The organism is Kitasatospora sp. NPDC048715, assembly GCF_043198905.1.
Lineage (GTDB): Bacteria > Actinomycetota > Actinomycetes > Streptomycetales > Streptomycetaceae > Kitasatospora > Kitasatospora lactacystinica.
On record NZ_JBICVH010000003.1, the window covers coordinates 53731 to 110219 of the forward strand.

The 56489-nt window shown below is 73.7% G+C and carries 52 protein-coding genes, 1 pseudogene and 1 riboswitch (2 of these 54 only partly in view); of the genes and pseudogenes, 29 read left to right on the forward strand and 24 right to left on the reverse strand.

From position 1 onward, the window contains the following. The 3 genes in view from ACGFSC_RS06960 to ACGFSC_RS06970 are tightly spaced (at most 56 nt apart) and all read right to left on the reverse strand, a layout consistent with a single transcriptional unit that may run on beyond the window. Positions 1–531: the beginning of a bifunctional 3,4-dihydroxy-2-butanone-4-phosphate synthase/GTP cyclohydrolase II gene (locus tag ACGFSC_RS06960; RefSeq protein WP_359898856.1), read on the reverse strand. 747 nt of this gene lie to the left of the window's left edge; the window shows 531 of its 1278 coding nt (coding positions 1–531); its start codon is at positions 529–531; its stop codon lies off the left edge, out of view. Between the two features lie 5 nt (positions 532–536). Then, positions 537–1124 (reverse strand): nicotinamide mononucleotide transporter family protein, encoded by a 588-nt coding sequence (locus ACGFSC_RS06965; protein ID WP_359898858.1) that lies wholly within the window; start codon positions 1122–1124, stop codon positions 537–539. A 56-nt stretch (positions 1125–1180) separates the two neighbouring features. Then, the gene (locus ACGFSC_RS06970) at positions 1181–1891 is read right to left on the reverse strand and encodes a riboflavin synthase (protein ID WP_359898681.1); all 711 of its coding nucleotides are present in this window, start codon (positions 1889–1891) and stop codon (positions 1181–1183) included. 224 nt (positions 1892–2115) lie between these two features. Then, a riboswitch (FMN riboswitch) is annotated at positions 2116–2243 on the reverse strand. A gap of 237 nt (positions 2244–2480) precedes the next feature. On the opposite strand from ACGFSC_RS06970, the gene ACGFSC_RS06975 reads away from it, so the two are divergent. Continuing rightward, entirely contained in the window at positions 2481–2729 is a 249-nt protein-coding gene (locus ACGFSC_RS06975) for an SCO4226 family nickel-binding protein (protein WP_359898682.1), read from the forward strand. 9 nt (positions 2730–2738) lie between these two features. Here ACGFSC_RS06975 and ACGFSC_RS06980 read toward each other — a convergent pair whose 3' ends face one another. After that, complete coding sequence (locus ACGFSC_RS06980) at positions 2739–3053, reverse strand: antibiotic biosynthesis monooxygenase family protein (RefSeq protein ID WP_359898684.1); 315 nt, start codon at positions 3051–3053, stop codon at positions 2739–2741. Positions 3054–3214: 161 nt separating this feature from the next. Here ACGFSC_RS06980 and ACGFSC_RS06985 point away from each other — a divergent pair, with 161 nt between their 5' ends. Beyond that, a complete protein-coding gene (locus ACGFSC_RS06985; RefSeq protein WP_359898686.1) occupies positions 3215–3910 on the forward strand; it encodes an MSMEG_1061 family FMN-dependent PPOX-type flavoprotein in 696 nt (231 codons plus the stop codon). A 141-nt stretch (positions 3911–4051) separates the two neighbouring features. Here ACGFSC_RS06985 and ACGFSC_RS06990 read toward each other — a convergent pair whose 3' ends face one another. Then, positions 4052–4240 carry a DUF1508 domain-containing protein gene (locus ACGFSC_RS06990; protein WP_359898688.1) on the reverse strand — a complete coding sequence of 63 codons (189 nt, stop codon included), beginning with the start codon at positions 4238–4240 and terminating at the stop codon, positions 4052–4054. A gap of 181 nt (positions 4241–4421) precedes the next feature. Between ACGFSC_RS06990 and ACGFSC_RS06995 the strand changes: the two genes are divergently transcribed. The 4 genes from ACGFSC_RS06995 (at position 4422) to ACGFSC_RS07010 (ending at position 8404) form a co-directional block, all read left to right on the forward strand. Then, positions 4422–4835: an HIT family protein gene (locus tag ACGFSC_RS06995; RefSeq protein ID WP_359898690.1), complete on the forward strand. Its 414-nt coding sequence runs from the start codon at positions 4422–4424 to the stop codon at positions 4833–4835. 159 nt (positions 4836–4994) lie between these two features. Further along, complete coding sequence (locus ACGFSC_RS07000) at positions 4995–6059, forward strand: serine hydrolase domain-containing protein (protein ID WP_359898692.1); 1065 nt, start codon at positions 4995–4997, stop codon at positions 6057–6059. Between the two features lie 370 nt (positions 6060–6429). Continuing rightward, entirely contained in the window at positions 6430–7062 is a 633-nt protein-coding gene (locus tag ACGFSC_RS07005; protein WP_359898694.1) for a hypothetical protein, read from the forward strand. A 160-nt stretch (positions 7063–7222) separates the two neighbouring features. Next, positions 7223–8404: an alpha/beta hydrolase gene (locus ACGFSC_RS07010; protein ID WP_359898696.1), complete on the forward strand. Its 1182-nt coding sequence runs from the start codon at positions 7223–7225 to the stop codon at positions 8402–8404. A 142-nt stretch (positions 8405–8546) separates the two neighbouring features. Here the strand turns inward: ACGFSC_RS07010 and ACGFSC_RS07015 are convergent, their stop codons facing one another. Then, positions 8547–9092 (reverse strand): helix-turn-helix domain-containing protein, encoded by a 546-nt coding sequence (locus ACGFSC_RS07015; protein ID WP_359898698.1) that lies wholly within the window; start codon positions 9090–9092, stop codon positions 8547–8549. 121 nt (positions 9093–9213) lie between these two features. Between ACGFSC_RS07015 and ACGFSC_RS07020 the strand changes: the two genes are divergently transcribed. The 3 genes from ACGFSC_RS07020 to ACGFSC_RS07030 all read left to right on the forward strand — a co-directional run bounded on the left by ACGFSC_RS07020 (position 9214) and on the right by ACGFSC_RS07030 (position 15229). After that, positions 9214–10698: an MFS transporter gene (locus tag ACGFSC_RS07020; RefSeq protein ID WP_359898699.1), complete on the forward strand. Its 1485-nt coding sequence runs from the start codon at positions 9214–9216 to the stop codon at positions 10696–10698. A 266-nt stretch (positions 10699–10964) separates the two neighbouring features. Beyond that, a complete protein-coding gene (locus ACGFSC_RS07025; RefSeq protein WP_359898701.1) occupies positions 10965–14648 on the forward strand; it encodes a SpoIIE family protein phosphatase in 3684 nt (1227 codons plus the stop codon). Positions 14649–14824: 176 nt separating this feature from the next. Next, positions 14825–15229 carry a nuclear transport factor 2 family protein gene (locus tag ACGFSC_RS07030; protein ID WP_359898703.1) on the forward strand — a complete coding sequence of 135 codons (405 nt, stop codon included), beginning with the start codon at positions 14825–14827 and terminating at the stop codon, positions 15227–15229. A gap of 28 nt (positions 15230–15257) precedes the next feature. On the opposite strand, the gene ACGFSC_RS07035 is transcribed toward ACGFSC_RS07030, so the two are convergent. Further along, positions 15258–16235, reverse strand: coding sequence for a pseudouridine synthase (locus ACGFSC_RS07035; RefSeq protein ID WP_359898705.1), 978 nt, complete (start codon positions 16233–16235; stop codon positions 15258–15260). A 267-nt stretch (positions 16236–16502) separates the two neighbouring features. Between ACGFSC_RS07035 and ACGFSC_RS07040 the strand changes: the two genes are divergently transcribed. Continuing rightward, positions 16503–17594 (forward strand): PP2C family protein-serine/threonine phosphatase, encoded by a 1092-nt coding sequence (locus tag ACGFSC_RS07040; RefSeq protein WP_359898707.1) that lies wholly within the window; start codon positions 16503–16505, stop codon positions 17592–17594. 162 nt (positions 17595–17756) lie between these two features. Next, a complete protein-coding gene (locus ACGFSC_RS07045; RefSeq protein WP_359898709.1) occupies positions 17757–18146 on the forward strand; it encodes a DUF3224 domain-containing protein in 390 nt (129 codons plus the stop codon). A gap of 98 nt (positions 18147–18244) precedes the next feature. Here ACGFSC_RS07045 and ACGFSC_RS07050 read toward each other — a convergent pair whose 3' ends face one another. After that, positions 18245–19075 (reverse strand): poly-gamma-glutamate hydrolase family protein, encoded by an 831-nt coding sequence (locus ACGFSC_RS07050; protein ID WP_380349766.1) that lies wholly within the window; start codon positions 19073–19075, stop codon positions 18245–18247. Between the two features lie 197 nt (positions 19076–19272). Here ACGFSC_RS07050 and ACGFSC_RS07055 point away from each other — a divergent pair. Beyond that, positions 19273–19986 (forward strand): annotated as a pseudogene (locus ACGFSC_RS07055) (DUF5995 family protein); the annotation flags it as partial. A gap of 179 nt (positions 19987–20165) precedes the next feature. Here ACGFSC_RS07055 and ACGFSC_RS07060 read toward each other — a convergent pair. Continuing rightward, positions 20166–21605 carry a GuaB1 family IMP dehydrogenase-related protein gene (locus ACGFSC_RS07060; protein WP_359898712.1) on the reverse strand — a complete coding sequence of 480 codons (1440 nt, stop codon included), beginning with the start codon at positions 21603–21605 and terminating at the stop codon, positions 20166–20168. Between the two features lie 376 nt (positions 21606–21981). On the opposite strand from ACGFSC_RS07060, the gene ACGFSC_RS07065 reads away from it, so the two are divergent. Together ACGFSC_RS07065 and ACGFSC_RS07070 are read left to right on the forward strand one after the other, a co-directional pair. After that, complete coding sequence (locus ACGFSC_RS07065) at positions 21982–23451, forward strand: SDR family NAD(P)-dependent oxidoreductase (protein ID WP_359898860.1); 1470 nt, start codon at positions 21982–21984, stop codon at positions 23449–23451. A 21-nt stretch (positions 23452–23472) separates the two neighbouring features. Continuing rightward, positions 23473–23934: an NUDIX domain-containing protein gene (locus ACGFSC_RS07070; protein WP_359898714.1), complete on the forward strand. Its 462-nt coding sequence runs from the start codon at positions 23473–23475 to the stop codon at positions 23932–23934. Between the two features lie 35 nt (positions 23935–23969). Here ACGFSC_RS07070 and ACGFSC_RS07075 read toward each other — a convergent pair whose 3' ends face one another. From ACGFSC_RS07075 to ACGFSC_RS07085, 3 genes are read right to left on the reverse strand one after another with little or no spacing between them, the layout of a single operon-like run. Beyond that, complete coding sequence (locus ACGFSC_RS07075; RefSeq protein WP_359898716.1) at positions 23970–26204, reverse strand: FtsX-like permease family protein; 2235 nt, start codon at positions 26202–26204, stop codon at positions 23970–23972. Further along, positions 26201–26893 (reverse strand): ABC transporter ATP-binding protein, encoded by a 693-nt coding sequence (locus ACGFSC_RS07080; RefSeq protein WP_359898718.1) that lies wholly within the window; start codon positions 26891–26893, stop codon positions 26201–26203. Before ACGFSC_RS07080 ends, ACGFSC_RS07075 begins: the two co-directional genes overlap by 4 nt. Further along, on the reverse strand, positions 26890–27414 hold the full coding sequence (locus tag ACGFSC_RS07085) for a PadR family transcriptional regulator (protein WP_359898720.1): 525 nt from the start codon (positions 27412–27414) through the stop codon (positions 26890–26892). Before ACGFSC_RS07085 ends, ACGFSC_RS07080 begins: the two co-directional genes overlap by 4 nt. A gap of 407 nt (positions 27415–27821) precedes the next feature. On the opposite strand from ACGFSC_RS07085, the gene ACGFSC_RS07090 reads away from it, so the two are divergent. Beyond that, positions 27822–28478 (forward strand): DUF3592 domain-containing protein, encoded by a 657-nt coding sequence (locus tag ACGFSC_RS07090; RefSeq protein ID WP_359898722.1) that lies wholly within the window; start codon positions 27822–27824, stop codon positions 28476–28478. Positions 28479–28499: 21 nt separating this feature from the next. Here ACGFSC_RS07090 and ACGFSC_RS07095 read toward each other — a convergent pair whose 3' ends face one another. From ACGFSC_RS07095 to ACGFSC_RS07105, 3 genes are all read right to left on the reverse strand, one after another. Next, positions 28500–28934, reverse strand: a complete 435-nt coding sequence (locus tag ACGFSC_RS07095) for a hypothetical protein (protein ID WP_359898724.1) — start codon at positions 28932–28934, stop codon at positions 28500–28502. 98 nt (positions 28935–29032) lie between these two features. Further along, a complete protein-coding gene (locus ACGFSC_RS07100; protein ID WP_359898726.1) occupies positions 29033–29710 on the reverse strand; it encodes a YoaK family protein in 678 nt (225 codons plus the stop codon). 119 nt (positions 29711–29829) lie between these two features. Continuing rightward, positions 29830–30564, reverse strand: coding sequence for an MgtC/SapB family protein (locus tag ACGFSC_RS07105; protein ID WP_359898728.1), 735 nt, complete (start codon positions 30562–30564; stop codon positions 29830–29832). 463 nt (positions 30565–31027) lie between these two features. Between ACGFSC_RS07105 and ACGFSC_RS07110 the strand changes: the two genes are divergently transcribed. The 4 genes from ACGFSC_RS07110 to ACGFSC_RS07125 all read left to right on the forward strand — a co-directional run bounded on the left by ACGFSC_RS07110 (position 31028) and on the right by ACGFSC_RS07125 (position 36130). Continuing rightward, a complete protein-coding gene (locus ACGFSC_RS07110) occupies positions 31028–31828 on the forward strand; it encodes an ABC transporter ATP-binding protein (protein WP_380349624.1) in 801 nt (266 codons plus the stop codon). Beyond that, positions 31825–34566 carry an FtsX-like permease family protein gene (locus tag ACGFSC_RS07115; protein WP_359898732.1) on the forward strand — a complete coding sequence of 914 codons (2742 nt, stop codon included), beginning with the start codon at positions 31825–31827 and terminating at the stop codon, positions 34564–34566. Before ACGFSC_RS07110 ends, ACGFSC_RS07115 begins: the two co-directional genes overlap by 4 nt. Before the next feature lie 227 nt (positions 34567–34793). Then, complete coding sequence (locus ACGFSC_RS07120; RefSeq protein ID WP_359898734.1) at positions 34794–35165, forward strand: BlaI/MecI/CopY family transcriptional regulator; 372 nt, start codon at positions 34794–34796, stop codon at positions 35163–35165. Further along, positions 35162–36130, forward strand: coding sequence for a M56 family metallopeptidase (locus ACGFSC_RS07125; RefSeq protein ID WP_359898735.1), 969 nt, complete (start codon positions 35162–35164; stop codon positions 36128–36130). The genes ACGFSC_RS07120 and ACGFSC_RS07125 overlap by 4 nt, the downstream gene beginning before the upstream one ends. A gap of 238 nt (positions 36131–36368) precedes the next feature. Here the strand turns inward: ACGFSC_RS07125 and ACGFSC_RS07130 are convergent, their stop codons facing one another. The 3 genes from ACGFSC_RS07130 to ACGFSC_RS07140 all read right to left on the reverse strand — a co-directional run bounded on the left by ACGFSC_RS07130 (position 36369) and on the right by ACGFSC_RS07140 (position 40047). Beyond that, on the reverse strand, positions 36369–37388 hold the full coding sequence (locus tag ACGFSC_RS07130; protein ID WP_359898737.1) for an acetamidase/formamidase family protein: 1020 nt from the start codon (positions 37386–37388) through the stop codon (positions 36369–36371). Continuing rightward, on the reverse strand, positions 37385–38854 hold the full coding sequence (locus tag ACGFSC_RS07135) for an APC family permease (protein WP_359898739.1): 1470 nt from the start codon (positions 38852–38854) through the stop codon (positions 37385–37387). Before ACGFSC_RS07135 ends, ACGFSC_RS07130 begins: the two co-directional genes overlap by 4 nt. Before the next feature lie 116 nt (positions 38855–38970). After that, positions 38971–40047, reverse strand: a complete 1077-nt coding sequence (locus ACGFSC_RS07140) for an ABC transporter substrate-binding protein (protein WP_359898740.1) — start codon at positions 40045–40047, stop codon at positions 38971–38973. A 55-nt stretch (positions 40048–40102) separates the two neighbouring features. Here ACGFSC_RS07140 and ACGFSC_RS07145 point away from each other — a divergent pair, with 55 nt between their 5' ends. Further along, the gene (locus tag ACGFSC_RS07145; protein ID WP_359898742.1) at positions 40103–40633 is read left to right on the forward strand and encodes a MarR family winged helix-turn-helix transcriptional regulator; all 531 of its coding nucleotides are present in this window, start codon (positions 40103–40105) and stop codon (positions 40631–40633) included. Positions 40634–40788: 155 nt separating this feature from the next. On the opposite strand, the gene ACGFSC_RS07150 is transcribed toward ACGFSC_RS07145, so the two are convergent. Next, positions 40789–41874 carry an NlpC/P60 family protein gene (locus ACGFSC_RS07150; RefSeq protein WP_359898744.1) on the reverse strand — a complete coding sequence of 362 codons (1086 nt, stop codon included), beginning with the start codon at positions 41872–41874 and terminating at the stop codon, positions 40789–40791. A gap of 504 nt (positions 41875–42378) precedes the next feature. Here ACGFSC_RS07150 and mutA point away from each other — a divergent pair. Genes mutA through meaB form a run of 3 tightly spaced genes read left to right on the forward strand, consistent with a single transcriptional unit; the run spans position 42379 to position 47486 of the window. Further along, the gene (gene mutA / locus ACGFSC_RS07155; protein WP_359898746.1) at positions 42379–44277 is read left to right on the forward strand and encodes a methylmalonyl-CoA mutase small subunit; all 1899 of its coding nucleotides are present in this window, start codon (positions 42379–42381) and stop codon (positions 44275–44277) included. Next, complete coding sequence (gene scpA, locus ACGFSC_RS07160; RefSeq protein WP_359898748.1) at positions 44274–46487, forward strand: methylmalonyl-CoA mutase; 2214 nt, start codon at positions 44274–44276, stop codon at positions 46485–46487. Before mutA ends, scpA begins: the two co-directional genes overlap by 4 nt. 12 nt (positions 46488–46499) lie before the next feature. Continuing rightward, positions 46500–47486 carry a methylmalonyl Co-A mutase-associated GTPase MeaB gene (meaB, locus tag ACGFSC_RS07165; protein ID WP_359898750.1) on the forward strand — a complete coding sequence of 329 codons (987 nt, stop codon included), beginning with the start codon at positions 46500–46502 and terminating at the stop codon, positions 47484–47486. 436 nt (positions 47487–47922) lie between these two features. Here the strand turns inward: meaB and ACGFSC_RS07170 are convergent, their stop codons facing one another. Continuing rightward, complete coding sequence (locus ACGFSC_RS07170; protein ID WP_359898752.1) at positions 47923–48504, reverse strand: HD domain-containing protein; 582 nt, start codon at positions 48502–48504, stop codon at positions 47923–47925. 13 nt (positions 48505–48517) lie between these two features. Then, positions 48518–49642, reverse strand: coding sequence for a helix-turn-helix domain-containing protein (locus ACGFSC_RS07175; protein ID WP_359898861.1), 1125 nt, complete (start codon positions 49640–49642; stop codon positions 48518–48520). 119 nt (positions 49643–49761) lie between these two features. On the opposite strand from ACGFSC_RS07175, the gene tgmA reads away from it, so the two are divergent. The 5 genes from tgmA to ACGFSC_RS07200 all read left to right on the forward strand — a co-directional run bounded on the left by tgmA (position 49762) and on the right by ACGFSC_RS07200 (position 53106). Then, positions 49762–50025 carry a putative ATP-grasp-modified RiPP gene (gene tgmA / locus ACGFSC_RS07180; protein ID WP_359898754.1) on the forward strand — a complete coding sequence of 88 codons (264 nt, stop codon included), beginning with the start codon at positions 49762–49764 and terminating at the stop codon, positions 50023–50025. An 11-nt stretch (positions 50026–50036) separates the two neighbouring features. Continuing rightward, positions 50037–50996, forward strand: coding sequence for an ATP-grasp ribosomal peptide maturase (gene tgmB, locus ACGFSC_RS07185; RefSeq protein WP_359898756.1), 960 nt, complete (start codon positions 50037–50039; stop codon positions 50994–50996). Further along, the gene (tgmC, locus tag ACGFSC_RS07190) at positions 50993–52129 is read left to right on the forward strand and encodes an ATP-grasp peptide maturase system methyltransferase (RefSeq protein ID WP_359898758.1); all 1137 of its coding nucleotides are present in this window, start codon (positions 50993–50995) and stop codon (positions 52127–52129) included. The genes tgmB and tgmC overlap by 4 nt, the downstream gene beginning before the upstream one ends. 338 nt (positions 52130–52467) lie before the next feature. Continuing rightward, the gene (locus ACGFSC_RS07195; RefSeq protein WP_380349588.1) at positions 52468–52860 is read left to right on the forward strand and encodes a hypothetical protein; all 393 of its coding nucleotides are present in this window, start codon (positions 52468–52470) and stop codon (positions 52858–52860) included. Between the two features lie 3 nt (positions 52861–52863). Beyond that, on the forward strand, positions 52864–53106 hold the full coding sequence (locus ACGFSC_RS07200) for a DUF6087 family protein (protein WP_359898762.1): 243 nt from the start codon (positions 52864–52866) through the stop codon (positions 53104–53106). A gap of 56 nt (positions 53107–53162) precedes the next feature. Here ACGFSC_RS07200 and ACGFSC_RS07205 read toward each other — a convergent pair whose 3' ends face one another. The 3 genes from ACGFSC_RS07205 to ACGFSC_RS07215 form a co-directional block, all read right to left on the reverse strand. Next, positions 53163–53591 carry an SMI1/KNR4 family protein gene (locus tag ACGFSC_RS07205; RefSeq protein ID WP_359898764.1) on the reverse strand — a complete coding sequence of 143 codons (429 nt, stop codon included), beginning with the start codon at positions 53589–53591 and terminating at the stop codon, positions 53163–53165. 69 nt (positions 53592–53660) lie between these two features. Next, on the reverse strand, positions 53661–54692 hold the full coding sequence (locus tag ACGFSC_RS07210; protein WP_359898766.1) for a glycosyltransferase family 2 protein: 1032 nt from the start codon (positions 54690–54692) through the stop codon (positions 53661–53663). Positions 54693–54945: 253 nt separating this feature from the next. Next, complete coding sequence (locus ACGFSC_RS07215) at positions 54946–55548, reverse strand: superoxide dismutase (protein WP_359898768.1); 603 nt, start codon at positions 55546–55548, stop codon at positions 54946–54948. A gap of 443 nt (positions 55549–55991) precedes the next feature. Between ACGFSC_RS07215 and ACGFSC_RS07220 the strand changes: the two genes are divergently transcribed. Continuing rightward, positions 55992–56489: the 5' end (the start) of a M9 family metallopeptidase gene (locus ACGFSC_RS07220; RefSeq protein ID WP_359898770.1), read on the forward strand. The gene runs 1794 nt beyond the window's last position; 498 of the gene's 2292 nt are visible here — the first part of the coding sequence; the start codon lies at positions 55992–55994; the stop codon falls past the right edge of the window.

The following is a 56489-nucleotide window of genomic DNA, read 5'->3' on the forward strand; positions in this document are numbered from 1 at the left end:
CGCGCCGGCCGGCGGCAGCCCGGCCAGCCGGGCCAGGTCGACGGCGGCCTCGGTGTGCCCGGGGCGGACCAGCACGCCGCCCTCGACGGCGCGCAGCGGGAAGACGTGCCCGGGGCGGGTGAGGTCGCCGGGCTGGGTGCCGGACGAGGAGAGCAGCCGTACGGTGCGGGCGCGGTCGGCGGCGGAGATGCCGGTGTCGACCCCCTCGCGGGCGTCCACCGAGACGGTGTACGCGGTGCCCTTGCGGTCCTCGTTGACCTGGGTCATCGGCGGGAGCTTGAGGCGGTCCAGCTCCTCGCCGGTCATCGGGGCGCAGATCACGCCGGAGCTGTAGCGGACGGTGAAGGCCATCAGCTCGGGGGTCGCGGCGGACGCGGCGAAGACGATGTCGCCCTCGTTCTCGCGGTCCTCGTCGTCGACCACGATCACGGCGCGGCCGAGGGCGATGTCGGCGATCGCCCGCTCGACCGGGTCGAGGACGAGTTCGGGCTCGGACCCGGTGGCGCCGTTGCTGGACTGGTTCTCGGTCATCTCGGTCATACCGTGGCTCCCTGCGGGACGGTGGCGGACTTGGCGCGCGGCTCACGGGTGCTCAGCCACCAGGAACGCAGGCCGAGCAGCACCAGGACGAAGTAGACGGAGTAGGTGAGGCCGGAGAAGGTGTAGCCGCTGTTGAAGGCGAACGGCACGCCGACCGCGTCGACCGCGATCCAGGCGAACCAGAACTCCACCCAGCCGCGGGCCTGGGCGACCATCGCGGCCAGCGTGCCGACGAAGATGTAGGCGTCCGACCAGGGGCTCCAGGACAGGCTGGGGAAGGACGTGAAGAGCAGGGCGAGCGCGACGGTGCCGGCCGCGGTGCCCGCCGCCAGCACGAGCCGCTCGGGCCAACTCGCGAACCGTACGGCGATCGTGCCGCCGTCGCGGCGGCCCCGACGCCACTGCGCCCAGCCCCAGGCGGCGGTGGCGATCACGATCAGCTGCTTGCCGATCAGGCCGGGGACGTGGCCGCCGAAGTAGGCCGCGATCAGCACGGCGCCGGACAGCAGCTGGACCGGCCAGCTCCAGACCGAGCGGCGCCAGCCGAGCGCGAGCCCGCCGAGGCCGAGGATGTTGCCGAACATGTCGGCCCACTTGACGTGTTCGCCGAGGACGGTGAACGCCTCGCCGCTGAGCCAGCTCACTTGGACTCCCCCGGGGTTCCGTCGACCGGCCGGACGGACGGGTTGGACAGGTCGGACAGGTTCGGCAGGTTCGGGAGGGTGCGGGACTCCAGGAGCCGCTCGACGTACTTCGCCAGTACGTCCACCTCCAGGTTGACGCTCTCCCCGACGCCCTTGGCGCCGAGCGTGGTGAGCGCGAGGGTGGCCGGGATGAGGCTGACGGTGAAGCTGTCCTGCGCGGCCTCCACCACGGTGAGGCTGACGCCGTCGACCGTGATCGAGCCCTTCTCCACCAGGTAGCGGGAGATGGTCCCGGGCAGCGAGAACCGCAGCACCTCCCAGCGCAGGTCGCCCGCCGCGTCGCGCTCGCCGGGCTCGCGGCTCAACAGCCGCCCGGTGGCGTCGACATGGCCCTGGACGAGGTGACCGCCAAGCCGGTCGCCGAGCGCCATGGCGCGCTCCAGGTTGACCCGGGAGCCGGGCGCCAGTTCGCCGAGGCTGGAGCGGTGCAGCGTCTCGGCCATCACGTCGGCGCTGAACTCACCGGTTCCGGCGGCCAGTTCCGCCGGGCCGTCGACGACGGTCAGGCACACGCCGTTGACCGCGATGGAGTCGCCGTGCCGGGCACCCGTACAGACCACCGGGCCGCGCAGGCGGATCCGCGAGGAGTCGCCGATCTCCTGGATCGACACGACCTCGCCGAGCTCTTCGATGATGCCGGTGAACACCCGGGTTCTCCTCGCGCTTGGGGCGCGGACTCCGGGGCGGCATGGGAGATGACACGGACGGGCACCGGCGTACGGACCCGGGACACCACCCGTCGCCGGGGATGCCGAGACCGCCGGGAGATCGCTCGCCCGGCACGGGAGACACCGCTCCCGTCGTTCACCTGACCGGGGCCCGGAGGACGGTTCTCCGCCACTGGACCCACGGGTACTGCTCTTCGTCCGCCCGCGCACGCCTCCCATCCGGACTTTAACCGTCGGTCCAGGAATTTCACCTGGTCAACCGGCCGCTGGCTGCGGACGGGTCGCGGACTGTAACCGCCGGTTCGGATTTTCACCGACCCCGGAGTGCGCTGAACGTCACTGCTTGATGCCGTCATTGTGCCACGGTCGGCGCAACGGCAGGGAGGCCCCGTGCCTGTGGTCTGTTTCACGGGCGTGCCGGGAATGCGCGGCGGGGTGCCGTGCGCCGCTCGCGCGAGCCGGTCCGCGGGCGCGGGCCCGGCGGTCTGGTGGCGCAGGCGGACGGCGGGGGCGAGGCTGGTAGTCGGGGCCCTGCCGATGACACGTCGAAGCTACGGAGGCGAGGGCGATGGCGAAGTTCATGGACGTCCACCACGGGATGACCGGCATCACGGAGGCGCAGCTCAAACAGGCCCACATGGCCGACCTGGCGATCCAGGGCGAGGAGGGCGTCCACTTCCAGCAGGCCTGGGCGGACCCGGAATCGGGCACGGTGTACTGCCTCTCCGACGCACCCTCCAAGGAGGCCGTGCAGCGGGTCCACGACCGCTCCGGGCACCCGGCGGACGAGATCCATTCGGTGCCGCTGTCGGTGTGAGAGCCCGGCTCAGAGCGTGGCCGGTGCGGCAATCTGCAAGAAGTGGGTGACCTCCGGCGGGTGGGCGAGGTAGCTCAGCTCACCCTCCGACCAGACCGGCCGGATCCGCCACATCGGCCCCGCGTACCCGCGCAGGGCCTCCTCGTCGCGCCAGCGGCTCAGCACCAGCACCCGGTGCCGGTCCTCGGACACCGAGCGCAGCAGCTCGCCGCCGAGGCAGCCCTCGGTCCGACCGAGCTGCGGGATCACCTGGGCGGCCAGGTGCGCGCAGAACTCATCGAGTCGATCGGCGAGGACCTGCCCGGCCCAGATTCTGACGATCACGACCACCACCTCCGGCTGCCCGGCGGGCCTTGTCCCAGTGCTCCCTGGCCCCCATTATGAGCGTGGAACCGCTGGTGGGGAGGGGCGAGGGCGGAATTTCACGGAGGGCCGCGGGAGTGCGGGGGCGGGGTGCGCCGAGCGGCCTCGGCTACATTCCCGGTATGACGACCACACCGGAATCTGCCGTTTCGTCAACCTCCGCGCCGGACCGGCCGGGCGGCCTGTTCGACGCCCTCCACGCGGGCGCGCTCAGCGATCCCGCCCAGCTGCGGGAGATCTACGAGCAGCCCGGCGACCAGGCCCGCCGCAAGCAGGTCGACCGCCTGCACGAGGTCGCCCAGCGCCTGATCGCCTGCTCCCCGCTGGTGTTCGTGGCCAGCACCGACGCCGCCGGACGCTGCGACGTCTCCCCGCGCGGCGGGCCGGCCGGGCTGGTCTCGGTGCTCGACCCGTACACCCTGGCCATTCCGGACGCCACCGGCAACAAGCGCTTGGACACCCTGCACAACATCCTGGAGACCGGCCGGGTCGGGCTGCTCTTCGTCGTCCCGGGCCGGGACGCCACGCTGCGGGTCAACGGGCGGGCCTGCGTCTCGACCGACCCGGAGCTGCTGCGGCAGCTGACCGCCGTCGGCAAGCCGCCGCGCAGCGCGATCGTGGTCGCCGTCGAGGAGGTGTACGGGCACTGCCCGAAGGCCTTCCTGCGCTCCTCGGCGTGGAAGCCGGAGAACTGGCTCGCCAAGGACGCGCAGCCGAGTTCGGCGGAGGTCACGCTCTCGCACCTGCGGGACGAGTCGCTGACCGTGGAGATGATCGAGCAGTACGAGCGGGAGGCGCTGCTGTACCGGTACGAGTGATACGAGTGAGGTGCCGGGGCCGCGCGGACTCGCTCGGTACGGACCCCGCTCCGTACGGATCCCGCTCCGTACGGACCCCGCTCCGCAGCGGGACGCCCGGCGACCGGCCCCGGGGCGGACCGGTCGCCGGGCGGCGCGCGCTCAGGCCGCCCTGGGCAGGTCCTCCACGGCCGCGCCGTCGGCGGCCCGCCGGACCGCCTCGACGCCCTTGTGGGCGGCGTCCTTGCTGGCGTAGCCCTGGCCGGTGGCGACGATCTCGCCGTTGCCCGCCTTGAGCCGGAACCGGTACTTGCCGCCGGCGTCCTGATAGACCTCGAACTTGCCCGGCATCCGGGCCACCTCCTCGCGGGGCCTCCTCGCGGAACGCTCGATGCGCCCGCCGTCCTGCCCCGGCGCCACCGTGCGCCCGGCGCCGGGGCGGCCGCACCCGGGCGGGAGCCGGACGGGTGAAGCCGGATCCACGGGGGCCGGCGGGAGTGCCGGGGCGGCCGCCGGTGGTTTGAATGGACGGATGGACTGCGTCTTCTGTGCGGTGGTGGCGGGCGAGGAGCCGGCGCACCGGGTGCTGGACGACGAGACCGCGGTGGCCTTCCTGGACCGCCGGCCGCTGTTCCCCGGGCACGTGCTGGTCGTGCCGCGCGCCCACCACCCGACCCTGGCCGACCTGCCGGCCGCGGAGGTGGGACCGTTCTTCCTGCGGGTGCAGCGGGTGGCGTCGGCCGTTGAACGCGGGCTGGGCGCGGCGGGCAGCTTCGTCGCGGCGAACAACCGGATCAGCCAGTCGGTGCCGCACCTGCACGTCCACGTGGTGCCGCGCAATCCGAAGGACGGGCTGCGCGGGTTCTTCTGGCCGCGGCGGCGGTATCCGGACGAGGCGGGGGCGGCGGAGGTCGCGGGCCGGCTGCGGGAGGCGCTGGAGGACTGAGCGGCGCGGCGGGTCGAGGACGTCGCCGGCGTGCGGGCCACTGCCGGGCGTGCGCCTGCGGGAACACCGGCGGGGATACGTCCGCGGGAGCACCGGCGGGGGTCGATATCGTTTTCCGGGCGGACGATCCGGCCGGTGAGGGTGTCTAGGCTCGCGACCATGAACGAACTCGCCTGCCTCGTGCAGCAGACGGCCGACCGGCTCGCGGGCCGCCACGTCGGCGCGGTGGTCGCCGGGCTGGCCGGTGGTGACGTGGAGATCCGCGGCGCCGGGCGGACCGGTCCGGGTGGTGGGGTGCCCGGGCCGCGCACCCTGTTCGAGATAGGTTCCGTCACCAAGGTGTTCACCTCGCTCGTGCTCGCGCGGCTGGCCCTCGACGGTGCGGTCCGGCTGGACGACCCGCTCGCCGAGGTGCTCACCGGGCCCTCGGGCGGTCGTGCCGTCGTCCCGGCCAAGGGCCTGGACCCGATCACCCTGCGGCACCTCGCCACCCACACCTCGGGGCTCCCCCGACTGCCCCGGGGCATGGCGCTGCAGTCGCTGCTGTCCCCCAACATGCCCGATCCGTACGCCGGTTGCACCGCCGAGCGGGTGCTCGACGGGCTCGCGCGGACACGACTGCGGTCCGCGCCCGGGCGTGGATTCCGCTACTCCAACCTCGGTGCGGGCCTGCTCGGCCTGGCCCTCGCGCAGCGCTCCGGCCTCGGGTACGAGGAGTTGGTGGCGCGCGAGGTCGGTGCGCCGCTGGGCCTGGCGGACACCGGTCTGCGGCCGGACGGGGAACGGTCCGCACGCCTGGCGCACGGTCACACGCCGGGCGGCCGGCCGGTGCCGCCCTGGACCTTCGCGGCCGTGCCCGGCATGGGCGGGCTCCGCTCGACCGCCGCCGACCTGGCGGTGTTCCTGCGGGCCCAACTGGCCGCCGCGCGCGAGCCGGACGCGCCGCTGTCGCCGGCGATCGCCCTCACCCGGGACACCCGCCACCGGGTCAACCCGTTCGCCTGGACGCACCTGGGCTGGCTCGGGCACCGGCTGCGCGCCCAGCAGGGCGGGCACCTCCAGATCTGGCACAACGGGGGCACGGGCGGCTTCCGCTCCTTCGTCGCCTTCGACCCGGAGAAGCAGGTGGGCGTGGTGGTGCTGGTCAACACCCGCCGGTCGGCCGATCCGGCGGGCACGGCGCTGCTGCGCGGGCTGCAGAACGGGTTCGCGACGGCGGGGTGAGGGCGGGTCCGCCCCGTTCGCACCCCCGCTGGTGAGCGGCCCCGGCCGGGGCGCGATGATGGCGGGGCCGATTCGGGCCAAAAGGTGCCGATCGGCACTGTCGCCAGCGGCGACGAGCGGTTGATGCTGGGATCCGGCGGTCGCGGTTCCGACGGGGGATTCCGCCGAGTGAGAGGGGGTCGCCATGGCGGTGACGTGGTCGCCGACGCGCGTGCGGTCGGCCGGCGCTTCCGGTTCGGCCGGTGCGACCGGCGCTTCCCGCACCACCGGGACGAGCGGTGGTGCCGGTCGACTCGGCCCGGTGGTGCGGGTGCACCGGAGGTGCCGGCCGCTGTCCTGGCCGGCGCGGGTGTGGTTGCACTCCTGCGGGGTGGTCGTCTCCGTGGCGGTCTGCGTGGCACTCGGCGGGTGGTGGCCCTCGCCCGTGCTGGCCGCCGCCGCGGTGGTGGCGGTGAGCGGGTACGAGCGGCTGCGCCCCGCGCCCGGGCTGCACTCCGTCCGGGTCCACGAGGGCGGGCTGGTGCTGGTCCCGGCCGAGGGCGGGGAGACGTCGCTGCCCTGGGGCGCCGTGGAGGCCACCGAGTACTCCCCCGGCGGGCCGCGCGGGGTGCCCGAGCACGGGCGAATATGGCCGGCGGGCGCGGACGAGCCGCTGGAGCTGGCGCACCTGCGCGGCCTGGGCGCGTTGTTCCGGGAGCTGGAGGAGCGCCTCTCCCCCGGGTTCCGGGCCGCGCTGCACGAGACGCTGCGCACCGAGGGGAGCGTGCGCTTCGTCCGGGGGCGGCTGACGGTGACGGCCGGCGGGCTGGTGCACCGGCCGCCGCACCCGCTCGCCGCGACGGAGGCCCACCGGTGGGCGGAGGTGCGCTCGGCCCGGGCGTCCGGTCTCGGCGAGTTGGAGATCCGGACCCACTCGGCCGGTCTCCCGCTGGCCCTCGCGGTGCCCAACGCCCGTGCGGCCGCGGACTTCCTGGAGGACCTCCGGGCGGCCGCCGCCGGTTGACCCCGGTCGGTTTACCGCCGCGGGTTGACCGCCGCCGGGCGGGCACCCGCCCGCCCTTCCGGCGCCCACCCCTAAGGGGCGCCGGCAGCCCTCCCCGGAAGGGATCAGTACGCCGCTGAGTGGACGTCAGTTCCCTTGCCCACGACCTACCGTCGCTGGCATGAGCCGACTCCGTACGACCGCCGCCGCGGCGGCCCTGCTGCTCGCACTTCCGCTGTCCGTCGCCGCCGCCGCGCCGGCCCTGGCCGCGCCGCCCGTCAACTCCGGCACCACAGCCGCCGACACCGCCGCCGCCCGGATCGAACTCCCCCGCCCGACCGGGCCCTACGCGGTCGGGCAGGAGGTCCTGCACCTGGTGGACCGGAACCGTCCGGACCCGTGGGTGCCCGCCTCCGGTCCGCGTCAGCTGATGGTCTCGATGTACTACCCCGCGCACGCCGGGACGGGCACCCCCGCCCCGTACATGACGCCCGCGGCCGCCCGGGCGCTGCTGGACGGCAAGGTGGCGGGCAACACCATCCCGACCGAGGCGGTGTCCGGAACCCGGACGTGGTCGGAGTCCGGGGCGCGCCCGCAGGGCGGCCACTACCCGCTGGTGGTCCTGTCGCCCGGCTTCACCATGCCGCGCGCCACGCTCAGCGGCCTCGCCGAGGACCTGACCAGCCACGGCTACGTCGTCGCGGTGATCGACCACACCTACGAGAACACCGGGACCACCTTCCCCGACGGGCGGACGCTCCCCTGCACGGCCTGCGGCATCGTCGTCGGTGACGCGGCCGCGGCACGCCTTGAGGCGGGCCGGGCGAAGGACGTCTCCTTCGTCATCGACCGGCTGACCGACCGCCCGCACCCGGCCTGGCGCTACGCCCGGCTGATCGACCGCGACCGGATCGGCATGGCCGGGCACTCCGCCGGTGGCGCCTCCACCGTCCCCGCCCTGCTCACCGACGACCGGATCCGGGCCGGGGTCAACCTGGACGGCACCATGCACTACCTGGTGCCCGAGTCCGGCCTCGGCGGCAAGCCGTTCATGATGATCGGCCACCCGCTGGCCGACGGCGCCGAGGACCCGTCCTGGGTCACGAGCTGGGCCCGGCTGGACGGCTGGAAGCGCCTGCTGACCGTCGACGGCTCCGACCACGGCAGCTTCACCGACCTCCCGGTCTTCTTCGAGGGACTCGGCCTCCCCAAGGGCCCGTACACCACCCTCGGGAGCGGGCGCGCCCTCGCGCTCACCCGGCAGTACGTCGGGGCCTTCTTCGACCTCCAGCTGAAGGGCGTCCCGCAGCCGCTGCTCGACGGGCCGAGCGCCGCCAACCCGGAGGTGCGCTTCACCCCCTGAGGGCTGTCCCCGGTCGCCGCTCCCGGTTGACAGCGGCCCGGGCGGGGCCGTCGGCACGACGCCGGCGGCCCCGTCGGCGTGCGGGCCCGTCGATGTTCGGGTCCGTCGGCGTGCGGGCCCCGTCGGCGTGCGGGCCGGCGGGTCAGCCGGTCGGGGACGCCGCCGAGGCGATCGGTTCGAGCAGCGGGTGGGGGCGGACCAGGGCGCGGGAGACCGGGTCCTCCCGGTGGGAGCCGGCGCGGGCGGGGTTGGGGCGCATGACGACCGCGGTCGGCGGGACGGGCCCGCCGCCGCAGGCGGGACAGACGCCGACCAGGTCGAGGTCGGTGCCGCAGTCGGCGTGCGCGAAGAGGTGGTACGAGCCGCCGTCGGTGGCGTGCCGGCCACCCCAGCGGCTCAGCTGGTAGAGCGGGCCCCAGAGTTCGAGGCCGGTCCCGGTGAGCAGGTAGCCGTGGCGCAGCGGCGCCCGCTGGTACGGCTCCTTGCGCAGCACCCCGGCCGCGACCAGGGCGTTGAGGCGCGAGGTGAGGACGGCGCGCGGGATGCCGAGGTGGGCGAGGAAGTCGTTGAAACGCTGCACCCCGTAGAACGCGTCGCGCACGATCAGCAGGCTCCAGCGCTCGCCGACCACCTCCAGGGCGCGGGCCAGTGCGCACTCCTGCAGCTCGTAGTCGGTTCCCAGGGCCATGGGCGTCAGCCTAGTCCACCCCCATTACGGGTTCAATGAACAGACTGACGGTGGTAGCGTGCCGCCCGAGATGAAGGTTCATTCACCAGACCAATGGGTCCGGCCCCCGGAGGGAACACCCATGTCCCCCGCACCACCTGGCTCCTCACCCGCCTCCCCCACAGCCCCGGGCCCGCTCCTCCGGCCCGCCGCCACGCTGGCGACCACCGCGGCGGCGACCGCCCTGACCACCGTCGCGTACACCGCCCCCACCGCCTCGCTCGCCGCCACCGCCCAGGCCGTCCACCTGGGCGCCGCCGGCCGCACCTGGATCCTCACCGGCACCCTGGTCGGCATCTCCGCGCTGCTGCTCACCGCCGGAAGCGCCGCCGACGACCACGGCCGCAAGCGGGTCTTCACCTTCGGCGTGCTGCTGTTCACGGCCGCCGAGGCACTGGCCGCACTCGCCCCCGGCGGCGCCGTCTACCTGGCCTCCCGGGTGCTCCTCGGCGTCGCCTCGGCGGCCGTCCTGGCCCCCGCACTCGGCCTGATCGGCCACGCCCACCCGCCCGGGCCCGACCGGATCCGGGCACTCGGCGTCTGGGGCGCGGCGGTCGGCCTCGGCATCGCGGTCGGGCCGGTGTACGGCGCGCTGGTCCAGCAGTGGGCCGGGTGGCGCGCGGTCGGCGGCGGCATCGCGGCGGGCTCGGCCGTGGTGGCCGGCTTCGCCGTCGCCGTCCTCACCGAGTCGCGGGCCGAGCGGCCGCGAGCGCTCGACCCGTACGGGGTACTCACCCTCGCCGCCGGCACCTCCTGCCTGATCGCCGGACTGGCCGAGGGCCGCGACGGCTGGGGGCGGCCCACCGCGGTGGCGCTGCTGACCGGCGGGGTGCTGCTGCTGGCGGCGTTCGCGGTGGTCGAGGCGAGGGTTCGGGAACCGATGCTGGACCTCGCCCTGTTCCGCGATCCCGGCTTCGTCGCGGCCACCGGCGGGGCGCTGTTCACCGGGCTGTCGCTGGTCGGCTTCATGAGCTGCCTGCCCAGCCTGCTCCAGGGCGTGCTCGGCCTGTCCGGTCCGGCCGCGGCCGGCGTGCTGGCCCTGTGGTCGGGCCTGTCGGTGGTCTCCGCGCTCCAGGCCCGCCGCCTGGCCGCCCGGCTGTCCGCCACCGCCCAGGTCTCCCTCGGCCTGCTGGTCTGCGGCGCGGGCGAGCTGGGACTGTACGGGCTCGCGCCCGGCTCGTCCTGGCTGCGGCTGGTGCCGGGGCTCGCGGTCGCGGGCGTCGGCAGCGGGGTGCTCAACGCGGCCCTGGCCCGGCTGGCGATCGGCAGCGTTCCGGCGCACCGGGCGGCGATGGGCTCCGGCGCCAACAACACCTCCCGCTACCTGGGTTCGGCCCTCGGCGTGGCGGTCACGGTCGCTGTCGCCGGATCCGCCCGGCCCGGCTCGCCCGACCCCGGGGCGGCGGCCCGCGCCCTGGCGGCGGGCGCCGACCGGGCCGTCCTGGTCGCGGCCGCCCTCTGCCTGGCCGGCGCGCTGCTCGCCCTCGCCGCCCGCGCCGCCGAAGCCCGCTCGGGCGCGGGGACGGACACCGCACAGCCGGCCCGCCGGCGCACGGCCCTGCGGTGACGCACCGGACGTCGGCCCGCCCGACGTCCCACCCACCGGACCACCCACCGGACCGGGCTCCCACCGGACCGGGCTCCCACCGGCGCCGCCGCCCGGGCGCCACCCGGGCCGGTCGCCGGACGCCGACCCCGGACCGTGGCCGGACGTCCTCCCGGAGCGCCCCGGGCGCCCGCTGCCACGGTGAGCGGCCGCCCGGGAGCGCGTGCGAAGATGGCAGTTGCTGGTGGGAACGATCTCCGGACGGTTTCTGGGACGGTTCTCTGGCCATGGTGGACCACTACGCGCAGCGCGCGGGGCAGCCTCGGCAGGACGCCCTGCTGATGGTGCCGATCGCCACTGCGCTGATCGACGCCGACGGACGCATCCTGCACTGGAGCAGTGACGCGGAGGCACTGCTCGGACACCCGGCGCGGGAGGCGGTGGGTGCCCGGGCGGCGACCCTGCTGACCTCCGACGAGCACCGGCCGGAGGTGCTCCAGCTGTTCCGGCAGATCCTGGCGGGCCGGCCCTGGTCCGGGGTCTTCCCGGTCCGGCACCGGGACGGGCACCTGGTGGACCTGGAGTTCCGCACCCATCCGATCCTCGGCCCCGGCGGCGCCCCGATGGTGCTGGCGGTCGCCTCCGAGGTGACCACGCTGCACCGGCTCCAGGCCGACCTGGCCCTCCTCGACGGGTTCTTCACCCAGTCCCCGGTGGGCATGGCGGTGTTCGACACCGACCTGCGCTTCGTCCGGCTGAACGAGGCGCTGGCGGACGCCAACGGCCTGAGCGTCGAAGGCCCGCTGGGCCGACGGCTCACCGAGGTGCTGCCCAGGATCAACGGCCCCGAGTCCGAGGCGGTGATGCGCCGGGTGCTGGAGAGCGGCGAGCCGGTGGTGGACGACCTCGCGCACGGCCGCACCCCGGGCGACCCGAGCCACGACCACGCCTGGTCGGCCTCCTACTTCCGGCTGAGGGACCGCGGCGGCCGGGTGCTCGGGGTGTGCGCGACCGTCATCGACATCACCGAGCGGTTCCACGCCGACGCCCGGGCGGCCCGCGCCCAGGAGCGGCTGTCCCTGCTGGTCGACGCGACCGCCTCGATCGGCACCACGCTGGACCTGCGGCAGACCGCCCGGGAACTGGTTGACGCGATGGTCCCCAGGGTCGCCGACATCAGCGCGGTGTTCGGGCTGGAGGAACTGGTGGCCGGCCGGAGCGTCGAGCCGTCCCCGCCGGACGCCCCCTTGCTGGTACGGCGCCTGGCGATCGCCTCCGCCGACAACCAGTACCCGGCCGAGGCGCTGCCGCTGGACGCCGTGTACGAGCTGCCGCCGGACTCCCCGTACGCCCGGGCGCTGACCGGCGGGCGCACGGTGGTGGTGCCGTCCTGGGAGCTGCCGGCGCTGAGCGAGCGCCTCAACGAGACCCGCCGCCAGGCCTTCTTCGGCGACCGCCCGCGGTCGGTGCGGATCACCCCCCTGGTGGCGCGCGGCACGACGCTCGGCATGGTGGTGTACTCGCGGCGGGGCTCGCGGGAGTCCTTCGCGGCGGCCGACATCACGCTCGGCGACGAGCTGGCCTCGCGCGCCGCCGTCGCGATCGACAACGCCCGGCTGTACCTGCGCCAGCACCGGACGGTGCTGGCGAGGCAGCAGGCGCTGCGCGAGGCCAAGGCCGCGCAGGAGCGCCTGGCGCTGGTCAACGTGGCCTCCACCCGGATCGGCACCACGCTCGATCTCGCCCAGACCGCCCAGGAGCTGGCCGAGGTGGCGACGCCGAGGCTGGCCGACACGGTGGTGGTGGAGGTGCTGGAGGAACTGGTCCGCGGCGAGCGCGAGGCGACCGCCCCGGTGGACGGTTCGGCGCTGCTGCGGCGGATGGCCTTCCACTCGGTGCGCGGCTCGACCCTGGCCCCGATCGACCGCACCGGCAACCTGCACCGCTTCCTGCCCGGTTCGCCGTACGCGTGGTGCCTGGCGCACCGCAAGCCGGTGCTGGTGCCGCGGATGGACGAGGAGGGCATGGCCTGGTTCGCCGAGGACCCGGTGCGCCGGGCCGCCGTCCGGGAGCAGAACGTGCAGTCGTTCATGGCGGTCCCGCTGATCGCGCGCGGCACGCCGGTCGGCGTGGCGGGCTTCTACCGCACCCTGGTCGAGCGCCCGTACGAGGAGGCCGACGTGGCGCTGGCCGGGGAGTTGGCGCTGCGGGCGGCCGTCTCGATCGACAACGCGCTGCTGTTCACCCGCGAGCGCGACGCGGCCGCCGCCCGGCAGCGGGCGCTGGACGAGGCGTGGGCCGCCCAGCAGCGGCTGTCGCTGCTGAACGAGGCCAGCAACCGGATCGGCACCACGCTCGATCTGTACCGCACGGCCCGGGAGTTGGTGGAGGTGGTGATCCCGCGCTTCGCCGACTTCGTCACCGTGGACCTGCGCGAGGCGGTGCTCAGCGGCGAGGAGCCCGGGGCCGTCCCGGCGGAGGGACCGGTGCTGATGCGGGCGGTCGCGGTCGGCGACACCGGCTCGGACGGCGCCATGCACGAGGCCGCCGACGAGGTGGGCGAGACCTCGCAGTCGGCCGGCCTGTACGCGCAGAGCCTGCGCACCCGGCGCTCGATCCTGGTCGCCGAGGTGACCGAGGAGGAGCTGAGCCGGATCGTCGCCTCGCCCGACCGGGTGCAGCCGAGCCTGGACGCCGGGGTGCACTCGTACCTGATGGTGCCGCTGGTGGCGCGCGGACACGTGCTGGGCGGCGCGGAGTTCGTCCGCACCCGCAACCCGGCACCGTTCGGCCCGGAGGACCGCTCGCTGGCCGAGGAGCTGGCCGCCCGCACCGCGCTGGCGATCGACAACGCCCGGCTCTACCGCCGCGAGCGGGACACCGCGCTCACCCTCCAGCGCAGTCTGCTGCCGCAGGAGGTGCACCGCACCCTCGGGCTGGACCTCGCCTACCGCTACCTGCCGAGCAGCGTGGTCAGCGAGGTCGGCGGCGACTGGTTCGACGTGGTGCCGCTGTCCTCCGGGCGGGTCGCGCTGATCGTCGGCGACGTGATGGGCCACGGCATCCGGGCCGCCGCCACGATGGGCCAGCTCCGCACGGTGGCACGGACGTTGATCACCCTGGACCTGGACCCGGCGCGGGTGCTGTACCGGCTGGACGAGGCGACCGCGACGGTCGGCGAGGGCCAGTTCGCCACCTGCGTCTGCGTGGTGTACGACCCGGTGGACCGCCACTGCACCGCGGCCAGCGCCGGGCACCTGCCGCCCGTGGTCGCCGACACCGAGGGGCGGGCGCACCTGGTCGAGCTGCCGTCCGGCATTCCGCTCGGGGTGGGCGGAGTCGCCTTCGAGAACGCCGAGTTCACCCTCCCCGAGGAGGGCATCCTCACGCTCTACACGGACGGCCTGGTCGAGCGCCGGGGCCAGGACCTGGACGAGGGGCTGGAGTTGCTCTGCCGGACCGTCGCCGACCGGCGCGACTCGCTGGAGCAGACCTGCGAGGCCGTCCTGAGCCGGCTCACCGAGACCACCGGCGAGGACGACATCGCCGTCATCATGGCGCAGGTCCGGCCGCGGGGAGCCGACCGGATCGCCACCCTCCCGCTCACCGGGGACCACGCCATGGTCGCCCACTCGCGCCGCTTCACCCGCGAGACGCTGACCGCCTGGGGGCTCGACGCGCTCGCCGACTGGGCCGAACTGCTCACCAGCGAGCTGATCACCAACGCCCTGGTGCACGCCGGATCGCCCACCCAGCTGCGGCTGTACTGCAACCGGGTGCTCACCGTCGAGGTCGCCGACCAGGAGTCCGAGGTACCGCGGATCCGCCGTGCCCGCACCGAGGACGAGGGCGGCCGGGGCATCCACCTGGTCAACGAGCTCGCGCACCGCTGGGGCAGCCGCCGGACCAAGGACGGCAAGGTGGTCTGGTTCGAGCTGGAGCTGCCCCCGGGGACCGCCCCGCCCGCCTGAACGGCCGCCCACCCGCGCGAGCAACCGCCCACCCGCCCGGGCGGCCGCCCCGCCCGCATGGACAACGGACGGTTGTCGGGCCGTCGCCCGCGGTTGTTGGCCCGGCGGGCCGCCCCGGCGGTTGTCTGGTGCCACGAGCGGGACGGCCCCGCCCGGACGAACCGCAGGAGCCCACCGTGCAGCACCCCGACGCCCGCACCGTCGTCACCGACTACGTCACCCTCCTCGCGGCGGGCGACCGCGAGGCCGCGATCGCCCTGTTCGCCGAGGACGCCACCTGGAGCTACCCGGGCGGCCTCCCGCTCTCCCGCACCTGGCACGGCAAGCAGGAGATCTTCGGGGACTTCCTCGGCCGGGTCGGTGCCCTGTTCGCCGCCGACGGCCTGCCGGTCATCACCCTCACCCACGTCCTCGCCGACGGCCCGCAGGCGGTGGCCGAGTGGACCACCGTCGGCACGGCCGCCAACGGCGCCGCGTACGAGAACCACTGCCTGGGGGTGTTCACCGTGACGGACGGCCTGATCACCGCCGTCCGCGAGTACCTGGACACCGACCACGTGGCCCGGACGCTGCTGGCCTGACCGCGGCCCGCTCCGCGCGGACCGCCCCTCAGGGGCCGTGAACGTCCTGGGACCCGGTCGCGGCGCCGTCGGCCCAGCCGTGGGGGTCGGTCCAGGCGGCCAGCGTGCGGCGGGTCTCGAAACGGCGCTCGCGGCCGGTCAGCGGGTCGGTGAACTCGACGGTCGACGCGAGCAGCTGCAGCGGGCCGCGGAAGTCGTCCGGGGCCGGCTCGGGCAGCACCACCGGGTAGACCGGGTCGCCGAGGATCGGCAGTCCGAGGCCGCACATGTGCAGCCGCAGCTGGTGGGTGCGCCCGCTCAGCGGCCGCAGCCGGTAGCGGGCCAGGCCGTCGCGGCGCTCCAGCAGGTCGATCCGGCTCTCGCTGTTCGGCGGGGCGTCGATCTCCCGCGCGGCGATCACCCCGCGCTCCTTGACGATGTGGCTGCGCACGGTGCGCGGCAGGCTCAGCTCCGGGTCGTACGCGGCGATCGCCCGGTACTCCTTGCGCACCAGGCGGTCCCGGAACAGCGTCTGGTAGGCGCCGCGGTCCTCCGGGCGGACGACGAACATGGCCAGGCCAGCGGTGAGCCGGTCCAGGCGGTGGGCGGGGCTGAGCGCGGGCAGGTCGAGGCTGTGCCGCAGCCGGGACAGCGCCGTCTCGGCCACGTGTCGGCCGCGCGGGGTGGTGGCCAGGAAGTGCGGCTTGTCGACGACCACCAGGTGCTCGTCGCGGTGCAGCACGACCAGCTCGAAGGGGACGCGCACCTCCTCGGGCCGGTCCCGGTGGAACCAGAGGTGGGCGCCGGGCCGGAACGGCTCCGCCGGGGCGACGGGGCCGTGCTCGCCGACGATCTCGCCGTCCCGCAGGGCCGCGTCGATCCGCTCGGCCGGGACGGCGGGCAGCCGGTCCACCAGGTGGTCCCGCACCGTCGGCCAGGGGCCTTCGAGCGGCAGCCGGAGGTGCACCGGGTCCACGCCGTGGCGCTGCGGAAGGGGGGAGGCCGGTCGGCGGCTCTTGCGTCTCATCTCCCGGCCCAGCGTAGTGCGCGCCGGCGCGCGGCCCGCGGCCGAGGTGCTGACCCGGGTCCGGGCGGGGACAGTGGACCGGAGGCCCTCGTTCCGCCGGGGGCCTCCGACCGTACGCCGGGCGGCCGGCGGACCGGGGTGCGGCCGGACCGACCCGGCCGGACCCGCCCCGACCGACCGACCGACCGACCGATCAGCAGACCGACCGGCCGGACCACCCCCGGGATCGACCCGCCGGAGCGACCGACCGGCACCACTGGAGGACGCGTGACCGCCGACGGCCCGGACGGGGTGCCGCCGCTGCACCTGCCGAGGCGGACCCGGCTGCTGCTCTACGGCGCGCTCCTGCTGCTGGTCGCCGCCGTCGTGGCCGCACTGGCGATCGGGCCCGGAACCACCCTGGCCCCGCTGCTCGCGGTGGCCCCGGTGCTGGCCGGCGCGACCACCCGGCGGGCCCGGGTGCCGCTGCTGGTCGGTGCGGTGGCGCTGCTCACCGTCGGGCTGCTGGAGTCGGCCAACGCGCAGCTGCCGCTCTCGGTCCGGATCAGCGTGCCGGTCACCGTCCTGGCCTCGACCCTGGCCAGCGCCGCCAGTGTCGTCCTGGTGGCGGCCCGCGAGCGGGAGCTGTTCCAGGTCCGGACGGTGGCCGAGGCGGCGCAGCGGGCCCTGCTGCGCCCGCCGCCGGAGCGGATCGGGCCGTTGCGCGTGGCGGTGCGGTACGTGGCGGCGGCCGCCGAGGCGCGGATCGGCGGGGACCTGTACGCCGTGGTGGAGACCCGCTTCGGGGTGCGCATCCTGCTCGCGGACGTCCAGGGGCACGGACTGCCGGCGGTGGAGACGGCGGCGGACGTCCTCGGGGTGTTCCGGGAGGCCGCCCGGACCGAACCCGATCCCGGCCGGCTCGCCGAGCGGCTGGACGCGGCGCTCGCCGCCCGTCCGTCGGACGAGGGGCGGTTCGCCACCGCGCTGCTGCTCGACGTGGCGGCGGACCGGGGGCCGGTGCGGCTGGTGAACTGCGGCCACCCGCCCCCGCTGCTGCGCCGGGCGGGCCGGGTGAGCGAGCTGGAGCCGCCGTTCCCGGCGCCGCCGCTGGGGCTGCTCGGGCTCACCGGCGGCGGGTACCCGGACCGGCGCTTCGAGCCGGAGCCGGGTGACGTCCTGCTCCTGCACACCGACGGGGTGTCCGAGGCCCGGGACGCCGGGGGCCGGTTCTACCCGATCGCGGAGCGGCTGCCCGGCCTGCACGGCGGCTCGCCGGCGGACCTGCTGGACGCCGTGCTGGAGGACGTCGGCGACTGGGTCGGGGCCACCGGGCTGGCCGACGACGCGGCGGTGCTGGCGATCCGCTGGGAGCCGTGACCGGGCCGCTCCGGCGGCTCCGGCTGCTCCGGCTGCTCCGGCGGCTCCGGCGGCTCCGGCGAGCGGCCCGGACGCGATTGTCAGAGGGGTGTGCAAGGCTCGGTTCGCGGTCGGCGGGGAGCCGACCGCCCAGCAGTGGACGGTCGACGAGGGGACGGTGCCATGGGGAACAGGGCGAGCGGGTCGTTCGAGCTCACCGCGTTCGAGCCGGTGGAGACGGAGGAGCGGGAGGGCGCGGCCTTCGGGCGGGTCCGGATCGCCAAGACCTTCACGGGCGGGCTGAGCGGGGCGAGCGAGGTGCGGATGCTCTCCGTCACGGGCCCCTCCGGCAGCCCGGCCTCGTACGTCGCGGTGGAGCACGTGACGGGTGAACTGGACAGGCGCGCGGGCTCGTTCGTGCTCCAGCACACGGCCTGGGACGCCACCGGCACGACGATACGCGTGGTGCCGGGCACGGGCGCGGGCGAGCTGGCCGGGATCACCGGGGAGTTCCGGCTGGCCGTCGACGGGTCCGGCACCCACACCTACGTCCTGGAGTACGAGCTGGGCTGACGCCACGTCCTGGCGTACGAGCCGGGCTGACGCCGGCCGCGCGCGCCGCGGCCGGCTGCCCAGCTGCCCAGCTGTCCGACTGTCCGGCTGTCGGCCCGTCAGAGGACGGGCTGGCCCGCTTCCAGCCGCCGGATCGCGGCCCGGACCGCGGTCGCAAAGCTCCAGAACAGCGGCAGGGTGTTGGTCGCCCGGTCGGCGCGGGTGTTCTTGCCCGGGGCGAACATCGCGGCCCGCAGCTCGGTGGTCATCTCCAGCTGGGCGCCCATCCCGAGCAGGCTGCGGTTGCAGATGTTCTCCGGGGAGATGCCCGCGATCTCCTCCTCGCCGGAGGCGGTCACCGCCCGGATGCCCGCCGCCGCGAACTCCTCCATCAGGTACTGGCGGAGGGTGGCGTTCAGGCCGCCGACCAGCACGGCCTGGGCACCGGCCTCCAGGCCGGCCTGGGCGGCGGTGCAGCCGTGCAGCGACACCACGTTGAGGCTGCCGCCGCACATCGCCCGGGCCACGCCGTCGTCGCAGTGGGTCGAGGTGACGTGCAGCTCGCTGTTGTTGGAGGAGCGCAGGCCCTCGAACATCCAGAAGTCGTGCGTCGGCCCGGCGGCCGGCGTCGGCGCGAGATCGGCCGGGTGGTAGCCGGCGACGGCCAGGCAGAGTTCGGAGGTGCCGACCTCGATGCCGCCGCCGTGCGGGGCGATGACGGTCGTCCGGACGACGGACGTGCGGCCCTGCAGGCTCTGGTCGTCCATCAGGTGCCGGCGGTAGCGGCGGCCGTAGTCCACGCCCTCGACCACGGTCGGGCTGGCGTAGAGGGCCGTGTTGGAGGGGTACAGGTCGGCGGCGGCGCTCGCGGGGGTGCTTCCCACGACGGCACCGAGGGTGCCGAGGGCCGGGGCCGCGGCGAACGCGGCGATGAGGGTTCGTCGGTTGATCACGGCAGGGATGATGGCAGGAGGTGGGGGATCGGCAAAGCCCCTGCAACGTCATGACCGAATACGTGCCGTGCCACGGAAGGAATCAGCCTGATCGTGTGACACCGGCTCGACGGGCTCGTGCTGCGTCCACCGGGCACCCGCCCGCGCTGTCACGATGATGCGATCAGTGCACGATCGGCATCGGAGGGTGGCGCATGCCCGGCACGACGGTGGATCGTACGACGGCAGCGGGGGCGCGGGCGGCCACGAGGACGGCCGCGGTCGGGCGGGTGATCGACCGGCTGCGGCGGATCGGGGCGGGGCTGCCCCCGGCCGACGGGGTGGCGGTCTTCAACCGGATCTACCTCACCGTGACGCAGGCGGTCCGCGACCGGCTGGACCGCGGGTGCTTCGTCGACCCGCGGGCGACGGCCGAGCTGGACGTGGTGTTCGCCGGGTACTACCTGCGGGCCGTGGCCGCCGACGCGGCCGGACGGGAGCCGCCCGCCTGCTGGCGGCCGCTGTTCGCGCTGCGCGCCCACCCGGGAGTGCACCCGCTGCAGTTCGCACTGGCCGGGATGAACGCCCACATCCAGCACGACCTGCCGCTGGCCGTCGTGGACACCTGCCGCCGCCGGGGCTGCGAGCCCGCCGCCGTCGAGGAGGACTACCACCGGATCAACCGGGTGCTGGCCGAGGTGGAGACGGCCGTCCGGGAGCAGCTGATGCCCGGGCCCGACCTGCTGGAGCTCGCCGAGCCGCTCCCCCACCTGCTCGGCGTCTGGTCGGTCGGGGCCGCCCGGGAGGGCGCCTGGAGCGCGGTGGAGGCGCTGTGGGAGCTGCGGTACCTGCCGGGCGCGGCCCGGGCCTTCGCCGCCGCGCTGGACGGTTCGGTCGGACTGCTCGGCCGCGCCCTGCTGCTCCCGCTCGGAGCACTGCTCCCACCCGGGTCGGACGCCGGGCCGGACGGCGTGCCGGGCACCGGGCCGGACGGCGTGCCGGGCACCGGGCGTCAGGCCCCCGTGACGGCCGCGGCCGCCCGGCTCCCCGAGGCGAGGAACCGGACGGCCGGCGGTACGGACGCGGGCGCGGCGGGCGCCGGCGGCGATCAGGCCCAGCTGGAGTGCAGCGGCTTGCCCTCGGCGTAGCCGGCCGCGCTCTGGATGCCCACGATCGCCTTCTCGTGGAACTCCTCCAGGCTGGCGGCGCCCGCGTAGGTGCAGGAGCTGCGGACGCCCGCGATGATCGAGTCGATCAGGTCCTCGACGCCCGGGCGGGCCGGGTCGAGGAACATCCGGGAGTGCGAGATGCCCTCCTCGAACAGCGCCTTGCGGGCGCGGTCGTACGAGGAGTCCTGGGCGGTGCGGTTGCTCACCGCACGGGCCGAGGCCATGCCGAAGCTCTCCTTGTACTGGCGGCCGTCGGCCGCGGTCTGGAGGTCGCCCGGGGACTCGTAGGTCCCGGCGAACCAGGAGCCGATCATCACGTTGGAGGCGCCGGCGGCCAGCGCCATCGCGACGTCGCGCGGGTGGCGCACGCCGCCGTCCGCCCAGACGTGCTTGCCGAGCCGGCGCGCCTCGGCGGCGCACTCCAGGACGGCGGAGAACTGCGGCCGGCCGACGCCGGTCATCATCCGGGTGGTGCACATGGCGCCGGGGCCGACGCCGACCTTGAGGATGTCGGCGCCCGCCTCGACCAGGTCGCGGACACCGACGGCGGAGACCACGTTGCCGGCCACGATCGGGACCTGCGGGTCCAGTCCGCGCACCGCGCGCAGCGCGCTGATCATGGACTCCTGGTGGCCGTGCGCGGTGTCGACCACCAGCACGTCGGCGCCGGCCTCGATCAGCGCCTCGGCCTTGCCCGCGACGTCGCCGTTGATGCCGACGGTGGCGGCGATCCGCAGCTTGCCGGCCGCGTCCACGGCCGGGGTGTAGAGGGTGGCGCGCAGCGCGCCCTTGCGGGTGAGGAGGCCGACCAGCCGGCCCTCGCCGTCCACGACCGGGGCGAGCTTGCGGTGCGCCTCGGTGAGCCTGTCGAAGGCGGTCCGCGGGTCGATGCCCTCGTCCAGCACCAGCAGCTCGCGGGACATGATGTCGGCCAGGCTGGTGAAGCGGTCCACGCCCTGGCAGTCGGACTCGGTGACCACGCCGACCGGCCTGCCGTCCTCGACCACCACGAGGGCGCCGTGGGCGCGCTTGGGCAGCAGCGAGATGGCCTCGGCCACGGTGGCGCCCGGGGCGAGCGTGATCGGGGTGTCGAAGACCAGGTGGCGCTGCTTGACCCAGGAGACGACCTCGGCGATGACCTCGGTGGGGATGTCCTGCGGGATGGCGACCAGGCCGCCGCGGCGGGCGACGGTCTCGGCCATCCGGCGGCCGGCGATGGCGGTCATGTTGGCCACGACCAGCGGGATGGTGGTGCCGGTGCCGTCGTTCGAGGAGAGGTCCACGCCCTGCCGGGAGCCCACGGCGGAACGGCTGGGGACCATGAAGACGTCGTCGTACGTCAGGTCGTACGAGGGCTTGAGGTCGTTCAGGAAGCGCATGAAGAAGGGCTCTCTGGCTGGGGGATACACCTCGGGTGCGGTTGCGGCGATGCCGCCGGAGCGCACTCGGGCGCCCGGCACCCAGCATTCGATTCTCCGTGAGGGCGGGGTCAAAAGCCAGTTCGAGGAGCTTTGCTGGGGCTGTCCACAAACCGTGATCAATGCTCCGCGCGTAGACATGGAGGATCATCCAAAGACCCCCTCCGACGTCCGGTTTTCGCCCCGGTCCGGACCGCTCCCGTAGCATTCACGCGGTAACGGGCATGGCTTCACGCGTGTGGGCGTGGCGAACGGGAAAGCGGCAGCAGGCGTGAGCATCGGGCAGACGGACATCGAACAGACGGACATCGCGCGGCCGGACCTCGCGCCGGACGGGATCGGGGACGCCGAGGAGATCGACTACGGTCCCGGCCTCGACCCCGAGCGGCTGAAGCTCTGCCTGGAGGTGATCGCCGAGCTCGACGAGCTGCACGTGGACCACCCGGACGCGATCACCGTCCGCCAGGCCGTCGGCGGCATATTCCGCACCCTGAAGCAGCGTCGCCGCCAGGAGACCCGGGCCCGCAAGACCGCCAACGACCGCGAGGTCACCGCCCGCACCGCCACCGGTGCGCCGAGCCGGATCGACGACGAGACGGCCGGCGCCTTCGGCCTGACCACCGTCACCACCACCGAGATCGCCGGCATCCTGGAGCGCCCGCGCTCCTGCTACACCTGCAAGCAGCGGTACGTCGAGGTCGACGCCTTCTACCACAACCTCTGCCAGAGCTGCGCGGTCAAGAACCGCGCCCGCCGGGACGCCCGCGCCGACCTCACCGGCAAGCGCGCGCTGCTCACCGGCGGCCGCGCCAAGATCGGGATGTACATCGCGCTGATGCTGCTGCGCGACGGCGCCCACACCACCATCACCACCCGCTTCCCGAACGACGCGATCCGCCGCTTCAAGGCGATGCCGGACAGCGCCGAGTGGATCCACCGCCTCAAGATCGTCGGCATCGACCTGCGCGACCCGGCCCAGGTGCTGGCGCTGGCCGACGAGGTCGCCGCCGACGGCCCGCTGGACATCCTGATCAACAACGCCGCGCAGACCGTGCGCCGCCCGCCGGAGTCCTACCGCGAGCTGGTGAACGCGGAGTCCGCGCCGCTGCCGGCCGGCGAGCTGCCGCAGGCCACCACCATCGGCCGCTTCGGCAGCGGCAGCGTCGACCTGCCCGCACTCCCCCACCAGGCGGGCGGCGACGTGGAGCGGATCACCGCCGAGGACGTCACCTCGCTGGCCCTGGTCACCGGCTCCGCCACGCCCGCCCGGATCGCGGCCGGCACCGCGATCGACGCCGGCGGCCTGGTGCCCGACCTCGCGGACACCAACAGCTGGGTGCAGACCGTCTCGGAGGTCGGCCCGATGGAGCTGCTGGAGGTCCAGCTCTGCAACTCCACCGCGCCGTTCATCCTGATCAGCCGGCTGCGCCCGGCGATGGCCGCCTCCTCGTCCCGCCGCAAGTACGTGGTCAACGTCTCCGCGATGGAGGGCGTGTTCGCGCGCGGCTACAAGGGCGCCGGCCACCCGCACACCAACATGGCCAAGGCCGCGCTCAACATGCTCACCCGCACCAGCGCGGAGGAGATGTTCCAGTCCGACGGCATCCTGATGACCGCCGTGGACACCGGCTGGATCACCGACGAGCGCCCGCACCCGGACAAGATGCGGCTCGCCGACGAGGGCTTCCACGCCCCGCTCGACCTGGTCGACGGCGCGGCGCGGGTGTACGACCCGATCGTGCGCGGCGAGGCCGGCGAGGACCTGTACGGCTGCTTCCTCAAGGACTACGACCGCGCCAACTGGTGACCTGCTGAAGGAGATGGCGAGTTGAGCACAGCACCGACCGCACCGCTGCTCGGCGCGGGGATCATCGTGCCCACCGGGGACGGCCGGGTGCTGATCGGCCGCCGGACCACCGCCGGCGAGCCGCCCACCTGGAGCCTGCCCGGCGGCAAGGTCGACCTCGGCGAGTCCTTCGAGCGGACCGCGGCCCGCGAACTCGCCGAGGAGACCGGCATCGTGCTGCCCGCCGAGGAGATGCGGGTGCTCGCCGTCCACCTCGACCACGAGCTCGGCCGGCCCCGGCTGACCGCGGCCGTGCTGGCGCCGCCCAGCCTGGCCGAGGCCGTGGTCACCGAGCCGCACGCCTGCGCCGGCTGGGAGCGCTTCCCGGTGGACGCGCTGCCGGAGCCGATGTTCTACCCGTCCGCGCTGGTCCTCGGCAGCTGGCTGCCGGGGCTGTCCCCGCAGGTGCGGGCCGGGACGCACGGCTACCCCGTCGCCCGCTGAGGGCGGGCGGCGGGGCAGCCCCCGGGCCGGGGCGGTCAGCCGTTGCGGGCCGCCTCCGGCCCGGTGATCCGCTTCAGCAGCGGCAGGGTGGAGGCGATGATGCCGAGCGAGGCGACGATGCCGAAGCCGGTCAGTCCGTAGTACGTCAGGTCCGGCGACACCAGGTCGTAGCCCATCTGCGCCGTGAGGAACATCGCCGCCGCGGCGAAGCCGGTACCGATCGCGAGCGCCGAGACCACCAGCAGCGGCAGCGCGCTCTCCAGCCCGACCACCCGGCGCAGCAGCCGCAGCGGTGCGCCGGTCAGCCGCAGCATCGCGAACGGCCTCCTGCGGTCGGACAGTCCGGCGACCACGCTCACCGCGAGGCTGCACCCGGCGACCGGCAGGGTGGTCAGCAGCACCACGTTCGCCAGCTGCCGCCAGCCCTGGAGCTTCTTCTGCCCGCCGGAGGCCCAGTCCTCGGCCAACCGCGGCTCGTAGGTCGGGAACTCCTTCATGAACAGCGTCCGCAGCTGCTCCTTGGCCGCCTCGGCCCCGTCGGTGGTGGCGTAGAGCATCCGCACCGGAAGTTCGGCCACCTCCGCCGCGGGGATCTGCGCGGCCGGCCACTCGTGCTGGGAGGCGTCCAGCAGGTCGACGAACTGGAACGGGTCGACGGCCGCGACGGCGGCTCCGGGCGCGCAGTGGCCGACCACGGGGATCTGCGCGAGTTCCGAGCAGTTCACCAGGCTGGGCACCATCCGTCGCTCGCCCCGCTGGTACGCGCCGATCCCGGCCGGGTTGTCGTGCACCAGGGCGATCCCCCGGAACCCGGGGACGGCCCGGGCCTGCGCCAGCACGCGATCGGGCACCGAGGGCAGCGGGGTCGCGTCGTCCCGGTTGCCGAACGGGGTGGCCACGATCGCCTTGCGCACCTCGGGGGCGCCGTCCAGCATGCCCTGGTTGGCGTTGATGGTGCTCATGATGGCCAGGGTCCCGGTGGTCACGAACAGCGCCAGCACCAGGCCGGCGACCGAGCGGAAGCCCGCCCTCGGGTCGTCCGACAGGCGGCGCATCGCGATCAGCGAGGCCGGTCGGCTGGTCCGCCGGGCCACCGCCCGGGCGGTCGCCATGGTGAGCCACGGACCGGCGATCACCAGGCCGAGCATGACCAGGACGAAGCCGCTGAGGTACGCCAACGACTGCCCGTTGGTGGTCTTCGGATGGTCGCCGACGAAGTAGCCGAGCTCGGCGAGACCGGCCACCAGCGGCGCCAGCCGCCACGCGCTCGGCGGCTTCGGGGTGACCCGGCGGGAGACCCCGAGCGGCGAGATGGTGACCCGGCGCAGCGCGAACCGGGCGGCGAGCGCGGCCGCCGTCGGCACGCCCAGCACCACCCCGGCCACCTGCGGCAGGGTCAGGCTCAGGTCGGAGGCGAAGAAGCGGTCGCCGGTGAACGGCACGTCGGCCACCAGCGGTTTCAGCGCGACGTACAGGCCGAAGCCGACGGCCGTGCCGAGCACCGCCGCCACCGTGGACTCCACCGCCGAGATCACCGACACCTGGCCGGGCGTCGCCCCCACCAGGCGCATCGCGGCGTAGCGCTGCTCGCGGGTGGCGGCGGACAGCCGGGTCGCGGTGCCGATGAAGATCAGCACCGGGAAGATCAGCGCCGCCGCGACCACGGTGAGGACCAGCAGGAGCGCGTCGCCGTGCACGCCCGCGCCGTAGCAGTCGCGGGAGCAGTCGGCGGGCATCGCGGTGGCGATGCTCGTGACGGTGGTGGGCCTCGGCCGCGCCCTGACCTCGTCCACCGTGCGGCCGACGACCACCACGAGGCTGTCCGGGGAGGGCAGCCCGGCGTCGGCGACGGTGCCGACCAGCCGCCCCGGGAAGCGGTCGGCCAGTTCGACGGCCGGGGTGTCGCGCAGCAGCTTCTCCAGTGCGGGCGAGGCGTAGTACTCGCCGGGCGCGGGCAGCCGGCTCAGGCCGGGCGGCAGCGGCGAGGTGGGACCGGTCGGGGCGACATCGGCCCGGAAGACGGTCCTCCCGCGGTAGTAGTCCGCCCGGGCGCCCCACCAGAGCGGGTCCGCCGTGGTGGCCGCGGTCGCGTCCTTGACGCCCGTGTTCATCCAGAGCTGCCGCGCGTTGGCGCGGCCGATCGCGTTGACTCCGGAGCAGGTCGACAGCAGCAGCCCGACCCCGACCGCGACCGCCGCCGCGATCATCAGCAGCCGGGCCACCGCCTCCCGGCCGCCGCTGACGGCCAGTCGGAGCGAGAAGGCGATCACGGGGCCACCGTTCCGGCTCCGGCCGAGAGCGTACGGGCCCTGCCGTCGCGGACGACCGCCTCGCGGTCCGCGTACGCGGCGACCCGGGCCTCGTGGGTGACCAGGACGACGGTTGTGCCCTGCTCCTTGGCCGAGGCGACCATCAGCTCCATCACCTGCTCGCCGGTCAGCGAGTCCAGCGCGCCGGTCGGCTCGTCGGCGAACAGCACCTGCGGGCGGGCCACCAGCCCGCGGGCCAGCGCGACCCGTTGCGCCTGACCGCCCGACAGCTCGCCGGAGCGGCGCTCCTCCAGGCCGTCCAGGCCGAGCCGGGCGAACCAGGGGCGGGCCTGGGCCAGCGCGGCGGAGCGGCGCACGCCGTTCAGCAGCAGCGGCAGCGCGACGTTCTCCTCGGCCGTCAACTCCGGTACCAGCTGGCCGAACTGGAAGACGAAGCCGAACCTGTCCCGGCGCAGGGCGCTGCGCCGGGCCTCCGGCATGGTGTCCAGGCGCTGCCCGTCGAACAGCACCTCCCCCGCATCGGGCACCAGGATGCCGGCCAGGCAATGCAGTAACGTCGACTTGCCGGAGCCGCTGGGGCCCATGATGGCGAGCACCTCGCCGGCCTGGACGGACAGGCTGGCCCCGCGCAGGGCGGGGGTCTCCCCGAAGGCGAGGGCGATGTCCCGGGCCTCGATCACGGCGGTCACGCGTTCACCTCCGCGGCGAGCGCGTCCAGGCGGGCGGCGGTGAGGTCGATCCAGCGCAGGTCGGCCTCCAGGTGGAACAGGCCGTGGTCGGCGAGCAGGGCGTCCACCAGGGCGCCGGTGCGGCGCAGTTCGGTGAGTTCGCGCATCCGGCGCAGGTGGGCGGCGCGCTGGGTGTCCAGGTAGTGCTCGGCGTCGCGGCCCAGCATCAGGGCCAGCACCACCTTGGTGAACAGCACGGACTGGAGGTTGGGCTCGGGTGCGACCGGTTCCCGCAGCCAGGTCTCGAACTCGGTCGCCCCGGTCTCGGTGATGACGTACCGCTTGCGCTCGGGCCCGTCGCCGGGCTCCGCCTCGCCGGCCATCACCTTGCCGTCGCGGGCCAGTCGGCCGAGGGTCGCGTAGACCTGACCGTACGGAAGGGGCTTGCCGCGGCCGAAGAGGGAGTCGTAGTCGCGCTTGAGGTCGTAGCCGTGGCTGGGCTCACGCTCCAGCAGCCCCAGGAGGGTCAAAGGAACACTCATGGAGGGAAACATACACCCGGCGTATACCCCGAGTGTATATCTGGGCAGAATACAGCCATGACCTGGGACGTCGTCAGCTTCCCTGCGGGGCAGGGGCGGAGAGCGGGCAGGTACCGGGCACGGCACAGGCAGGGGGTGACCCCACGACCACCCCCTGCCCCATACCTCGACCCGGCGCCCCCACGGCCGAACCGGGCCACGGCCGCGCCCAAGCACCGGGAGGGCGCCGCCGCTACCCAGCCTGCCCGGACCGCCCGGCGAATGCCGAGGGCCGAACGTCCCGACCGCGGGGCCGAGCGGCCCTGGCGATCCTCCGGGCGCGCACGAGTCTTGTGCGCGGAGGCCCGCCGGGGGGACATTGGGGCGGGAACCACCCCGCGCCCCCGCGTCCCTGAGGAGCCCTCACCGTGTCCAGCACACCCCGTCCGGCCCGGCCCGCGTCGCTCCCCCGACGCGCCGGCCGACAGCTGCGGCGGGCCCTCGGTGCCCGGCACGAGCCGCTCGTCCGCCCCCTCGACCGCTCCCGGGCCCGCGCCTGGCTGTCCGCCCTGCTCGGCGCGGTGCTCGCGCTCGCCCTCGCCGCGGGCGGCTCCCTGCTGCTCTACCGCTCCACCGCCCACCTGGCCGACACCGACCGCGCACGGCTGCAGCAGGTCGACGCCGTGGTCCGCGGCGTCCCGGACCGCGCCACCGCCGCCGGCAGCCGCTTCGCCGGCGGCTACAGCAACCGGATCGACGCCGACGCGGCCTGGACCGCCCCCGACGGTACCCGGCACGTCGGCACCGTCCAGGCCCCGCACTCCGCCGTCACCGGCAGCCACGTCCCCGTCTGGGTCGACCCGGCCGGCGCCGTCTCCGCTCCCCCGGCCGACCGCGCGGCCCTCGCGGTCTCCGCCGCCTGCACGGGCGCCGGAGCCCTCCTCGCTCTCCTGGCCCTGCTCGCGCTCGCCCTCCGGCTGCGCCTGCACGCCCTCGACCGCCGCGCCGAGACCGCCTGGAGCACCGGCTGGGCCCGCCTCGAACCCCGCTGGAGCGGCCGCGCCGGCCACCGCAGCGAGGACTGACCGGGCCCGGGGCCCGGCCCGTCAGTCGCCGGTGACGCCCCAGAAGTAGAGGCCGTCAGGAGCGCCGTCCGGCCCGTAGGTGACCGTGCAGCAGCCCGAGCCCCGGAAGGAGGGCGGGAAGTCGATGTCACCCACGCCCTTCTCCTCGGCGGCGCGGACGATGTCCAGCGAAGGCCGGCCGGTGCCGAACAGCTCCACGACCTCGGCACCCTCCACCACCCGGACGTCGCCGTGGTCCTCCTCGTCGACGGCGCAGTGGACCACGGTGACCACGTCGAGCACGGAGTGGGCTCCCTGCTCGTCGAGCCGGCCGGAGACCATGAGCTCCGCGAGCGATCCGAGCCCCTCCTCCCGGTAGGACTCGTCCTCGCTGAAGACCTTCTCCCTCAGCGCGTCCAGGGCGGCCTGGAGGTCCTCCCGGTGGGGAACCGCGTACGACCAGGCGCTGGCGCCCATGCAACTCCCCTGTCCCTCACGACGATCCGCAGGCCGCGGCCTGCCGGGACGGCAGCGTACCGGGAGGACCGCGGCTCCGGGGGGCCGTCGCCGCCCGGTCAGCGGGGGCGGGTCCAGGCCGGGGCGGGGGTGGACCCGGCCGCGCGGTGGGTGAGGGCGGCGACGGCGAGGAGCAGCGCGAGGGCCAGGGCGAGGGCGAGCGGGACGTTCGCACGGAGGACGAGGACGGCGCCGAGGAGGGCGCCGGCGAACATCCAGACGGCGGAGGCGAGACGGCGGGGGCCGGTGCGGTCGGCGGCCAGGGCGGTGATGGTCATGGTGAGCACGGTGGTGGTCAGGTCGGGCACCTTCAGGGCGCGGACCACCGCGTTCTGGCCGCCCATGGCGAAGCCGAGCAGCCCGATCAGGGTGTAGCGGGCCGGGTCGCCGGTGTGGCCGGCCACGGCCGCCAGCACGGTGGCCGCCGCGACCAGCGCCGACTGGACGGCGACGGCGACGGTCAGCAGGTGGCCGCGGTGACCGGGCAGGCGACGGGCGAGGTGACCGCCGGCCAGCGCGCCGAGCAGGAACGCGGCGAGGGCGGCCAGCGAGGCGGTGGCGGAGAGGTTGGCCGCACCGGCCAGGGCGAAGCCGAGGAACACCACGTTGCCGGTCATGTTGGCGACGAAGACGTGGCCGAGTTCGAGGTAGCTGACCGCGTCCACCACTCCGGTGACCACGGTCAGCACCAGCAGCATCGGAACCAGCGGCCCGTGCTCGGGGTCGGGGGTCGGCATCGGGCCTCCAGTCGGTTCGGGCGGGGTCGGGCGGCGGTTTCGGGGTGTGCGGGGCCTGCGGTGCCACGGCTGCACGGCACTGCGGCACTGCGGCACTGCGGCGCTACGGCGCTACGGCCTCAGGCGAGCGCCGGGTTGCCGGGGTCCTCCGGTTCGTCCTCCAGGTGCCAGTGCAGGTCGCGCACGCCCGGCTCCAACGACAGCCGGGTGACGACCTGTTCGAGCGCCGGGGCGACCGACCCGGTGATCGCGACGGTGGCCCGCAGGCTGGTGGCGTCCCCGCTGTCGGTGCGGCGGGCCCGCAGACCGGTCGGGGCGAGTCCGGAGGCGGCGAGGGCCTGGAGCAGCAGGGCCCGGATGTGGGTCTCGGACTTGCGGTCGCACTCCAGGTGGATGGTGGCGCGGCTGGTGGAGTCCGGGTCGCTGCCGGACTGCGGGGCCCGGTCGAGCAGTCGCCCGGCCGGGCGCAGCACCAGGTGGACGGCGAGCACGGCGAGCGTGCCGAGGACGGCCAGCTGCAGTTTGCCGGCGGCGGCCAGCACCCCGACGGCGGCCGAACACCACAGCGTGGCCGCGGTGTTGAGGCCGCGCACGCCGGCGCCGTCGCGCAGGATGACGCCACCGCCGAGGAAGCCGATGCCGGAGACGACGTACGACGCGACCCTGGTGGGGCTGCCGGTGTCGACGACGGCCTCGCTGTAGAGCACGAAGAGGGTGGCGCCGGCGGCGACCAGGGCGTTGGTGCGCAGGCCGGCCATCCGGGCCCGCCACTGGCGCTCGACGCCGATCAGCGCGCCGCAGGCGACGCCGGTGGCGAGCCGGACGAGGAAGTCGACGGTGGTCAGGGTGTGCACGACGGCACCTCCTTCACGGGAGGAGGGGACGGACGGGTGGCGAGCCGCCGCCCACCGACCGTCCGTGCGGGGCGGGCGGTGACGTGCGGTCGGCACCGCCGACGGTTCGGCGCGCGGTCTTGACGACCTCGATGATGGCCATCGCCCCCGCGGCCGACGGGTAGGCGCGCAGGGCGGTCGTACCGACCCCCCGCCGGTTGCCGCACACGGGGCTGACCGCGCGTCGGGTGACGCGCTCGGCGACACGACACGGCACGGCCCCCCGAGCGGTGAACCGCGAGCCGCGAGCCGCCCCGAGCATAGACCGCCCCCGAACGACCCGGGCCGGGTTTTCGCCCACATCCTCGACAGCTTTGTAGAAGTTTGACCGAACCCGATCGCCCCCGCCGGAGAACCATCCGGAAACCTCCGGGAACCACCCCGCCGCGCAGCACGTCCTCCGGCATATATAGTTCACCGACATATGCAGTTGAGCAGCTCACGAGGGGGAAGTGTGTCCCACACCGATCCGACCCGGCCCGCACCCGTCCTGCGCCTGGCGGGCGTCACCCGCGTGCACGGGCGGGGCGCCGCCGAGGTGCACGCCCTGCGCGGCATCGACCTGGCCGTCCACCCGGGCGAGTTCGTCGCCGTGATGGGCCCGTCCGGCTCCGGGAAGTCGACCCTGCTGACCCTGGCCGGCGGGCTGGACCAGCCCAGCGACGGCGAGGTGCTGGTGGAGGGGGTCGCACTCGGCGGCCTCGGCCGCGGCAGGCTCGCCGACCTGCGGCGGCGCTCGATCGGGTACGTCTTCCAGGACTACAACCTGATCCCGGCCCTGACCGCCGCCGAGAACATCTCCCTGCCGCGCGAACTCGACGGCGTCCCGGGACGCCGGGCCCGCCGCGAGGCGCTGGCCGCCCTGGAGGAGCTGGGCATCGGGGAACTCGCCGACCGCTTCCCGGACGACATGTCCGGCGGCCAGCAGCAGCGCGTCGCCATCGCCCGGGCCCTGATCGGCGAACGCCGGCTGGTGCTCGCCGACGAGCCGACCGGCGCCCTCGACTCGGCCACCGGCGAGGCGGTGCTCGCCGTCCTGCGCGCCCGCTGCGACGCCGGCGCCGCCGCCATGATGGTCACCCACGAAGCGGCCCACGCCAGTTGGGCGGACCGGGTGGTCCACCTGCGGGACGGCGCGGTCGCCTCGGAGACCCCCGGCCGCCGGTCCTCCGCCCGCCTCGCCGCGGTGCACCCGACCGGCGTGCTCGGCGAGGTGGCACCGTGAGGATCGGAGCCTGGCGGGTCGCCCTGCGCATCGCCCGCCGCGACGCCCTGCGGGCCAAGGGCCGCAGCGCGCTGATCGCCGCCATGATCGCACTGCCCGTCCTCGGCGTCACCGGCGCCGACGTGGTCCACCGCAGCGGGCAGCTGACCCCGGCCGAACGGGTCGAGCGGGTGGTGGGCGGCGCGGACGCCCTGGTCACCTCGCTCGACCCGGGCCAGACGGTCGAGCAGGCCCCGATCGCCGAGGACGGCGCCTTCTCCGTCCAGCCCCGCCCCGGGGAGCAGCCGACGGCCGAGCAGGCGAAGGGCGCGAGCACCGACCCGGCCGCCCTGGTCGCCTCCCTGCTGCCGCCCGGCAGCGTGCTCACCCCGGCCCGGCCCGGTCCGGAGGCCGGCGCGACCTCGCCCGAGGGCCTGGTCCGCACCCTCACCACCGAGGCCGATCTCGGCGACCCGGTCTGGCGCGGCCGGCTCGACCTGGTCGAGGGCCGCGCGCCGAGTGCCCCGCACGAGGTGGCCGTCACCCGGGCCTTCCTGGACCGCTCCGGGCTCCGGCCCGGCGCCACCACCACCGTCCAGGGCCTGGAGGGCACCACCTTCACCATCACCGGTGTCGTGGAGCACCCGGGCGAGCTGGGACGGGTCGAACTCGTCGCCCGGCCCGGTGAGTTGGTCGACCCGCTGAGCACCGCGCTGGCCGCCGCCGGACCCACGGCGCAGAAGCCCTCGGCCGCCCGGTCCGCCTGGCTGGTCCGGCTGCCGGCCGGCGCCCCGCTCGGCTGGTCCGAGGTGCAGCGGTTCAACGCCCACGGCTACACGCTCACGGCACGCTCGGTGGCGCTCTCCCCGCCGCCGGAGCAGGCCGTCCCCTACTACCGGGACGCCCACCGCTACAGCGACCCGACGGCCGCCAACAACACCAGGATGGTCGTCGCCACCGTCACCGGCCTGGCCCTGCTGGAGGTCGCCCTGCTCGCCGGGCCCGCGTTCGCCGTCGGCGCCCGCCGCTCGCGCCGCCAGCTCGCCCTGCTCGGCGCGGCCGGCGGGAGCCGTGCCCACGTCGGTGCGGTGGTGCTCGGCGGCGGCCTGGTCCTCGGCGCGGCCGGAGCGGTGGTCGGCGTGGTGCTCGGCACCGCGGTGGTCGCCGTGCTGCGGCCGTGGATCGAGCAGATCGGCGGCGCGCGCTTCGGCCACTTCGCCGTACCGCCGCTGGACCTGATCGCCATCGCCGGGATCGGCCTGGTCACCGCGCTGCTCGCGGCCGCGCTGCCCGCGCTGCAGGCCGCCCGGCGCAGCGTCACCGCCGGGCTGACCGGCCGGGACACCGTCCGCGGACCCAACCGCCTGGTCACCGTGTCCGGCGTCGCACTGCTCGCCCTCGGCGCGGTGCTCGCGATGTACGGCGCGGCCTCGGTGCAGCGCGACCAGCCGGGCGTCGGCGGCTACGACACCCGTACCCTCACCGTGCTCGGCGGCTCGGTGATCGCCGAACTCGGCCTGCTGCTGTGCACCCCGATGCTGATCGCGCTGATCGGCCGGGCCGCCGGCCGGCTGCCGCTCGGCCCCCGGCTGGCCCTGCGCGACTCCGCCCGGCACCGCTCGCGCACCGCTCCGGCGGTGGCCGCGGTGATGGCCGCGGTGGCCGGGGCCGTCGCCATCGGCGTCTACACCACCAGCACCGACGCCGAGAACCGGCGCGACTACCGGCCCCAGGCCCCGTACGGCGCCGTCCAGTTGACCAGCCACGTCGAGGGGCCCAGGCTCGCCGAGGAGCGCGCCGAGCTGGAGAAGCAGCTGTCCGGGCTCGGCCCGCGCGGCGACCTCGGCCAGGTGGAGTACCGCTTCTGCGACAACTGCGCCAGCACCGTCCAGCTCAAGGGCCCGCCGGAGCGGCGCGGCCTGGGCGCACCGCCGCACCTCGCCACCGGTGACGCGACCGTGCTGCACAACCTGTTCGGCATCCATGACCCGGCCGCCGAACAGGCGCTCGCCGCAGGGAAGCTGCTGGTCTTCGACCGGGCCCTGGTGGGCGCCGACGGCAAGGCCGTGATGATCCTGCGCGGCGGGGGCGGCGCTCCGCTGCAGCCCGGCGAGATACCCAAGCCGGACCTGCAGGAGGTCCCGGTCGACGCGGTGCTGGTGGACAACCCGGCCGCCGCCGACTTCGCCCAGGGCCTGGCGCTGCCCTCCGCGCTGCCCGGACTCGGGCTCGCCGCCCGGCCGACCGGCTCGGTCTGGCTGCCCGCCACCCCGCCCGACCGCAAGGCGCAGCAACGGGCCGAGGCGGCCGCCGCCCGGCTGGACCGCTTCTCCACGCTGGAGGTGGAACGCGGCTACCAGCCGAAGAGCGACGCGCTCACCCTGGCGCTCACCGGCTTCGCCGGACTGGTCGTGCTCGGCGCGGCCGGGATCGCCACCGGCCTGGCGGCCGCCGACTCCCGGCAGGACCAGGCCACCCTGGCCGCGGTCGGCGCGCCGCCGCGGATCCGGCGGAGCATGGCGGGCCTCCAGTGCACGCTGATCGCCCTGCTGGGCGCACTGCTCGGCGCGGTCAACGGCTTCGTGCCGGCGGTGGGGCTGCTGAAGTCCCGGGCTGGCGGGTTCGGGGCCAAGCCGGCGCTGATCACCGCGCCCTGGGGCGAACTGCTGCTGATCGTGCTGCTGCTGCCGGTGGTCGCGGGGCTGCTCGCGGCGCTGTTCACCCGCTCCCGCATCCCGCTCGGGCGGCGGCTGTCCTGAGTCCCGGGCGGGTGGCCGTCCTGGGGCGTGTCCGACGATTCCAGCCCTGGCGGGCGGCTTCCGACACGGCTTGCACACCCGCCGACCACCACCTGGGCACCACCCGCGGCGCGCCGGGCGCCCGTCCCCTTCACCCGGGGGCGGGCGCCCGGCGCTCGCCGTACCATGGGCCGCGTTCCGGCGGGCGAAAGGCGCCGGTGGTCGGCTCGGCGAGGGAGAAGAGGGCGGTGCTACGGGGCTTCGGCGATCTGGAGGCCGAGATCATGGACCGGTTCTGGTCCTGGGGCCGGCCCGCCACGGTGCGCGAGGTGGTGGACGACCTCCAGCGGGAACGGGCGGTCGCGTACACCACCGTCACCACGGTCGCGGACATCCTGCACACCAAGGGCTGGCTGCGCCGCGACAAGGTCGGCCGCGCCTGGGTGTACGAACCCACCTGCACCCGCGAGGAGTACACCGCCCGGCTGATGCACCAGGCGCTGGAGACCACCCCCGACCGGGCGGGCGCACTGCTCCACTTCGTCGACCGGATCAGCGGGGACGAGGCCTCGGCCCTGCTCGCCGCCCTCGAACAGGTGAAGTCCCGGGGCCCTGAGTGACCCTCGCGGTGCTCTGCCTCCACCTGCTGGTGACCGGCGTCCTGCTGCCCCGCCGGCTGGCCGGCTCCGTCCGGCTCCAGGCCCGTCCGGCGGCGGGCGCGGCGCTCTGGCTCGCCCTGATGGCCTCGTTCACGGTGGCCCTGCTGCTCACCGCGCACCACGCGGTGGAGCCCTTCGCCCACCGGCCGGCCGGACTGCTCGGGCTGCTCGGGTTGCTCGACCTGCTCGGCCTGTTCGGGCACCCCCCGCACGGCGAACCGGCCGGGCCGGGTCTGCCGCACACCCACGACTGGTGGCTGCTCACCGTCGGCGGGGCCCTGTTCGCCGCGCTGGTGACGGCCGTCGGTCTGCGCACCGGACGGGACCGGCGACGGCATCGGGCGGTACTGGACGTGGTCGGCGTACCGGACCGGCGCTGGGACGCGCTGGTGCTGGAGCACGGCCGACCGACCGTCTACTGCCTGCCCGGGCGCCGCTCCCGGGTGGTGCTGTCGCGCGGGGCGTTGCGGCTGCTGGACGAGCGGCAGCTCGCGGCGGCCGTCGCGCACGAGCACGGGCACATCCGCGGCCGCCACCACCTGTTCCGGCTGCCGGCCGACACCTTCGCACTGCTGCTCGGGCCGCTGCCGCTGGCCCGGCTGGGGCGCTCCGAGGTGGCGCTGCTGCTGGAGATGGCGGCGGACGACGCGGCGCTGGAGCGGGCTTCGCGCGACGAACTGGCCTCCGCCCTCTGCGCGTTGGCGACCAGCGGCCCGGATCCGGCCGCCGGGGCCGGGGCCGGCGGGGCCGGGGCCGGGAACGGGAACGGGGCCGGCGGGGCCCTGGGGGTGGCGTCCACCGGGGTGCTCGCCCGGGTCCGGCGGCTGGCCCGGCCGGGGAGCGGACGGCGCCGGCCGGTCTGGCGGTTCGGGGTGTCGGTGCTGCCGCTGCTCCCGTACCTGCTGGTCTGCGCGCCGCACCCCTGAGACATCCCGGGGCTCCCCCGCGGGCCCGTCGGCGTGGGGGTGCCGACGGGCCCCGGGTGGGGGCGGGGTGGGGGTCCGTGGGATTTGCCGGGACTTTGACCCGCGCGGGCGAACCCACGGGTCGGAGTCGTGCGTCCGGGCCCGCATGTCCGGACCGGTACGTCCGGACCGGCGCATCCGGACCAGTACGTCCGGGCCGATGCGTCCGGTTCCGCGGGCCCGGACCGGCGGGGCGCCGCTACCGGTGCCGCAGGTACGCCCCGGCGGTCTCGCGCAGGCGGTCATGCAACCCGTCGTAGGCGCGGGCCCGGCCGAGCAGGTTCTTCGGCAGCTTGGCGACCATCGTGTAGTTGGTGTCGCAGACGTTCGCCGCCGGAGCCAGCCCGGCCTGACTGACCAGCTGGTAGGCGTCGAGCCGGTCGAGGCCGAGCAGTTCGCCGGTCCAGCCGACCAGGTCGTGCTGGCTGATCCGGAACGCGTCCTCCAGTGGACGGGCCGAGCCGGTGCTGATCAGGAAGTCGTCGTTCTCCAGCCGGGGCCAGGCCGGGCCGCCGCCCTTGATCAGGTCGACGATCACGGTGGTGCGCATCGCCGCCTCCACCGCCGTGCCGCAGACCTCGCCCTCGCCCTGACGGGCGTGGCCGTCGCCGATGGCGAGCAGGCCGCCCTCGGCGTTGACCCGGAAGTAGGCGGTGGTGCCGGCCCGCATCTCGGGGGTGTCCAGGTTGCCGCCGTGCGCGCCCGGGGTGATGGAGGCCAGCACCTCGCCGGCCGCCGGGGCGACGCCGACCGTGCCGTGCATCGGGTCGAGCGGCAGGTCCACCGTGAAGTCGCCGGTGCGGGCCCGGAACCGGCAGACGCCCGACTTGACGTCCAGGTCGTAGACCCAGACCCGTTCCTCCAGGGGCGGGTGGAGCATCGCGGTGGAGTGGGTCGCGGTCAGCGCGCCGAAGTGCGGGAAGGTGCTGGAGATGCCGTACTCCCGGGCCGGGGTGATCTCCACGAAGTGCACCGCGAGGACGTCCCCGGGCTCGGCGCCGGCCACCGCGATCGGGCCGGTGACCGGGTTGAGGTAGGGGAAGACGCACACCTGGCTGGGCAGGTCGCCGGTGCCGCGCACCTTGCCGCCGAAGCAGTCCTCGGTGGTCAGCTCGATGACGGTGCCGGGCCGGACGGTGGCCAGCGGGGCGCGGGCGCCGAAGGTGTAGGCGTAGTCCTCCGGGGTCGGGTTCAGCCGGACGATCTCGGGCAGGCTCACTTCTTCTCCTTGGCGGTGGCGGCGTTCGGGGCGGCGGCGGTGGCGGCAGCACCGTCGGTGGCGGAATCGTCGGTGGCGGACTCGGCCTCGGCGACGGCCAGCCGGGGCTTGCGCCCGGTCGCCGTCAGCCCGGCGAGCACGATCCCGCCGACGAGCAGCCAGACGAAGCCGAGCCGCTGGGCCGCGATGTTGGCGTTGACGACCACGTACGCGAGGATCGCGAAGCCGAGCGCCGGGGCGATCAGGTGCCGCCAGTAGTCCTTGCTGCGCCCGCGGACGAGGTAGTGGACGACCACGGCGACGTGCAGGACCAGGAAGGTGGTCAGCGCCCCGAAGTTGACCAGGGTGCTGAGCAGGGTGATGCCGTCCTCGCGCGAGGCCATGAAGAGGCCGAGCACCAGCGAGATCCCGGCGGTCAGCAGGGTCGCGTTGACGGGCACCCGGCGGGTGGGGTGGATCCGGGCCAGGAAGGCGGGCAGTTGGCGGTCGCGGGCCATCGCGTACAGCAGCCGGGAGGTGGCCGCCTGGGCGACCAGCGAGTTGGCGAAGCCCCAGGCCACGGCGGTGGAGGCGGCGGTCAGCGTGGCGAGCCAGCCGCCGGCGGCGGTGCGGGCCGCGTCGTAGAAGGCGGTGCCGTTCGGGTCGCCGTCCCGGATCAGCGCGTCGGGGTCGGCGACCAGCAGCGAGGCGACCCAGGTCTGCACGATGAACAGTGTGCCCGCGAGCAGCAGTGCGGCGACCATGGACCGGCCGATGGCCTTGGCGGAGTCGCGGTTCTCCTCCGAGAGGGTGGAGATGCCGTCGAAGCCCAGGAAGCTGAGCACCGCGATCGAGACCGCCCCGAAGGCCAGGCTCCACGAGAAGGTGTGCGGGTCGTACAGCGGGGTGAAGTCGAAGCCCCGGCCCTTGCCGTTGGCCAGGGCGATGACCCCGACCACCACGAACAGGGCCAGCACGACGAGTTCGCCGATCAGCATCGCCTTGTTGACCCGGTTGGTGGTCTCGATGCCGAGGTAGTTGACCACGGTGTTGAGCAGCACGAAGCCGATCAGCCAGAGCCAGACCGGGACGGACGGCACCAGCGAGTTCATGGCCACGCCGGCGATCAGGTAGAGCAGTCCGGGCACCAGCACGTAGTCGAGCAGGATCATCCAGCCGGACAGGAAGCCGACCGGGGCGGCGATGCCGCGGCCCGCGTAGGTGTACACCGAGCCGGCCATCGGGAAGGCCCGGGACATCTGGGCGTACGACAGGGCGGTGAACATCATCGCCACCATGCCGAGGACGTAGGCCAGGGCGACCATGCCGCCGGAGCCCTGGAAGACGCCGCCGAAGATGCCGAACGGTGCGATCGGCACCATGAACACCAGCCCGTAGACGAGCAGGTCGGTGAAGCCGAGCGAACGGCGCAGTTCCTGCTGGTAGCCGTAGCTCTCGATGCCCTGGGGCGCGGGTGTGTCGGCCATGGTGCTCTCTCTCCGTGACGACCCTGCGGGTGTGTGGGGAGACTGTAGAGGCAACTATTTCCAGATGGAAGGGTTTTGCCGCGGCATTCCACCTGACGGGAAGGAGGCACCCGCAGTCAGTGCGGCAGCACCGCGAAGCCGAGGCCCTCGGCCCGGGCGAGGTGGATCCGCGCCCGGCCCGCACCCTCGCGGCGCAGCAGCCGGCCGGCCGCCGCCAGCAGACCGTCCGGGGCCAGCGCCCCGCGGGCCGCCAGGTCGGCGAGCAGGTGCAGACCCTCGTACAGGCCCACCGCGTAGGCGTCCAGGACCGGCGCCCACGGGCCGCACAGCGCCCGGTGCCGCTCGGCGAGGCTCTGCCGGCACTCCTCCGCCAGCGTCGCGAAGGAGGGCATCGCGGCGTAGAGCGTCCCGGTGTCGTCGCCGCCGAGCGCGAGCAGGCCGTTCTCCTCCAGGGCGCCGGAGAGCCGCACCAGCGTGCGGTCCAGCCCGCTGCGCCGCAGCGCCCGGTTGAAGTGCACCAGGTCGCGCCCGATCAGGCTGAGCAGCAGGGCGTCCGCGCGGGCGGCGCGCAGCGCGTCCAGCAGCGGGTCGAGCTTCTCCTCGACCGCCCCGAACGGGACCCGCCGCTCCAGCACCACCCGGGCACCGGCCCGCGCCGCGAGACCCTCGGCGGCCCGGTGGACGGCGCGCGGCCAGATGTAGTCGTTGCCGATCAGCGCCCAGCGGCGGATCCTGTGACGAACAGTCACTTCTTGCACTGCGGAGCCGAGTTGACGGTACGGGTCGATGCCGGTGCAGAGCACGCCGGGCAGCCGGGAGCCGCCCTCGTGCGGCGGGGTGAAGACGTACGCGGTGCGGCCCGCGGCGACGCTCTCCACCGCCCGGTGCACATCGCTGGTGTGGCACCCGGCGAGCGCGTCCAGCGCCCCGGCGTCCAGCAGCCGCCGCACCTCGCCGGCGACCCGGCCCGGCGCTCCGCCGCCGTCCACCAGCACCAGCTCCAGCGGACGGCCCCGGACACCGCCGGCCGCGTTGACCTCGTGCGCGGCGAGCAGCGCCCCGTCCAGCACGGACGGGCCGGTGAGACCGAGCGGGCCGGACTGCGGCACGACGAGACCCACTCGAAGCGCCGCCCGCTCCCGTACCGAGTGCAGCGCGTCGAGCGGATCGATCAAGCTCACCTCGACGCTCACGGTGCGAGTATCGTCGTACCGCCGATATCGGGAAAGGCCGGAGAGGGAGCGTCCGATGACCGCAGCTGGTGCCGCGCCGGGGATCGACGCCCGTCCCGGCGATCCCGTCGGCCCGGCCGCGAACCGGTCCCCGGGTGAGTCCGCGGGCGCGTCCACGAGTGAGACCTCGGGCGACCGTCCCGCCGCCCCCGAGCCGCTGCTGGTCGAGCTGGTGACACTGGCCCACCGCCGGCTCTCCGGCGGCCTCGCCGCCGCCCTGGCCGAGGAGGACTGCACCGTCGACCAGTGGCGGCTGCTGCGCGCCCTCGCGGACGGCCGGGGACACGCGATGGGAGAGCTGGCCCAGGCCCTGCTGATCCCGCAGGCGAGCCTGAGCCGGCTGGTGGACTCGCTGTGCGACTCCGGCTGGGTCTACCGGCGCCAGGACGACCAGGACCGCCGCCGGATCACCGCCCACCTCTCCCGCCAGGGCCGCACCCGGCTGACCCGCCTCGACGCCCTCGCCGACGCCCACGACGCCGCCGTCCGCCGGACCTGCGGCCTCACCGACCCGGCGCACCTGCTGCAGCGGCTCGCCGCGCTCTGACCGGCCCGTCCCCCGACCGGCACACCGCCACGACGGCGGCGGCCCGTCCCCGACCGGCGCGGCCACGACGACCCCTTGAACCCGAGGACCGATGCCCGCGCAACGACGACGGCCCGCCCCCGCCGAAGCGGGAACGGGCCGGTGGTGGCGCGCGGTCAGGCCGGGCGGACGGCGCCCTTGTACGGCATCGCGGAGATCGGCAGGACCTCGATGTTCTTGCCCGTGCGCGGGGCGTGGATCATCTTGCCGTCGCCGATGTACAGGCCGACGTGGTGGATGTCGTCGTAGAAGAAGACCAGGTCGCCGGGCTGGAGGTTGGCCCGGTCGACGTGCGGGCCGTCGTTCCACTGGTCCTGGGAGATCCGGGAGAGCTTGACGCCCGCCGCGCGGTAGGCGGCGCCGGTGAGGCCGGAGCAGTCGAAGCTGTTGGGGCCGGTCATGCTCCAGCCGTAGGGCTTGCCGAGCTGTGCCTGGGCGAAGGCGATGATGGTCGCGGCCCGGCCGCTGGCCGCCGGCACCGGGGCGTTCATGTCCGGGCGGTCGGCGGAGCGGGAGGCGCGGTCCTTGGCGGCCGCGGTGGCGGCCTGCTGGGCCTCGGCCTTGGCCTTCTCGGCGTTCTGCTGGGCGTTGATCTTGGCGCGGTCCTCGGCGCTGAGCTTGTTCAGCATCGCCTGGGCCTGGGCCAGCTTGCCCTGGATGTCCTTCTTCTGCTCCGCCAGCTGCGTGCCGACCGAGTCGAGCGCGGCCAGGGTGGCGGTGGCCTCGGCGCGGTCCTGGTCGAGCTTGCGCTGCTCGTCCTGGGCCTGCTTGAGCAGGTTCGCCTGGGATTCGGAGACCTGGCTCTGCACCGCGGCGCGCTCCAGGTAGGCGGACGGGTCGGAGTCGAGCATCAACTGGACCGACGCGTCTATGCCGTTGCTGCGGTACTGGTCGGCGGCGACCGCGCCGAGCCGGGTCCGCAGCTCGTTCATCGCCTCCTGGCCGCGGGCGACCTTCTCCTGGATCAGGTTGGCCTCGCCCTGGAGCTTCTGCTGCTTCTCCTGGAAGCCGTTGAACTTCTCGATCGCCTGCTCGGCGTCCTCGTTGAGCTGGTCGACCTGTTCCTTGACGGAGGCGAGGCTCGGGGTCGGCTCGGCGTGGGCGGTGCCGGAGGCGAGGACCGCGCCGCCGGCCGCCATGGCCGTGGTGAGGACCGCCATGCGGGCCCGGCTCGGCGGGTTGGGCTTGCGACGCTTTCCCATGACGGTCGCCCTCCTTCGGGGGAATCTGGGGACGGTCCGGACGGGGCGGGGGACGGCTCGGCCGGGACCGGGGACAGCGAAGGCGGGCAGGGCGAGCAACGGGGGGGTGCTGCCCCGCCCACCTTCTTCGAAGTAACTTAATAGATGAGGGCCCGGGTTCCGCAATCCCCCTGATCATGACGATTTGACGGCATGACGGGACATCGATCGCGTTCCGTGCCATCGGCGTTGACCTCGGACGCCGCCGCTCGCCGGCGACGGCCCGGGACCGCCCCGCCCGCCGCGGCCACCGACCGTCGCCGCCACCCCTCCCCGCCCCTCCGCCTCCCCGGTCGCTCCCCGGTTGCCACCCGTCACGACACCCCCTCCCGCCCCTGGTGTCACCTGCGCCGACACCCCATGACACTCCCCGTCGCGGCGAGTGCCCGAGATCGGCCCGACCGAGGGAAAGGTCACACGGAATCCCCCTCCTGCGGGCCTGCGAACGGGCGCTAACCTGCGCACATGAAGGTCCCGCCCGAAGGGCTCCCCCTCGCAGCCGAGTTCCCGGCCGCGCACCGTGAGCAGTGGCAGCAGCTCGTCCAGGGCGTGCTGCGCAAGTCCGGTGCCGAGCCCGAGGACGGCCCCGCCGCCGAGCAGGCGCTCACCACCCGGCTCCAGGACGGGCTGAGCGCCCACCCGCTGTACACCGCCGAGGACACCGCCGCCGCCCCGGGCTACCCGGGCTTCCCGCCGTTCGTGCGCGGCAGCCGGCCGCAGGGCTCCGCCGTGGCCGGGTGGGACGTCCGCCAGCGGCACGCCGACCCGGACCGCCGGCGCACCAACGACGCCGTGCTGGCCGACCTGGAGCACGGCGTGAGCTCGCTCTGGCTGGAACTCGGCGGCGCGGGCCTCCCGGTGGACGCCCTGCCCGAGGCACTGACCGGGGTGTACCTGGACCTGGCTGCCGTGGCGCTCGACGCCGGACCCGAATTCACCGACGCCGCCGAGCAGTTGTTCCGGCTGTACGAGGAGCGCGAGGTCTCCCCCGGCGCCGCCGCCGGCAACCTCGGCGCCGACCCGCTCGGCCTCCAGGCCCGCACCGGTCAGAGCGCCCGCACCGGGACGCTGCTCGCCGAGGCCACGACGCTGGCCGCCCGCTGCGCCGCCGGGTACCCCGGCCTGCGCGCGCTCACCGTGGACGCGCTCCCGTACCACGAGGCCGGCGCCTCCCCCGCCCAGGAGCTGGGCTGCTCCCTGGCCACCGGCGTCGCCTACCTGCGCGCGCTGACCGCCGCCGGACTCTCCGTCGACGACGCGCTCGGCCAGCTGGAGTTCCGCTACGCCGCGGACGGCGACCAGTTCCTCGGCATCGCCAAGTTCCGTGCCGCGCGCCGCCTCTGGGCCCGGGTCGCCGAGGTCTCGGGGGCCGGCGCGGCGGCCTCGGCTCAGCGTCAGCACGCCGTCACCTCCCTGGTGATGATGACCGCCCGCGACCCGTGGGTGAACATGCTGCGCACCACCATCGCCTGCCTGGCCGCCGGGGTCGGCGGCGCCGACTCCGTCACCGTGCTGCCCTTCGACAGCGCGCTCGGCCTGCCGGACGCCTTCGCCCGCCGGATCGCCCGCAACACCCAGGCGATCCTGCTGGAGGAGTCCCACCTGGCCCGGGTGATCGACCCGGCCGGCGGCTCCTGGTACGTCGAGCAGCTGACCGATGAGCTCGCGCGGGCCGCCTGGGCCTGGTTCCAGGAGATCGAGCGGGCCGGCGGCCTGCGCGCCGCCCTGGAGTCCGGCCTCATCGGCGAGCGGATCGCCGCGACCTGGGCGGAGCGGTCCGTGCGGCTCGCCAAGCGGCGCGAACCGATCACCGGCGTCAGCGAGTTCCCGCACCTGGACGAGCAGCCGCTGGTCCGCGAACCGGCCCCGGCCGCGCCCGGCGGCGGGCTGCCGCGAGTGCGCCGCGCCGAGGCCTACGAGGCGCTGCGGGACCGCTCGGACGCCCGGGTCGCCGTCGACGGCGCCCGCCCGGCCCTCTTCCTCGCCTCGATCGGCAACGCCTCCGCGCACACCGCGCGCACCACCTTCGCCGCCAACCTGTTCCAGGCGGGCGGCATCGCGACGGCCTCGGCCGAGTCCGTCGACCCGGCGGCCTTCGCCGAGGCGTTCCGGGCCTCCGGCGCCACCGTCGCCTGCCTCTGCTCCAGCGACGCGCTGTACGCCGAGCACGCCTCGCCCGTGGCCGAGGCGCTCAAGGCGGCCGGCGCCAGGCGGGTGCTGCTCGCCGGACGGCTCGGCGAACTCCCCTCCGGAGTGGACGAGTTCATCTTCGCGGGGGGCGACGCGATTGCCGTCCTGACCTCCCTCCTCGACCAGATCACCGGTGCGGACGGCACCGACGAGACCAAGGTGGCGGCCCGATGATCCCCGACTTCACCGGAATCGGGCTGGACGGCGGCGCGGGCACCGCCGACGGCGCCGTCAGTGACGACCAGTGGCAGGCCGCCTGGCGGCAGTCCACCGGCAAGGACGTCGACGAGCTGCTCTGGGACACCCCCGAGGGCATCGGCGTCAAGCCGCTGTACACCGGCGCCGACCTGGCCGGCCTGGACTTCCTGGAGACCTACCCGGGCATCGCCCCGTACCTGCGCGGGCCCTACCCGACCATGTACGTCAACCAGCCCTGGACCGTCCGCCAGTACGCGGGCTTCTCCACCGCCGAGGAGTCCAACGCCTTCTACCGCCGCAACCTCGCGGCCGGCCAGAAGGGCCTGTCGGTCGCCTTCGACCTGCCGACCCACCGCGGCTACGACAGCGACCACCCGCGCGTCACCGGCGACGTCGGCATGGCGGGCGTCGCCATCGACTCGATCTACGACATGCGCCAGCTGTTCGACGGCATCCCGCTGGACAAGATGTCCGTGTCGATGACCATGAACGGCGCCGTGCTGCCGGTCCTCGCGCTGTACATCGTCGCGGCCGAGGAGCAGGGCGTACCGCCCGAGAAGCTCGCGGGGACCATCCAGAACGACATCCTCAAGGAGTTCATGGTCCGCAACACCTACATCTACCCGCCGCAGCCGTCGATGCGGATCATCTCGGACATCTTCGCGTACACCTCGCAGAAGATGCCCCGGTACAACTCGATCTCCATCTCCGGCTACCACATCCAGGAGGCCGGTGCGACGGCCGACCTGGAGCTCGCCTACACCCTCGCCGACGGCGTGGAGTACCTGCGCGCGGGCCTGGACGTGGGCCTGGACGTGGACGCCTTCGCGCCGCGGCTGTCGTTCTTCTGGGCGATCGGCATGAACTTCTTCATGGAGGTCGCCAAGCTCCGCGCGGCCCGGCTGCTGTGGGCCAAGCTGGTCAAGCAGTTCGACCCGAAGAACCCCAAGTCCCTTTCACTGCGCACCCATTCGCAGACCTCGGGCTGGTCGCTCACCGCCCAGGACGTGTTCAACAACGTCACCCGCACCTGCGTGGAGGCGATGGCGGCGACCCAGGGCCACACCCAGTCGCTGCACACCAACGCCCTGGACGAGGCACTCGCGCTGCCCACCGACTTCTCCGCCCGCATCGCCCGCAACACCCAGCTGCTGCTCCAGCAGGAGTCGGGCACCTGCCGGGTGATCGACCCGTGGGGCGGCTCCGCGTACGTCGAGAAGCTGACCCACGACCTCGCCGCGAGAGCCTGGGAGCACATCCAGGAGGTCGAGGCCGCCGGCGGCATGGCCAAGGCCATCGACGCGGGCATCCCCAAGCTGCGCGTCGAGGAGGCCGCCGCCCGCACCCAGGCGCGGATCGACTCCGGCCGCCAGCCGGTGATCGGCGTCAACAAGTACCGGGTGGAGAACGACGAGCAGATCGACGTGCTCAAGGTCGACAACTCCTCGGTGCGCGCCCGCCAGATCGAGAAGCTGCGCCGGCTGCGCGAGGAGCGCGACGAGACCGCGTGCCAGGACGCGCTGCGCGCGCTGACGGCGGCCGCCGAGGCCGGTCCGCAGCGCGGCGGCTCGCTGGACGGCAACCTGCTGCACCTGGCCGTCAACGCGGCCCGCGCCAAGGCCACCGTCGGCGAGATCTCGGACGCCCTGGAGAAGGTGTACGGCCGCCACTCCGGCCAGATCCGTACCATCTCGGGTGTGTACCGAGACGAAGCGGGCCCGTCGGCCTCCCTCCAGCGCACCCGCGACCTGGTCGAGCGGTTCGAGCAGGCCGAGGGCCGACGACCGCGCATCCTGGTCGCCAAGATGGGCCAGGACGGCCACGACCGCGGCCAGAAGGTGATCGCCACCGCCTTCGCCGACCTCGGCTTCACGGTGGACGTCGGCCCGCTGTTCCAGACCCCGGCCGAGGTCGCCCGCCAGGCCGTCGAGGCGGACGTCCACATCGTCGGCGTGTCGTCGCTGGCCGCCGGGCACCTGACCCTGGTGCCCGCGCTGCGCGCCGAACTCGCCGCGGCGGGACGGGAGGACATCACCATCGTGGTGGGCGGGGTCATCCCGCCGCAGGACTTCGACGCCCTGTACGAGGCCGGCGCGGCGGCGGTCTTCCCGCCGGGAACGGTCATCCCGGACGCGGCGTACGACCTGCTGAGGTCCCTGGCGGCCGATCTCGGCCACGAGCTGTGATCGCCTGATCCCATGCCTCCGCGGACGATCGACCTCGACAGCTACGTGACGGGAGTCCTGGACGGCTCGCGCGCCTGGATCGCGCGCGCCGTCACCCTCGTCGAGTCCTCCCGGCCCGACCACCGCGTGCTCGCGCAGCAGCTGCTCCAGCGGCTGCTGCCGCACGCGGGCGGCGCCGTCCGGGTGGGCATCACCGGGGTGCCCGGTGTCGGCAAGTCGACCTTCATCGACACCTTCGGCACCATGCTCACGGGCCAGGGGCACCGGGTCGCGGTCCTCGCCGTCGACCCGACGTCCAGCCGGACGGGCGGCTCCATCCTCGGCGACAAGACCCGGATGGAGCGCCTCGCCGTCGACCCCGCCGCATTCGTCCGGCCGTCCCCGACCTCGGGGACGCTCGGCGGAGTCGCCAAGGCCACCCGGGAGTCCATGGTGGTGATGGAGGCGGCGGGCTACGACGTCGTCCTCATCGAGACGGTGGGCGTCGGACAGTCCGAGACGGCGGTGGCGGGGATGGTCGACACCTTCCTGCTGCTCAGCCTGGCACGGACCGGCGACCAGCTCCAGGGCATCAAGAAGGGCGTGCTGGAGCTGGCGGACGTCATCGCCGTCAACAAGGCCGACGGCCCGCACGAGACGGACGCGAAGGCGGCGGCCCGCGAACTCGCGGGCGCGCTAAGGCTGTTGCAGCCACCGGACGCGGCGTGGACCCCGCCCGTGCTGACCTGCAGCGGCCGCGACGGCGCGGGACTGGACGTGCTGTGGGAGCGGCTGCAGCAGCACCGCAAGGTGCTGGACGCGACGGGCGCCCTGGCGGCGAAGCGGCGGGAGCAGCAGGTCGAGTGGACCTGGGCGATGGTGCACGACCAGCTCTACGCCCGCCTCCACGAGAACCCCGAAGTGCGACGCCTGGCCCCCGAGTTGGAGACCCAGGTCCGCGCCGGCACCCTCCCGGCAGGGCTCGCCGCCCAGCAGATCCTGGACGCCTTCTTCGGCTGACCCAGAGTGTGGAGATTGAGCGCCGTGCCCCACCCCTGCATGGGGCACGGCGCTTCGTCGGTTGCGGAGTACTCGAACGACAAGTCCGCGATCTCCTACTGGGCCTCCGGCACGATCCCCGGGCCGAGGTGCAGGAGGTCGTCCGGGAGGCCTGCTCACGTCGACTCAGGCGCCCGGTGACGCCCGAGGAGACCGGCTTCGGTTCCAGTGACGGGACGGGACACAGCCATGGCGTGCCGTCCGATCTGATGTCGATCGGAAGGTCCGACATGGATCCCCCACGCCGTGGCGTACACCACGTCCACAAGCTCCTTGCCGTCTGGGACGGCCTGCCGGCTCGCGGCCAGGGCGAGACGGCAGACGTCGTCGCCCTCGCCCGGAGTCGTGGCGTGCCGGTCGAGATCGTCTGGCCGGAGGGACCCTGCTGCTAACCGTGTCACATCGGCTTCTCGCCAAGAACGGCCCGCAGCCAGTCCAGGGAATCAGTAGCCAGGATGGCATCGGCGAGATCATTCGCGGTCTTCGTGGTGAGCCGGCCACGGCTGTTGTCGATCCATCGCTGCGCGTTCGCATAACCCTGCGCCTTGTACTCGACACCCTGGATCATGCACTCCAGCTTGTCCGCGTCCCGGGCACAGACCGCCTCCAACGACTCCTTCGACTCGTACTCCGCGACGAGATCCCGAATGGTCGAGGCCAGGACGTCCGGCATTCCATCGACTTGGTCGGCCGTCACCGCCACCGGATCCGCACTCGGCGCGTACTTCTTGCCCAGGTGGTTGACGTCCCCGGTGCGCGCTTCCTGGGAATCGTGCCAGACCGCCAGGAACGCGGCCTGCGCCGGATCGGCGCCTTCGAGCTTGGCGATGACCGAGGCGATCAGGGCGGTCCGCCAGGAGTGCTCGGCGACCGACTCGGGGTCGCGGACACCGGCCATCCACCAGCCTGTGCGCTTGGTCTGCTTGAGCGTCCCGGCTTCGAACAGGAACCTCGCCACCGCGTTCAGGTCCTCCGTCACTGTCCGGCTCCTCTCACGCCTCGGCAAGGCGGATCGCATAGTGAATGCTTTCGAGTTCTCGTCGCCCGCGTCGCGAGACCTCCTGGCTATCCAACATCATGGGCAGCCGCTCGCGAAGGGCGTTAGCCGCGGTTCCGAAGCGCAGCAGGTTCGGTCGAACCTGGAGCAGGGACCAAACGGTGTGGACGTTGAGCTCCACGTATCCATGCTGAGGTGCGAGGCCCTCGGCAAGGTGTGCCAGGAGCTTGTCACCCGACCATGGGCCCGGCTTCGGCGCACCGATGAAGTCGTCGGAGAGTTCGAGGTACGCGACTTCGCCGATCCAGTACGCCCAGTAGTTGAGGTTCGCGATCGCGCCGGCTTCATCGGCGAGGGCTGTGTCGATGAAGTGGTTGATGCGGTCCCGGTCCCCGTGGCGAGCGGACACCATGGCTACGGAGCGAGCGTTGAGCCAGCGGGCCAGCCAGTCGCCAGGTTGCTCGTTCAGCTGCTGCTGAGCGACCCACTCCCGTGTGTCGGTTCGATCGTCGTACCCCGCAAGGTAGAGCGCTTGGCGGCGGACGAGGAATTGGTCCGCTCCCCGAGCTTCGGCAGCGGTACGCCGGATGTTCGTGAAGAACCGCGCGCGGTCCTCTGCGGAGAGTTCCGGCCCGACCGGAACCGGCCCCCTTCGTGCACGTGGCGGCTTCGGAAGCGAGTGAATTGCCTTCGGCGCCAACCCACTGAGAGGCCATGCCAGGATCTCGACAAGGTCCCGTCGCATCACCACTGATCCGATCAGACTCTCCCGAGCATACGTCTCCTCCGTGAGCATGTCGGCCAGGAGCATGTCGGCCTCGAACGCCCGCTCCAATGTCTGGATGAGCACGGGTGCCGTGCCCATGCGCAGAAGCCGACGGCCAAGCATGAGCACCTGACCGACAGGCACGGCCGTGAGCGGACGTCGCCCACTCTCCCACCCCGCGATCGTGTCTGCCGAGACCGTCAGATTCACTGCGAACTCCTCCTGGGTAAAGCCGAGCTGCTCTCGTATCACCCGGAAGACGTACCCAGCGATGCTGACCGCGCGCGAGCACGGAGGCCTTCCCTGACCGCCAGTCAGGGATGCACCTGGGGTCGACCTCATGAAAGCCCCCAACTTCGGGAATTCGCGCCGGCTACCCGTACCGGCGGTCACTTCACGGCCTGATCTCGACTCTGTAGCGTCTTGCATGCCAGAGCGGTAAATCCTCCCAACGACAATACACAGGAGGAAAGTTGAGCATCATTACCGATCTCCTACCCATCGCCCCCTGGGGCTTCGGGCGCATGATGCCCTTGCGAAACGGCGAGCCGTCGCGGTGGCAGTACGCGGGCCTGGACCCGGAGACCCAGACCGGCCGGTGGTTCGGCGAGGACGGGAGCATGACCCCTGCCGAACTCGGTAAGCACGGCACGTCCGTGAACACCTACCCGCCGACCCAGCAGGGCAAGGACGGCAAGGTGGACGGCGACTCCGGCCACGACGCTTCGCAGGACTGAGAGGCAGGACCATGAACGGACACCCGGTGCTCGTTTCCACCGAGCACGAGGACCCGACAGCCGATCTCGTCATCGCGGAGCTGAACCGGCGCCGGGTGCCCGTTCTGCGGCTGGACCCCGGGAAGGACCTCCCCGGAATCGCCACCCTCGCGGCTCGATTCGGCGCCGGCGGGCTGACGGGGACGCTACGCGCCGGCGACCGAGCGGCCGAACTCGGCAGGGTGCGCGCGCTCTACCACCGCCGGCCGAGTCCTCATCTTCATCTTCCCGGCACCGAAGATCAGGCCGACCGCTTCGCGGCGAACGAAACGCGCCGAGGCCTGGGCGGCGTGCTCGCGGCACTGCCTGAATGCCTCTACCTGAGCCATCCACAGGCCATCGCCCGAGCCGAGTACAAGCCCGAACAACTTACCGTCGCAGCACGGTTCGGGCTACCCGTGCCCGAAACCTTGATCACCAATGATCCAGTCACGGCGAGGTCGTTCGCATCCGGTCGGCCTACGATCTACAAGCCCCTCCATGCCGGCCCCTACCATGTCGGCGGTGAATCTGCGGGTATCTGGGCAGCAGTGGTCGACCCGGTGGACATCGACAACCGGGTGACCGGCTGTACCCACTTGTTCCAGGAGCAGGTGGCCAAGGTCTCCGACGTCAGGGCGGTGGTCGTGGGCGATCGGGTGTTCTGCTCGCTGATCAGGGCCCCGGAGGGCGTGGTGGACTGGCGCAGCGCGTACCGTCACCTCACCTACGAGGCGGTTGAGTGCCCTGAATCGGTCCGGTCGGCTCTGCTGCTCTTCCTCCGCGAATTCGGCCTGAAGTTCGGCGCGTTCGACTTCGCGGTGACCGCCGATGGCGAGTGGTGGTTCCTGGAATGCAACCCCAATGGCCAGTGGGCATGGCTTGAGCATGCGGCCCAGCTGCCGATCACGACCGCGATTGCCGACCTTCTGGAGAACGGAGAGGCCGCATGATCGACGTGCCGTCCGAGGGTCTGAGGGCGAAGCTCGTCGCCCAGCTCAAGGAGGAGGGGGTGATCCGTAGCCCCGAATGGGAGGCGGCGATGCTGGCCGTCCCACGTGAAGCGTTCCTCGCGGGCGGGTGGTTCGAGCACGACGATGGCGGGTGGTACCGGTCCGCCTCGCTCACCGACGAGCCGGGACTGATCCGGCGCGTGTACGAGGACGACAGCCTGGTGACTCAACTCAGCGGTGTGATCTTTCCGTTCCAGTTGGACGGACGCCTTCTGCAAGCGCCCACGTCCTCCTCCACCATGCCGGGCCTCGTGGTCCGCATGCTTCAGGACCTCCAGGTGTCGGAAGGCGTGTCAGTCCTGGAAATCGGCACCGGGACTGGCTACTCCACCGCCCTACTGACGCACCTCCTCGGTGACGAGCAGGTGACCTCCATCGAAGTCGACCCGGACGTCTCCGGGCGGGCCGGCGCGGCTCTCGGAGGGCTCGGCTACTGGCCGAACCTCGTCGTCGGCGATGGACTCGTAGGCCACCCGGCCGATGCGCCGTACGACCGCTTGATCGCGACGTGCGAGGTACACACCATCCCGACGCAGTGGATCGAGCAGACCAAGCCTGGCGGCGTGATCCTGGCCACCGTGGGTGGCTGGATGCACTCCTCGGAGCTGGCCCGGCTCACGGTCCAGGAGGACGGGACGGCTGTCGGCCGGTTCCTCGGGGGCGAGGTCTCCTTCATGTTCGCCCGGCCCCACCAGCCGCCGCCCCTCGGGCTGTTGCCGGACCTGGACTCGGGTGTTGCCCGGGACGCCACGTACGGGCCGGAGGCCCTGGACGACTGGACGGCTCGCTTCGTCGCCCAGATCGCCGCGCCCCGGGCTCAGAAGCTCATGCTGCACCGCGACGGCCTGGACGAATACCTCCTGATCGATGTCGGAGCCGGATCGTGGGCGGTGCTCTCCCCGGCGACGGGCGGCTGGATGGTCCGTCAGGGCGGCCCGGACCGGCTGTGGGACGACATCGAGAAGTACCTCTCGCAGTGGTACACCGACGGCGCACCACCGCTGGAGTACTTCGAAATCACCGTGACTCCGCAAGCACAGACGATCAGCTGGACGAACGAGCCTCAGCACTAAGGTGAGTCGACGACAGCCGAACAGTGCCAACAGGTTCGGGCCCTCCTCAACAATCACCGCTTCGCGTCAACCACGCGGATCCTGGTCGAGAGCCCATCCGGCCGGTTGCTCCCGGCCCCCTCTGCTCGCCCGCCGGCACTGGATTCCGGAGCAACCAGTACCCCGTGAGCGCGTCCGGCTGCAGTGGCAGCCGGACGCGCCGGATGCCCTCCTGGACGGGAGTGGCAAGGCACCCATCGACTACGGCTCTTGGCCGCTCCACAAGAGACTCGGTGCTGCGCGCGAGGACAGCCTTTCACGTGTTCTGACTGGGCCTCGGAATGGATCCGCTGACCTACGTGACCGACATGCTCACCGTGGCCGTCTTCGACGCCGAGCTGTTCGACGAGATGTTCCAGCGGATCCTCTCCACCAACGACGAAGGCCACCGAATCGGGCTGGAAGTCGCCACGGGACGCTCAACCGGCATTCCCTTCACCGCGGATCAGGCGGATCGCCTCGCCTGCTCCGAGCCGATGCAGCCCGCCGGCGCGACGCTCCTGCGACTGGCCTGGCGGCACCAAGACGTACTCCTCCAACGTTCCGACGCTGGAGGATCCGGGGACGCACATGACCTCCGAGGGTCTGCGGGTGAAGCTCGTCGCCCGCCTCAAGAAGCAAGGAACGATCCGCAGCCCCGTGTGGGAGGCGGCGTCAAGGACCTGGATGAGCGTGCCTCAGCACTGGAGTGATTCGTGGGAGAGTGGGACGAGCCGCTGGAGTTGTGGGCTGCCTGCCGGGAGGCTCTCCGCCGTCCGGTCGGCGAGCTGAAGGCGGTCCGACTGGACGGCCGACAAGTCGCCTCGCACGTCGACCCGTCCGCACCTCGTCTGATTCTGCGGTGGGACGGCGTGGAGTGGGTTCCGGAGACCATTGCGAACGGCTACGCCACCGCCCAGCGCATCGTGCACGGCATCCGGGGCGACGGGACGATGTGACAGGGGGTCTTGGGCACTGCTGTCCTGCGCGACGACAGTTGGGCGGCTCGGACGGGTCACTTGTACAAGGCACGCAGCGTTCCGTGGATGAACGACGCGAAGGAGGCCGCGCCTTCGTGCACTCCGTCGTGGCCCTCGGCGACCTCGTAGGTCTTCCCGCCCTTCTCCGCCGGGCCGATGAAGGAGTAGATGTACCCCTGATGGGCCATGAACACGACGCAGCCGTCGAGCGACTGCCCGGGAGCCGACTCCTCCAGGATCTCCCGGGCGTGATCCTTGATCCCCAGGATCTCCGGGAACGCGTACGTCTCCCCCCGCAGCGCGGAGAACCCGCCGCCGCCGGCGAGTGCCAGGAACTCCCGGTAGTCCTCGGGGAGGGCGACTCCCTGATCCTCCTCGATCAGCGAGATCTGCTCCGGGGTCAGGCCGACCGCCCCCTTCAGTGATTCGGGGAACGCACTCAGAATCCCTGCCGTCACACCCATGTGCCCCGCACCTCAGAACGTCGTGGAACCGCCCCCGAACAGGACCATGATCCCGCAACGACGTCCCGGTCAGCCCCGGCGGATGGCCTGGCGGGTGCGGCGGGCGATGCGGTGGGCGCGCTGGACGGCGACGAAGGCGGGCATGGAGTCGGCCTGGGTGAGGCGGTACTTGAGGCGGAGTTGGGGGCTGAGGCCGCTCTGCGCCTCCGGCCCGATGGCCCGCAGGAGGCGGGTGACGTGCTGCTGGTAGGCGGCGCGGTAGGCGCGGTCGCCGTCCGGGACGGTCCAGAAGAACATCGGGATCTCCTCGACCAGGCAGTTGCGGTCGTAGGCGCGCAGGTGCTCGGCGAAGACCGGTTCGGGGCGGGCGAGCAGCCATTCGCGGACGAGTTCCATCGAGCGGACGCGGTCGACCAGGCCGCGCGGGTCGGTCTTCTTCTGGGTGATGGAGAGGTCGCCGTCCTCGCGCACCCGCCAGTGGTAGATCGGGTCGGCGAGCACGTCGACGCGTTCGGCGAGGAAGTGGTGGGGCACGCTGACCGGGGCGTCCTCGTACAGGATGCCCTCGGGGTAGAGCAGGCCGGCGCCGTCGAAGAAGGTGCGCCGGTAGACCTTGTTCCAGGCGGTGCGGTCGGTGACGAGCGCGGGCAGTTCGCCGACGTGGGTGCGCAGCCGGGTCTCGCGGAACGGGCGGCGGTGGCCGTGCGAGGGGCTGAGGCCGGTGGTGCGCAGGCGCAGCGCGTTGCCGGCGGCGAAGTCGGAGCCGGTCTCGTCGAGGGTGCCGATCATCAGCTGGTAGGCGTGCGGCGGCAGGGTGTCGTCGCTGTCGACGAAGGCCAGGTACTCGGTGCCGGGGGTGAGGTGGCGCCAGCCGGTGTTGCGGGCGGCGCCGAGGCCCTGGTTCCGCTGCTGGACCAGTCGGAAGCGCGGGTCCCGTTCGGCGTACTCCTTGGCGATGGCGGGGCCGTCGTCGGTCGAGCCGTCGTCGACCAGGACGCACTCGAAGTCCTCGAACGTCTGGGCCGCGATCGAGTCCAGGCACTCCCCGAGGTAACGCTCGACGTTGTAGATCGGGACGACGAGGGAGAGACGGGGGGCCATCGCACGACCTTTCGCTCAGGAGCGGACGGGCCGGGCGGCCGTCGACCGCCGGTCACCGACAGTGGCCCGAGCATACGGACCGTATGCGACCCGTGGGCGAACGCCGGGTTGAATCGAGCGAGCGGATCGGTGCATCCATCGGTCCGTCGGCCGTGTCCCACGGCAACCCGCCCGGACGGGCGGCCCCTTGGGGCGCAAGGGGAAGGCCCCGGACCGCCCGACCGGTCCGGGGCCTTCCCTCACCCGCTGCGGGTCAGGCGCTCTTGACGGCCGCGAAGCGGTCCGACACGTCCTGCCAGTTGACGACGTCCCACAGGCGGGTGACGTAGTCCGGGCGGACGTTGCGGTACTGCAGGTAGTAGGCGTGCTCCCAGGCGTCGAAGGCGAGCAGCGGGGTGGTGTTCTGGCCGACGTTGCCGTGGTGGTCGTAGACCTGCTCGACGATCAGGCGCTGACCGAGCGGCTCCCAGGACAGGATGCCCCAGCCGGAGCCCTGCACGCCGGTGGTGGCGGTGGTGAGCTGCTTCTTGAAGGCCTCGAAGCTGCCGAAGTGCTCGGTGATGGCGTCGGCCAGCTCGCCCTCGGGGCGGTCGCCGCCCTCGGGCGAGAGGTTCTGCCAGAACAGCGAGTGCAGCACGTGGCCCGACAGGTGGAACGCGAAGGTCTTCTGCAGGCCGACCAGGCCGCCGAACTGGTCCTTGTCGCGGGCCTCGGCCAGCTGGTCGAGGGTGTCGTTGGCGCCCTTGACGTACGCGGCGTGGTGCTTGGAGTGGTGCAGCTCCAGGATCTCGGCCGACATCGCCCGCTCCAGCGCGGAGTAGTCGTACGGCAGGTCGGGAAGCGTGTAGGTGCCCATCAGGACACGGCCCCTTTCGGCGGGTTGAACGGTGGTGATCGTGCCGGGTCAACACTATTGCGTATCAGTTGCAAGAACGAAGCATGGGCTCCTGCTTATTCCTCACACGCCGTCGGGCACAATGGCCGCCGTTCGGCGCGCCGGCCGGAAAGGGGTGGGTGACCGCGGCGGGGCGGTGGCGGCACCGGGCACCCGGCGGGTGATGCGGGCCTGACGCCCGTACGGTCCCCGGCCCGCGCGTGACTCCCGGTCGGGTCCGGAACCTCCACGGACCCGGCACGCGGGGCGGACCTGACAACGTTTCGGTCTCGCCGCCCGGCAATCCTTTCCCGGGGCTTCCCTCCGCGTTCTCCGTTGTGCCATTTTACATGTCACACAGCAAGGCCCGTGCGCCCCACGCAGCACGGCTCCCCCACCCTCAACGGCCCCGGAGGCCCCCACAGATGCGTCCCTCCTCGATAGCGAAGGACGCCGCGCGCAGACTGCCCGCGCTCGGCACCGCCCTTCTCCTCTCGCTCGGCCTGTTCGCGCCGGCCGCCCAGGCCGCCGGCACCCCCGGCTCCGCGCCGGCCGGGAGCCCGGCCGCCCCGGCCGCACCCGCCGCCTCGGCCGGGAAGGCCGCGCCGCGCACGATCCCCGTGCCCAAGTCCCCGGACACCCCCGAGGACGCCCGCCCGCTCGCCTCGGACCCGCGGGCCAAGGCCACCGCCCCGACGGCGGGCAGCTCCGTCGGCGCCGCCAAGTCGGCCCGTCAGTTCTCGGCCGCGGCCGCCTGCGACGTCTCCGCCTTCACCGGCAAGTCCGGTGCCGCGCTGGTCCAGCAGGTCAAGTCGTCCGGCCTGGACTGCGTCAACACGCTGTTCCAGGTCACCGGCAACGACGCCAAGGGCGCCTTCAACGAGGCCCAGATGGTCACCGTCGCCAACGCCCTGCGCGACACC

Excerpts from the sequence above, each read along its gene's own strand:
- ACGFSC_RS07085 (WP_359898720.1), bottom strand. The coding sequence starts at position 27,414 with ATGAGTGTTCCTTTGACCCTCCTGGGGCTGCTGGAGCGTGAGCCCAGC.
- ACGFSC_RS07015 (WP_359898698.1), bottom strand. The coding sequence starts at position 9,092 with ATGGCCCTGGGAACCGACTACGAGCTGCAGGAGTGCGCACTGGCCCGC.
- mutA (WP_359898746.1), top strand. The coding sequence starts at position 42,379 with ATGAAGGTCCCGCCCGAAGGGCTCCCCCTCGCAGCCGAGTTCCCGGCC.
- ACGFSC_RS07000 (WP_359898692.1), top strand. The coding sequence starts at position 4,995 with ATGAACGAACTCGCCTGCCTCGTGCAGCAGACGGCCGACCGGCTCGCG.
- ACGFSC_RS06990 (WP_359898688.1), bottom strand. The coding sequence starts at position 4,240 with ATGCCGGGCAAGTTCGAGGTCTATCAGGACGCCGGCGGCAAGTACCGG.
- meaB (WP_359898750.1), top strand. The coding sequence starts at position 46,500 with ATGCCTCCGCGGACGATCGACCTCGACAGCTACGTGACGGGAGTCCTG.
- ACGFSC_RS07045 (WP_359898709.1), top strand. The coding sequence starts at position 17,757 with ATGGGGAACAGGGCGAGCGGGTCGTTCGAGCTCACCGCGTTCGAGCCG.
- scpA (WP_359898748.1), top strand. The coding sequence starts at position 44,274 with ATGATCCCCGACTTCACCGGAATCGGGCTGGACGGCGGCGCGGGCACC.
- tgmB (WP_359898756.1), top strand. The coding sequence starts at position 50,037 with ATGAACGGACACCCGGTGCTCGTTTCCACCGAGCACGAGGACCCGACA.
- ACGFSC_RS07205 (WP_359898764.1), bottom strand. The coding sequence starts at position 53,591 with ATGGGTGTGACGGCAGGGATTCTGAGTGCGTTCCCCGAATCACTGAAG.
- ACGFSC_RS07210 (WP_359898766.1), bottom strand. The coding sequence starts at position 54,692 with ATGGCCCCCCGTCTCTCCCTCGTCGTCCCGATCTACAACGTCGAGCGT.
- ACGFSC_RS07145 (WP_359898742.1), top strand. The coding sequence starts at position 40,103 with ATGACCGCAGCTGGTGCCGCGCCGGGGATCGACGCCCGTCCCGGCGAT.
- ACGFSC_RS07150 (WP_359898744.1), bottom strand. The coding sequence starts at position 41,874 with ATGGGAAAGCGTCGCAAGCCCAACCCGCCGAGCCGGGCCCGCATGGCG.
- ACGFSC_RS06995 (WP_359898690.1), top strand. The coding sequence starts at position 4,422 with ATGGACTGCGTCTTCTGTGCGGTGGTGGCGGGCGAGGAGCCGGCGCAC.
- ACGFSC_RS07035 (WP_359898705.1), bottom strand. The coding sequence starts at position 16,235 with ATGAGACGCAAGAGCCGCCGACCGGCCTCCCCCCTTCCGCAGCGCCAC.
- tgmC (WP_359898758.1), top strand. The coding sequence starts at position 50,993 with ATGATCGACGTGCCGTCCGAGGGTCTGAGGGCGAAGCTCGTCGCCCAG.
- ACGFSC_RS06985 (WP_359898686.1), top strand. The coding sequence starts at position 3,215 with ATGACGACCACACCGGAATCTGCCGTTTCGTCAACCTCCGCGCCGGAC.
- ACGFSC_RS07010 (WP_359898696.1), top strand. The coding sequence starts at position 7,223 with ATGAGCCGACTCCGTACGACCGCCGCCGCGGCGGCCCTGCTGCTCGCA.
- ACGFSC_RS07100 (WP_359898726.1), bottom strand. The coding sequence starts at position 29,710 with ATGCCGACCCCCGACCCCGAGCACGGGCCGCTGGTTCCGATGCTGCTG.
- ACGFSC_RS07095 (WP_359898724.1), bottom strand. The coding sequence starts at position 28,934 with ATGGGCGCCAGCGCCTGGTCGTACGCGGTTCCCCACCGGGAGGACCTC.
- ACGFSC_RS07135 (WP_359898739.1), bottom strand. The coding sequence starts at position 38,854 with ATGGCCGACACACCCGCGCCCCAGGGCATCGAGAGCTACGGCTACCAG.
- ACGFSC_RS07020 (WP_359898699.1), top strand. The coding sequence starts at position 9,214 with ATGTCCCCCGCACCACCTGGCTCCTCACCCGCCTCCCCCACAGCCCCG.
- ACGFSC_RS06965 (WP_359898858.1), bottom strand. The coding sequence starts at position 1,124 with ATGTTCGGCAACATCCTCGGCCTCGGCGGGCTCGCGCTCGGCTGGCGC.
- ACGFSC_RS06975 (WP_359898682.1), top strand. The coding sequence starts at position 2,481 with ATGGCGAAGTTCATGGACGTCCACCACGGGATGACCGGCATCACGGAG.
- ACGFSC_RS07025 (WP_359898701.1), top strand. The coding sequence starts at position 10,965 with ATGGTGGACCACTACGCGCAGCGCGCGGGGCAGCCTCGGCAGGACGCC.
- ACGFSC_RS07060 (WP_359898712.1), bottom strand. The coding sequence starts at position 21,605 with ATGCGCTTCCTGAACGACCTCAAGCCCTCGTACGACCTGACGTACGAC.
- ACGFSC_RS07110 (WP_380349624.1), top strand. The coding sequence starts at position 31,028 with ATGCAGTTGAGCAGCTCACGAGGGGGAAGTGTGTCCCACACCGATCCG.
- ACGFSC_RS07215 (WP_359898768.1), bottom strand. The coding sequence starts at position 55,548 with ATGGGCACCTACACGCTTCCCGACCTGCCGTACGACTACTCCGCGCTG.